Here is a 55,893-nt window from a genome sequence, read left to right as displayed (position 1 = left end):
CACTTCCCGGGCCTTCCCGGCCGTCCCGCCGCTCAACCTGCCGTCACCTGTCACAGACCCTCCCTCACCCCAGCCGCGCCGCGCGCTGCCAGGCCGCGACCACGCGGACGGCGTCCGCCGTACCGGACACGTCGTGCACCCGTACCGCCCAGGCTCCGGCCTGGGCCGACAGCACCGAGACCGCGGCGGTCGCGTCGTCCCGCTCGCGGGCCGGGCGCAGGTCCCCGGTTTCCGGGTCGGCGAGCAGCGTACCCAGGAACCGCTTGCGCGAAGCCGCGACGAGGACGGGACGGCCGAGCGCGGTGAGCGCGTCCAGCCGGCCGAGCAGCGCCCAGTTGTGCTCGGGGGTCTTGGCGAAGCCGAGCCCCGGGTCGAGGACCAACTGGTCCTCCTTGACCCCGGCGGCCAGCAGCGCCTCCATCCGCCCGGTCAGCTCGGCGACCACGTCCCGCACGACGTCCTGGTAGACGGCCAGCCGGTCCATGTCGGCGGACTGCCCGCGCCAGTGCATCACCACGAAGGGCGCGCCGGTCTCGGCGACCACCCGGGCCATCGCCGGGTCGGCGAGGCCCCCGGAGACGTCGTTGACGATCGCGGCGCCGGCCTCGACGGCCCGCTCGGCGACCGAGGCCCGCATGGTGTCGACCGACACCATCACCCCGGCGTCGGCCAGCTCGCGCACCACCGGCAGCACCCGGCGCAGCTCCTCCTCCTCGGGCACCCGCACCGAGCCGGGCCGGGTGGACTCGCCGCCGACGTCCACCAGGTCCGCGCCGCGGGCCCGCAGGGCCAGCCCGTGAGCGATCGCCCTGGCGGGGTCGAGCCACAGCCCGCCGTCCGAGAAGGAGTCGGGCGTGACGTTGACCACGCCCATCACGGCGCAGCGGCCGAGCCGCGGCAGTCCGGCCGGCAGGGAGAAGGACGGCGAATCGCTCATGCCCCCATTATCGAACGGGGCCCCCGCCGAGGATTCTCGGCGGGGGCCCCGGACGGTGCGAGGTGCCTCAGGCGGCCTCGCCGACCCCGCGGGTCGACGGGACGGGCATCAGGCCCTCGCGCTGGCGCCTGCGGCCGAAGCGCGGCATCCCGAGGGTGATGAAGGCCTCCGCCTGCATCGCGGCGAAGCCGATCCGCGGCAGGTCCCGGGTGTTCGGGAAGACCAGGAAGCGCGGCTCCCACTCGGGCTGGAACTTGGCGTTGAACTTGTACAGCGACTCGATCTGGAACCAGCGCGACAGGAACACCAGCAGTCCGCGCCAGGCGCGCAGCACCGGGCCGGCACCGATCCGCTCGCCGCGGGCCAGCGCCGAGCGGAACATCGCGAAGTTGAGCGACACCCGGCGGATGCCCAGGGCCCCCACCTCCTGCAGCGCGGCGACGATCAGCAGCTCGTTCAGGCCCGGGTCGGCGGCGCGGTCGCGGCGCATCAGCTCCAGCGAGATGCCGTCCGGCCCCCAGGGCACGAAGTGCAGCACGGCCTTCAGGTCGTCGCCGCTCTCCCCCTCCTCCGGGGCCTTGTGGGCGGTGACCACCACGCAGTCGTCGTCCAGCGGGTCGCCGAAGCGGCCCAGGGCCATCGAGAAGCCGCGCTCGGTGTCGGTGCCGCGCCAGCGGGCGGCGGCGTCGGCGATCCGGTACTTCTCCTCGACGGTGAGGTCGGAGACCCGGCGCACCTTGCAGGAGTAGCCGTTGCGCTCGATCCGCTTGACCATCTGGCGCACGTTGCGCATGGCCCGGCCGGCGAGCGAGAAGGTGCTGGTGTCGACGATCGCCTCGTCGCCCAGCTCCAGCGCGTCCAGGCCCGCCTCGCGGGTCCAGACCTCGCCGCCGACCTCGCTGCAGCCCATCACGGCGGGCACCCAGGCGTGCTCGCGGGCCTCGGCCATGAACACCTTGATCGCGCCCGGCCAGGCCTCGACGTCGCCGACCGGGTCGCCGGAGGCGAGCATCACGCCGGAGACCACCCGGTAGGAGATCGCGGCCTTGCCGGTGGGCGAGAACAGCACGCTCTTGTCGCGGCGCAGCGCGAAGTAGCCGAGCGAGTCGCGCTCGCCGTGCCGCTTGAGCAGCTCGCGGACCTTCTCCTCGTCCTCGGCGGTGAGCTCCGGCTTCGGCTTGCCCGGGCGCAGGGCCAGGTAGGCGGTGGTGAAGGCGGTCAGCAGGCCGAGGCCGCCGAGCAGGTAGGCGACCAGGTCGGACATCCGCGCGTTGCTGTAGCGGACGGGGCCCTCGAAGCCGAACAGGCCGTACCCGACGTGCTGCAGCCGCTCGGACAGACCGGGGTGGCCGAACTCGTACCTGGTGCGGGTGCTCACGATCAGCAGGCCGAGGAGCACGCTGAGGGTGCCCATGACGACCAGGTTGACGACCGCGCCCCAGCGGGTGCGCGGGTCGGCCTTGGCGTAGAACTCGCGCTGGTGCACCAGCATCACGGCGAGGACCGCCAGCGAGACGACCGCCGGGCCGATCTGGTGCCAGCGCGCGATGTGCAGCGCGGCACTGAGCGGCAGCAGCACGCAGACCGCCCGCCAGGCCCGCCGCTTGCGCCGGCGCAGCGCGTGCGCCAGCGGCACCAGCAGGATGCCGACCATCAGCGTGCCGACCGCGGCCAGGCTGGTGGTGCCGCCCGGCAGCTGCCCGGCGAAGGTGTGCATCTTGGTGTGCCGGAGCTTGGGGAACACCGCGCTCGCGATGTCCACCAGCCCGATCAGCAGACAGGCGTAGCCGACCGCGCCGGGGAGCCAGGCCCTCGGGACGGCGGCCGCCTGGTTGCGCAGCGTCTGCAGACCGCGCCGACGGCGCGGCGGCTGCTCGGGGCTCGGCTCAACGGACACGGGAACGCTCATGGAAGCTCAGCGTAGAGGCTGCGGTGCGGTGTCCGTTCACTCCGGGGGAGCACGTGTGATGGACCTTCATGCCTATTCCTTCATCAGGCAATGCGCATACCAAGGATCCGGAAACGGACGGTAATCCGGTGCCGTGGGCGCGCTGCGGGTTGAGCCGGGGGTGGGAGCCGTGGGCCCGCCGCCGCGTGGCGGCGCAGGACCCTCCGGTACGCGTTACGTACGGTGGACGCCGCATTCTAGGGCGCCGGTTGCCCTGGGCCTCCCCCCGCCCTCCCGACCCCGCCGAGGCGTCCGGACAGCCTAGCTGCGGTGGCCCGGTCTGACGCCCCGCCAGACGATGAAGCCTGCACCGACAGTGTCCCACCGGAAGGCCGACCGCATGGAACTGACCAGCGACGTGCTGGTGAACTCGCTGCTCGCACTCGGAGCGGTGGCCCTGGTCACCACCTTGTGGATCTGGCCCCGGCTGGCGCGGCAGCGCCCGCTGCCGGTGCTCGGCCGGATCGGCCTGCTGACAGTCGTTCAAGTCTCGATCCTCGCGGTGCTGGCGCTGTCGGTGAACAACTCCTTCGGGTTCTACACCTCCTGGGACGACCTGCTCAACCCCGGCGGCGCCAAGCTCGCGCTGGCCGGCAACGAGAACCACAACGGCACCCCGGTCTCCGACCAGCTGGTCCAGCCGACCAACGAGGGGGGCCTGGAGGGCGTCGGCAACCTGCCGAAGGGCACGCCCGAGGAGGTCGGCAAGATCGAGTCGGTCCGGGTCAACGGCAAGGAGACCGGTTTCTCCGACCAGATGTTCGTCTACCTGCCGCCCGAGTACTTCGACCCGAAGTTCGCCCTGGTCCGCTTCCCGACCGTGGTGGCCATCGCCGGCTACCCGGGCACCACCCTGAACCTGATGAAGGAGCTGCCGCTGCTGCAGACCGCGATCGAGCTGCAGCACTCCGGCAAGATGCCGCCGACCGTCCTGGTGCTGGCCCGCCCGGCGGTCAACCCGTCCCGGGACACCGAGTGCGTGGACGTCCCCGGCGGGCCCCGCACCGAGACCTGGTTCGTCAAGGACCTGCCCGAAGCCCTGCACAGCACCTACCGGCTCGGGCGGGCGGCCGGCTCCTGGGGCCTGATCGGCTACTCCACCGGCGGCAGCTGCGCGATGCGCCTGTCGATGCGCTTCCCGAACGTCTACGGCAGCGCGGCGGGCCTGCACGGCGACTTCTCGGTGCGCCAGGACCAGTACACCGGCGGCGACCTCTTCAGCGGCGACAAGGCCCTCGCCCAGCAGCACGACCTCGGCTGGCGGCTGCAGAACCTCCCGGCCCCGCCGCTCAACCTGCTGGTGGTCTCCACCCGCAAGGAGGGGGACTACCCCCAGACCGTCCAGTTCGTCGACCAGGCCACCCAGGTCGCGGCCGCCAACCCGCAGTTCAAGGTGGAGTCGCTGTACCTGGACGACGGCGGGCACAACTTCGACAGCTGGACCAGGGAGCTGCCCGCCTCGCTCGAATGGCTGGGCTCCCACCTCGGCTAGCGCGTGCGGGTGACTACCCGCCGTTCGGCCCGCCCGGCCGGCGCTTCGGGGGGACGTATCGCGACCGCCCGTCCGGCCCCGGGCGGCCGCCGCCCCGGATCCGCGCAGGAGGCACCTTGCTGAGCACCAGATCGCTCTTCGACGAGATCTACCGGAACGACCAGGCGTACCAGCTGTTCTGCAGCATCGCGGCCGACGGGGAGGACCAGGGCGGCTGGGAGAACGAGCGGATCACCGCCCTCACCCGGGATCCGGTGCTCGCCCCGAAGATCGCCCGGCACGGCGCGGACGAGCGCAAGCACGGCCGGATCTTCAACCAGCTGCTGCACAAGCGCGGCCTGCCCAGGGTGCCCGTCCCCGACGAGGCCGACTACTGCATGCTGCTGGAGCGCCAGGGCGTCGGCCTCTCCCACGAGCGGCTGAACGGCGACGCCCCGCTGACCGACCGCGAGATCATCACCTACCTCGCGCACAGCCGGGTCACCGAGCAGCGCGCCGCCGAGCAGATGCGCCAGTTGGTCCGGGTGTACCGGGACAACCCCGAGCTGGGCCGGGCAATGCGGATGATCTCCGCCGACGAGGACAACCACCTCGCGTACTGCCATGAGGAGCTGCTGCGGCTGAGCGCCGAGGGCCACGGCCCGTACGTCCGGCACGCCCTGGAGACCAGCGCCCGCGGCGAGATCCGCACCCACCGGGACGTCGCGCTGGCCGTCACCGCCCGGATGGCCCGGATCCTGCGCTGGCCGCGCTGGCAGCTGGCCGTGGTCACCCTCGGGGTGCACGCGCTCTACCTGTACGACCGGGCCTTCGGCTGGCGCCGGATGGTGACGCTGCGGATGCCGGAGCGCCGCAACGCACTGGGCACCCCGGCTCCGCCGCACGCGGAGCCCGAGGTGCCCTGAGTCGTCGCCGGAGCGCAGCCCTGCCGGCCGACGCCCCTCCTACCGGTCTTACCGGCCGATGATGAGACTCATCGCCTCAGCCCGGGTGGCCGGGTCACGCAACTGGCCGCGGACGCAGGAGGTGATGGTCTTGGCGCCGGGCTTGCGGATGCCGCGCATCGACATGCACATGTGCTCGCACTCGACCACGACGATCGCCCCGCGCGGCTCCAGGATCCGCATCAGCGCGTCGGCGACCTGGCTGGTCAACCGTTCCTGCACCTGGGGGCGGCGGGCGTAGACGTCGACCAGCCGGGCGAGCTTGGACAGCCCGGTGATCTTGCCGCTGGCGGACGGGATGTACCCGACGTGCGCCACGCCGCGGAACGGCACCAGGTGGTGCTCGCAGACCGAGGTCAGCTCGATGTCCTTGACCAGCACCATCTCGTCGTGGCCGAGGTCGAAGGTGGTGGTCAGGACCTCCTCGGGCTCCTGCCACAGGCCCGCGAATATCTCCTTGTAGGCCCGCGCGACCCGGGCCGGCGTCTCCAGCAGGCCCTCGCGGTCCGGGTCCTCCCCGACGGCGAGCAGCAGCTCGCGGATGGCGTTCTCGGCCCGCTTCTGGTCGAAGGCACCGACGGCGGGCGGACCGTCGAGCGTCACCGGGTCGATCATGCGGGCCTCGCTTACTCGTGGGAAGACTCTGGCTGAACAGCACGGATGCCGCGCCTCCAGGGTACAAACCCTGGTGACGCGGCATCCATTCCCTACGGAGGCCGGATCAGCTCTCGGTCGGCGGCTCGGCGGCCGGCAGCGGCGGGAGCTTCACGATGTCGACCGGCACGGTGTCGGAGGCGGCGGCGCCGTTGGTGAGCGCCAGCTCCTTCGGCGACTGCACCGGCGGCCGGGTGGACGGCGTGCGGCGGGCGGAGCCCGTCCAGGCCGGCCGGGCCGGGCGCTTGACGATCGGGGCGAAGATCTCGGCGATCTGCTCCTTGTTCAGGGTCTCCTTCTCCAGGAGCTCCAGAACCAGGTTGTCGAGCACGTCACGGTTCTCGACCAGGATTTCCCAGGCCTCGTTGTGCGCGCTCTCGATGAGCTTCTTGACCTCTTCGTCGACCAGCCCGGCGACCTCTTCCGAGTAGTCGCGCTGGTGGCCCATCTCGCGGCCCAGGAACGGCTCCGAGTTGTCGTTGCCGAACTTGATCGCGCCCAGGCGCTCGGTCATGCCGTACTGGGTGACCATGGCCCGCGCCGTGGCGGTGGCCTTCTCGATGTCGTTCGAGGCACCGGTGGTGGGGTCGTGGAAGACCAGTTCCTCCGCCGCGCGGCCGCCCAGCATGTAGGCCAGCTGGTCGAGCATCTCGTTGCGGGTGGTGGAGTACTTGTCCTCCTCCGGCAGCACCATGGTGTAGCCGAGGGCCCGGCCGCGGGACAGGATGGTGATCTTGTGCACCGGGTCGCTGTACTGGCAGGCCGCCGCGACCAGGGCGTGACCGCCCTCGTGGTACGCGGTGATCTTCTTCTCCTTGTCGGACATGATCCGCGTGCGCTTCTGCGGACCGGCCACGACGCGGTCGATCGCCTCGTCCAGGATGCCGTTGTCGATCAGCTTCTTGTCCGAGCGGGCGGTCAGCAGCGCGGCCTCGTTGAGCACGTTCGACAGGTCGGCGCCGGTGAAGCCGGGGGTGCGCTTGGCGACGGCCGACATGTCGACGTCGGGCGCGATCGGCTTGCCCTTCTGGTGCACCTTGAGGATGTCCAGACGGCCCTGGAGGTCGGGGCGCTCCACCGCGATCTGGCGGTCGAAGCGGCCCGGGCGCAGCAGCGCCGGGTCCAGGATGTCGGGGCGGTTGGTCGCCGCGATCAGGATCACGCCGCCCTTGACGTCGAAGCCGTCCATCTCGACCAGCAGCTGGTTGAGGGTCTGCTCGCGCTCGTCGTGGCCACCGCCGAGGCCCGCGCCGCGGTGCCGGCCGACGGCGTCGATCTCGTCGACGAAGATGATCGCCGGGGCGTTCGCCTTGGCCTGCTCGAAGAGGTCGCGGACGCGGCTGGCGCCGACACCGACGAACATCTCGACGAAGTCGGAACCGGAGATCGAGTAGAACGGCACCCCGGCCTCGCCCGCGACGGCACGCGCCAGCAGGGTCTTGCCGGTACCGGGCGGGCCGTAGAGCAGCACGCCCTTGGGGATCTTGGCGCCGACGGCCTGGAACTTGGCCGGCTCCTGCAGGAACTCCTTGATCTCGTGGAGCTCCTCGACCGCCTCGTCCGCGCCGGCGACGTCGGCGAAGGTGGTCTTCGGGGTGTCCTTGGTGAGCAGCTTGGCCTTGGACTTGCCGAACTGCATGACCCGGGAGCCGCCGCCCTGCATCTGGTTCATCAGGAACAGGAAGACCAGGACGATGATCACGATCGGCAGCATCGACAGCAGCAGGCTGACGAAGGTGCTCTGCTTCTCCGGGCTGACGGTGTAGCCCTCGGTGAGCGAACTGCTCTTGTCGTTCATCTGCGACTGCAGCTTGTCCGCGATCGCGACGCCCTGGTCACCGATGTACGAGGCTTGGAACTTGCTGCCGGACGGGGCCTTGCCCGTCCCGGCCGAGGACAGCGTGGCGCCGTCCTTCAGCTGGATCTTGATGGTGTTCGAGTCACCGGTGGTGATCTGCGCCGACTTGACATTGTGCGCGTCGATCGCCGCGACCACCTGGCCGGTGTCCACCGTCTTGTAGCCGTTCGAATCCGAAACGACCTGCATCAAGACGATGACGGCGAGGACGGCCAACACGATCCACATGATCGGCGCACGGAAGTATCGCTTGACGTCCATCCATGCGGGGCGTTGCCGCCCCGTCCCTCCTGCCACTGAACGGCGCCGTGTGGCCGAGGGCCAGGGCGCATCCTGTCGGTGCTCATGTGAAGAGCGGTTTATTGGACCGTACCGCAGTCGGACCCACCCATGGCGGGAGCACAGCGACACGGTTTTGGTTCATTGTCCGACGGTCCAACGGGCGGGAACGGCCTACTGTTCCCACCCGTAGCCCGAACGGGCCCTCAGCCGCCGTAGACGTGCGGGGCGAGAGTACCGATGAAGGGGAGGTTACGCAGCTTCTCCGCGTAGTCCAGGCCGTAGCCGACCACGAACTCGTTGGGAATGTCGAAACCGACGTACTTCACGTCGATCTCGACCTTGGCCGCGTCCGGCTTGCGCAGCAGGGTGCAGACCTCCAGGGAGGCCGGGCCGCGCGAGCCCAGGTTGCCCAGCAGCCAGGACAGCGTCAGACCGGAGTCGATGATGTCCTCGACGATCAGGACGTCCCGGCCGGCGATGTCGGTGTCCAGGTCCTTCAGGATCCGCACCACACCGGAGGACTTGGTGCCCATGCCGTACGAGGAGACGGCCATCCAGTCCATGGTGACCTGCGAGTGCAGAGCCCGGGCGAGATCGGCCATGACCATGACGGCCCCCTTGAGGACGCCGACGATCAGCAGGTCCTTGCCTGCGTAGTCCCGGTCGATACGCTCGGCCAGCTCCTGGAGCTTGGCGTCGATCTCGTCCTTGCTGATGAGCACCTTCGCGAGGTCAGCGCCCATGTCGTTCTGGTCCACCGGGGATACGTCCTCAAACGTTCGGGGTCTGTGTGGCCGACGGCCGGCTCCCCCGGGACATGCCTCGCCCTCAGTCGCCCTGCCGCCGAAACACCAGCGTGCCACACCTGCGGGTGGCCTCGACGCCCCCGGGTAGGTGCAGCGGCCCCTGGCCGCGCCATCCGGTGACCAGCAGGTCCACCGTCTCCAGGTGCCGGGCGAACAGGTCCCCCGCCGGGCAGCCCGCGCGCAGCGCGGCCCGGCGCAGCACCCGGCGCCGCACGGCGGGCGGCAGCTCGGCCAGTTTCACCGCGTCCAGGGCGCCCTCGCCCGTACGGAGGTCGCGTTCGGCCAACGAGGCCCACTGGTCGAGGGCGTCGGCGTCGTCGCGGAACAGCCGGGCCGTCCGGGCCAGCGCCTCCACCACGCCGCCGCCGAGGTGCTTCTCCAGCACCGGCAGCACCTCGTGGCGGACCCGGGAGCGGGTGTAGGCGGGATCACAGTTGTGCGGGTCGTCCCAGACCGGGATCGCCTGGGCGGAGCAGGCCTGCCGGGTGGCCGCCCGGTCCAGCTCCAGCAGCGGGCGGCGGTAGCGGCCCTTCTGGGCGGGCATCCCGGCCAGCGACCGGGAGCCGGAGCCGCGGGCCAGGCCCAGCAGCACCGTCTCGGCCTGGTCGTCCCGGGTGTGGCCGAGCAGCACCGCGATCGCGCCGTGGCGCTCGGCGGCCTCGTCCAGGGCGGCGTAGCGGGCGTCCCGGGCGGCGGCCTCCGGGCCGCCGGAGCGGCCGACCAGCACCGGGACCGCCTCGACCGGGTCCAGGCCCAGGGAGCGCAGGCGCTCGGCCACCTGGGCGGCGCGGTCGGCGGAGTCGGCCTGGAGGCCGTGGTCGACGGTGACGGCGCCGACCCGCAGGCCGATCTTGGGGGCCTCGAAGGCGGCGGCGATGGCCAGCGCCATCGAGTCCGCGCCGCCGCTGACGGCGACCAGGACCAGCGGCGAGCCGGGGGCGGCCGGGGTGCGGGGCAACCCGGAGGGGTGGCGGGCGGCGTTGCCGATCAGGGTGGTGCCGACGGCGGCACCCACCAGCGGCGCCCCGGCCGGGCGCTCGCGGGGCTCGCGCACAGGCGCGGTGAAGGTGGTACCGGCCTCGGCGGCGAGGTCGGTGAGCGTGCGGCGGACGGCCAGGCGTATCGCGGCGACGGCGGGGTGAGGGCCCACGGCGGACGACTCCTCGACGGAGGGGACAGGACTGCGGCGGGCGGCCGGAACCGCGCGCCTGCATTGCGCCGCGTTACCGGGCGCTCACAGATGGTGGCAGAAAGTGGGGACCCACTACGCCACCCGCGCCACCGGTACGACCACCGTCCCACGTTCGGGTGAATGGAGAAACGTATCTTCACCCACCCTCTGCTCGATTGGACCACTCGTACGAGCGGGTTTGACCGCCGCCGACCGACGGCGGTCCCACTGCGCGCCGGGATTGCCCGATCGGGCCCCGGGGCTCCTCAGCGGGCGACCCGGGCGACCCAGGCGGCCGGGTCGTGGATCTCGTCCTTGGTCGGCAGGGTGTTCGGGGACGTCCACACCCGGTTGAAGCCCTCCATGCCGACCTGGTCCACCACGGCCCGGACGAACACCGCGCCGTCCTGGTACTGCCGCAGCTTGGCGTCCATCCCGAGCAGCCGGCGCAGCACCAGGTCGAGCCGGTTCGCCCCGCGGTCGCGGCGCTGCTGGAACTTCTCCCGGATCTCCGCGACCGTCGGCACCACGGCCGGGCCGACACCGTCCATCACCACGTCCGCGTGGCCCTCCAGCAGCGACATCACCGCCGTCAGCCGGCCCAGGATCTCGCGCTGCGCGGGCGACTGGACGATCTCCAGCAGGTTCCCGGCCGGGGCGCCGTCCCGGCTCTCCCGGCCGCCCGTCCCCGGCAGGCCGGCGCCCAGCGAGCCCGCCGCGTCGCGCAGCCGGTCCAGCAGCGCGCCCGGGTCCACGTCCGTCTCCGCCAGGAAGGACTGCACCTCGGACTGGATGTGGTCACGCAGCCACGGCACCGCGGTGAACTGGGTGCGGTGCGTCTCCTCGTGCAGGCAGACCCAGAGCCGGAAGTCGGACGGGTCGACGTCCAGCTCGCGCTCGACGTGCACGATGTTCGGCGCCACCAGCAGCAGCCGGCCCGGGCCCGGGCTCTCCGGGCCCAGCCGCGGCTTGTCGAACAGCGCCGCCGGGCTGTCCGGCGCCTCCAGCGAGGGCTCGGCCGGGGCGAAGGTCTCGTACTGGCCCAGCACCTTCGTCGCCAGGAACGCCAGCAGCGCCCCGACCTCGATCCCGGTGGCCTTCTCCCCCACCGCCCCGAAGACGCCCGCCGCCGCGCTGTTCGCCCGCCGCGCCTGCAACTTCTCCACCAGCGGCTGGACGACCGTGCGGAAGCCCGCCACGTTCGCCCGCACCCAGCCCGGACGGTCCACCACCAGCACCGGCGTCGCGGCGGCCGCGGTCAGGCTGCTGGACCGCATCCCGGTGAACACCCGTACGTGCTCCTCGGCCTCCAGCGCGTGCCGGCGCAGCTCGGCGACGACCGCCGCCGCCTCCGCCCGGCTCACCTCCGGCCCCGGGCGCACCAACCTGGTCGCGGTTGCGACCGCGAGATTCCAGTCGACCATGTCAGCCCCGCCACTCGCGCTCGTCATGACCTCACCGTACGTGCTCACCACCACCGACGGCAGCCACCCGCCGCGAACACCCAGCCGGTCCGGCGCACGGCCGGATCCGCCTCTCCCGCAGCTACCTTGCCCGCCCCCGCACCCCTTCGAACCCGGCCGCCACCGGCGGGGCGCGGGGCGGTCGGTGGCGGCCGCAGGAGGTCCGGCGGCGGCGAAGGCGAGCCGCCCACGGCCGGGCACGGGGTGGTCAGTGGCAGCCGCAGGAGGTGAGGCGGGCGGCGATGCGGTCCATGGCGGCGCGGGCGGAGTCGGCGGGGGCGGTGGTGCGGGTCATCACGGCGAAGGCGAGCAGTCGGCCGTCGGCGTCGACGACGGTGCCGGCCAGGGTGTTGACGCCGCTGAGGGTGCCGGTCTTGGCGCGGATCAGGCCGGCCGCGTCGGCGGCGCCGGAGCCCGAGCCGAAGCGCTTGTCGAGGGTGCCGGTGAAGCCCGCGACCGGGAGGCCGGTGAGGACCGGCCGCAGGGTGGGGTGCTGGTCGGAGGCGGCCAGCGAGAGCAGCTTGACCAGCACGGCGGGCGGGATCTCGTTGTCCGGGTGCAGGCCGCTGCCGTCATTGAGGACCACACCGGTCATCGGCACGCCGAGCTTGGTCAGCTCCTGGGAGACGGCGGTCGCCGCGCCCGCAAAGCCGGCCGGCTGGTGCCCGGCGAGGGCGACCTGACGGGCGATCGCCTCGGCGAGCTGGTTGTCCGACGTGGTCAGCAGGCGCTCGACCAGCCGCGCGACGGTGGGTGAGTCGACCTTGCCGAGGACGGCGGCGTCGGCGGCGGCCGGGGCGGCGGCCGGCTTGGCCTTGCCCTCGACGGTGACGCCCTGGGCGGCGAGCATCGCGGCGAAGGCCGCGGCGGCCGCGGCGGCCGGGTCGGCGACCCGGGCCGGGGCCTCCTCCTTGCTCTTCGGGTCGATCTTGGCCTCGTCCACCATCAGCGGGACGACCAGGGCGATGTTCTGGTTGTCGGGGTTCCTGTGCTGCGGGTTGCCGCTGTAGAGCGAGAGGTCGTAGTCCAGCTTGACCGTGGTGGTGCCGGCCGCCTTGAGGGCGGTGGCGGTCTGCCGGGCCAGGGCCTCCAGGGAGGCGGGGGCGGTGTCGGCGTCGGCGGGCTGGCCGCCGATCCGCACCTGGTCGGCGGGCAGCGCGGTGAGCGTCGGGTCGCCGCCACCGACCAGGGTGATGCTGCCCGGGTCCGCGCCGCGCACCACCCGGGTGGTGAGCCGGGTGTCGGCGGGGATCAGGGACAGAGCGGCGACCGAGGTGGCCAGCTTGGTGGTGGAGGCGGGGGTGGCCGGGGTGTTCTCCCCGGAGCCGTACAGGAGCCGGCCGTCGGCGGCGTCCGCGACGGCGATCGTCACGGTGCCCAGGTTCTTGTCCGCGAGGGCGGGGGCGAGCGCCTGCTGGAGCCCCTGCGCGGTGGGGACGGCGGCCTCCGGGCCGTTGCCGGCGGTGGCCAGCACGGCGCCCGCCCCGGGCACCGGGCGCGCGCCCGGCGAAGCGCTGTCACCGGGCGCGGCGCTGTCACCAGGCGCGGCACCGGGCGACTCGGCTCGGCGGGCGGGCCCGCCGGAGCTCTGACCCGGACCGGGCCTGGTCTTCCCCTGGTCGCCCTTGCGGCCGTCCCGGCCCCCCTGGTCGCCTTGACCGTCCCGGCCGTCCCGGTCGCCCTGGCTGTTGCCGTCCTCGCCCTGCCCCGCGCTGCGTCCGCCCGCGGTGGGGGACGGCTGCGCGTACGCACCGCCCGCCCCCAGCACCGTTCCGGCGACCAGCAGGGCCGCTCCGAACAGTCCGGCCGCCATCCTCCTGCGACGGCGCGCCGCCCCCACCCCAGCCCCCACCGACCGGCCCCTTTCCTGAGCACTCACTCCCGTAGGAGACACTTGGATTCTGTCAGTCCCTACCTTGGAGGAACCGTTGGAATTCGACGTCCTTATCGAAATCCCGAAGGGCTCTCGTAACAAGTACGAGGTCGACCACGAGACCGGCCGGCTGCGGCTCGACCGGATGCTCTTCACCTCGACCCGCTACCCGGCCGACTACGGCTACGTCGAGGGCACGCTCGGCGAGGACGGCGACCCGCTGGACGCCCTGGTCATCCTGGACGAGCCGACCTTCCCGGGTTGCCTCATCAAGTGCCGCGCCATCGGCATGTTCCAGATGACCGACGAGGCCGGCGGCGACGACAAGCTGCTGTGCGTCCCGGCGACGGACCCGCGCTGGGAGCACCTGCGCGACATCCACCACGTGTCGGAGTTCGACCGCCTGGAGATCCAGCACTTCTTCGAGGTCTACAAGGACCTGGAGCCGGGCAAGTCGGTCGAGGGCGCCAACTGGGTCGGCCGCGCCGAGGCCGAGGCCGAGGTCACCGCTTCGATCAAGCGCCTCGCGGAGCAGGGCGGCCACTGAGCCGTCGTTCCGATCTCGTTCGCTCCCCGTCCGATCGGGGGAGTTCGAGGTAGGTCGGGACAGCCTGGGCCGGGGTTCGCGGATTCGTCCGCGGGCCCCGGCCCCTGTCGTTTCCGGGGCAGGTGGCCGTACGGTTTTACCGACAGGCTGTCGGCAAGAGGATCACCTTAGGTTAGGCTAACCAAAATCAAGGGTGGATCCCGATCCCAGGAGGCTGCATGACCACGCCCGAGCCCACCCCGTTCTCCACGGTGCTCCGCACCGCCAGCAGCGAGGAGCACGAGGCCGCGGAACAGTCCTCGTTCATGAGCCGCCTGCTGGGCGGGCAGCTCGGGATCGAGGCCTACGCCGACCTGACCGGCCAGCTCTGGCACGTCTACCGGGCCCTGGAGAGCCGGGCCGGGCAGCTCGCGGAACACCCGCTGGCCGGGCCCTTCATCGACCGGGCGCTGCTGCGCACCGCCGCCGTCGAGCGCGACCTGGCGCACCTGCGGGGCCCCGACTGGCGGAACGGGCTGGCCCCACTGCCGGCCACCGCCGCACTGGTCGCCCGGATCGAGGAACTGGCCGCCGAGTGGCCGGCCGGATACCTGGCCCACCACTACACCCGCTACCTGGGCGACCTCTCCGGCGGCCAGATCATCCGCGGCGTCGCCGAGAAGACCTGGGGCTTCGAGCGCAAGGGCGACGGCGTGCGGTTCTACGTCTTCGAGGAGATCGACAACCCGGCCGCCTTCAAGCGCGAGTACCGGGCCAAGCTGGACGCGGCGGGCGCGGCGATGGACGAGGTCGAGCGGCGCCGGGTGGTCGAGGAGTGCAAGCGGGCCTTCGTGCTCAACGGGGCGGTCTTCCACGACCTGGACGCCGGCTACCCGCTGAGCGCCTGAGCCCCCGAGCCAACGGCGCCGGGACCACCGAGCCGGCCCCGGCGAGCAACCGTCCGCCGGGGCCGGCTCGCGTTCACGACCCGGCATCAGGCCTGAACTCCCGTGCGGCGGTGGCGAACCAGGACGGTGGCGCTGCCGCCGACCGGCAGGCCGGCCGCGGTGGCCGGCCGCAGGACCACCGGGGTGCCGCCGGTGCTGCCCGAGCGGGGCCCGGCCTGATCGGGCCCGCTCGGTCCGCCGGCCGCGATCTCAGTCCTCCAGCCGGAAGCCGACCTTGATGCACACCTGGTAGTGCTTGACCCGGCCGTCCTCCAGGTGGCCCCGGACCTGCGCGACCTCGAACCAGTCGAGGTTGCGCAGCGTCCGGGAGGCCCGTTCCACCCCGTTGCGGATCGCGGCGTCGACGCTCTCGGTCGAGGACCCGACGATCTCGGTCACCCGGTACACGTGGTCGGTCATGGCGGACTCCCTCAGCTGTGCGACGGCCCCCGGTCCACCGTGCACCGCCCCGGGTCCGCCCGCACCCCGACGGCCGCCGCGACCGCCGCCGGGGACCACCGGCTAGAACGCCGCCCGGACCAGCCCGACCGGGGCGCCGCCGCCGAGCAGCGGGGCCGCGCCGATCCGCTCCACGGTGTCCTCCGCGCCGGTCACGCCGAGCCGGCGCAGGGCCGCCGCGAGCACCGGGCCGCGGGCCCGCTCCGAGCCGTCGTCGATCTTGAAGGCGAGCGCCCGGCCGCCCGGCAGCGCGACCACCTGGACGGCCTCGGCGCCCATCTTGGACAGCGCGCCGGGAACGGCCCGCATCAGCCAGGTGTCGGCCCGGCGGGTGCCGGCCACGTACTCGGGGTGGGCGCGCATGGCGTCGGCCACCCGGCGCTGCGCGGTGCCCTCGGCGGCCAGCAGCAGGCTGCGGTAGCCGCGGGCCAGGCCGGTCAGCGAGACGGCCAGCAGCGGGGCGCCGCAGCCGTCCACCCCGGTGTGCGCGGGGGCCTCGCCGGTGGCCTCCGCGAGGGCCTCGCGGGCCAGCTCCTGGATCGGGTGCGCCGGGTCGAGGTAGGCCGCGGTGTCCCAGCCGTTGGCGACGCAGGCGGCCAGCCAGCCGGCGTGCTTGCCGGAGCAGTCCATCAGGATCGGGGCGCGCCGGCCGCCGGCCGCGAGCAGCAGCTCCGCCTCGGTCTCGTCCAGCGGGAGGTCGGCCGGGGTGCGCAGGGCCGACTCGTCGAGGCCGGCCGAGCCGAGGATGGCTCGCACACCATCGAGGTGAAACGATTCCGCAGAGTGGCTGGAGGCCGCCAGCGCCAGCAGCTCGCCCTCGATCGCCAGCCCGGCCCGCAGGGTGGCCACCGCCTGGAACGGCTTGGCCGTGGAGCGGGGGAAGACCGGCGCGTCGGGGTCACCGAGCGCGAACTCCACCGAGCCGTCGGCGGCGAGCAGGACCAGCGAGCCGTGGTGACGGCCCTCGGTGAAGCCCGAGCGTATGACCTCGGCGAGCACGGGCGGGTTGGCGGACTGGGACATCGCGGAGCCTTCCGGAGGCAGGGGTGTGGGCCGGGAGGAAGCCGGACCCCACCCGCCCGCGACGCCTCGACCGGTCAGAGCGGCCTCTCGGAGAGCAGGTCGTCGACCCGTGCTTCCCCATCACGGTACCTGCGGGTGATCTCGGCATTGCAACCGTCGGCCGTCCGCAGCAGCCGCTGGCGCCGGCCGGACACCTCGCGCTCGTGCGCGCGCAGCCGCTCCAGGGCGGCCAGCAGCTCCTCGGCCGGATGGGCCGGCAGGTCGGCGAGCTGGACGTCGCCCATCAGGGCGTCCGCCTCCAGCTGGGACTCCTGGGTGCGCGGCGGGCCGAGGGTGACGTGCCGGGCCGAGCGCCGCACGGTGGAGGGCGCGTCGGTCAGGATGGCCGGCAGCCGGTCCAGCAGGTCGCCGCCGAGCTCCTCGCCGGCCGCCCGGGCGCCGCTCCCCTCCCCGCCCGCCCGGGCCGGGTGGGCCGGGCCGCCGCCGGGGCGCCGGTCCAGTTCGGCGCGCAGGATGTCCATCCGCCCGTGCAGCAGCCGTCGCAGGTACGACAGGTCGGCCTCCTGCTCCAGGGTCTCCCGGCGCAGGATCCGCAGCTGGTCCAGGCCCAGGTGCTCCAGGTCGGGCTCGCCGTCCGGGCCGACCGCCCAGGAGGGGCCCCCGGGGGCCTGCGCCACCTGCCCGGATCGGCTCCACGCCGCACTGCTCGCGTCCATCATCCAGCCCACCTGCCGTCGTCCGATCCCGCCCGCTCGCGGCACTCCGTCCCTGCCGCCGGCCCGGCCCGTCCCCCGACGGGCTCGCGCGTCCCGTCCGTTGGCACGCCCGGGGGCCCCCGAGGGGTTCCGCTCCCCGATCGGGACCACCCGCCGGGGCGACCCCGCCAGAACACCTGACCTACCGCTCGACCACCCGGCCGAACCCCGGCCCGGTGCGGCGGACCTTCAGGCGCGCCGGGCCCGTCGTACGGTCCCCCAGCGTGCCACCCCACCCGGCGCGCGCGCACCGCCCGTGCACCCGAACGGCCCCCTGGCGAACGGGGGTGGCTGATATGACCGGGCCTTTTCGTACGGACAGCAGCGCCGACCCTGCGCAGGCGCGCGCCGCACGGCGTGCGCCACCCCTGTGCGCGCCTCTCATGTGCGCCCCTCGGGTGCCGGCCCCAGGGTCCCGCCCGGCCGAGCCGGGGCCCTGCCGAGCCGGATTCCCCGGGGCCCCGGCGGGGCGCTCCGGCGCTCCGGCACAATGGCGGCATGCGAGCAGTGGTGCAGCGAGTGACCGAGGCCCGGGTGACCGTGGCCGGAGAGACCGTCGGCGCGATCGAGGGGCCCGGCCTGTGCGTCCTGGTCGGCGTGACCCACGAGGACACCCCGGCCAAGGCGGCCCAACTGGCCCGCAAGCTCTGGACGCTGCGGATCCTGCCGGTCAGCGGCGAGGGCGTGGAGCAGAGTTGCTCGGACATCGGCGGCCCGCTGCTGGTGATCAGTCAGTTCACCCTCTACGGCGACACCCGCAAGGGCCGCCGCCCCACCTGGAACGCCGCCGCCCCCGGGCCGGTCGCCGAGCCGCTGGTGGACGAGGTGGTCGCCCAACTGCGCGCGCTCGGCGCCAAGGTGGAGACGGGCCGGTTCGGCGCCGACATGCAGGTGGCGCTGGTGAACGACGGCCCGTTCACCGTCCTGGTCGAGGTCTGAGCTACTGCGGGACGATCACGTCCTGGGTGCCCGGCACCGTCCCGGCCAGCAGCACCGCGTCCACCGGCACGTTCCGCTTGACGATCGCCAGCGCGATCGGGCCCAGCTCGTGGTGCCGCGCCGAGGAGGTCACGAAGCCCAGCGCCCGCCCGTCCGGGTCGGCGGCCAGCCGCACCTCGGTGCCGTGCGGGGGCAGGGTCTCCTCGGTGCCGTCCAGGTGCAGGAAGACCAGCCGGCGCGGCGGGCGGCCCAGGTTGTGCACCCGGGCGACGGTCTCCTGGCCGCGGTAGCAGCCCTTCTGCAGGTGGACGGCGGTGCGCAGCCAGTCCACCTCGTGCGGGATGGTCCGGTGGTCGGTCTCGAAGCCGAGCCGGGGCCGGTGGCCCTCGATCCGCAGCGCCTCGTAGGCCCAGACCCCGGCCGCCGGGCCGTACCCGGCGGTGAGCTTCTCCAGCTCGGCGCGCGGCACGAACAGGTCGCGCCCGTACGGGAGTTCGCGGACGGCGGCGGCGCCCTCGACGGAGGCGGTGGAGCCGGCCGGCAGGTGGACCACGGCGTGCTCGGCGGTCGCGTCGACGACCTCCACCCGGTAGAAGAACTTCATGCTCTCCAGGTAGCCGATCAGCGCGCCCTGAGTGCCGGGCTCGACGTGGGCCCAGGTGGTGGTGCCGTCGTCGACCAGGTAGAGCGCGTGCTCGACGTGCCCGTTCGGGGAGAGCACCAGCGCCTCGGTGGCGTGCTGCGGCTCCAGCCCGCTGACGTGCTGGGTGAGCAGCAGGTGCAGCCAGGCGAGGCGGTCCGCGCCGGTGACGGTGACCACGCCGCGGTGCGAGAGGTCGACGAAGCCGGTGCCCCGGGACAGGTTCCGTTGCTCGCGGAAGATGTCGCCGTAGTGGGCGGCGACGCCCTCGTCGGCCCCCTCGGCGGGGACGGCTCCGGGCAGGGCAAGCAGCGGGCTCTTCACACCGGTCATACCGGCCAGCTTACGACCGGTCGTCGGCCTGCCCGGCGGCGCAGTCGGCGCAGCGGCCGAAGATGGCGAAATGCTTGAGGTCGGTGTCGAAGCCGTGCTGCTCGCGCAGCCGGTCGATCAGCGGCTGGGCGATCTCGGTGCCGGTCTCGGTGACCTTCTCGCAGTCCCGGCAGACCAGGTGCAGGTGGTGGTGGCGGCCGGCCAGGTGGTAGGTCGGGGCGCCGTGGCCGAGGTGGGCGTGCGAGACCAGGCCCAGCTCCTCCAGCAGCTCCAGGGTCCGGTAGACGGTGGAGATGTTGATGCCGCTGGCGGTCTTGCGGACGTGGCAGAGGATGTCGTCGGGGGTCGCGTGGTCGAGGACGTCCACGGCCTCCAGGACGAGCTGTCGCTGCGGCGTGAGGCGGTAGCCGCGCTCGCGCAGGTCGGCCTTCCAGTCGCCGGAGAGCTGCCAGTCGGTGGTGCCGGTGTCCGCCACGGGTTCTGTCCCTGCCAAGGTCGGGGGTCCTGAGGCAAGTGTAGGGACCGGCCGGGGGCCGGTCCCTACCTCGTGCGCGGACAGTTCCTACTTGAAGAACGCGATGCCGTCGTCCGGCAGGTCGTTGATGTCCTTGATCAGCTGGGCCGGGCTGAGCACCTTCTTCAGCTGAGCGGACATGTACGGGCGCAGCGGCACGTTCGGGGCGGCCTTCTCGCCGACCCAGAGCAGCTCGCCGTTGACGAAGCCGTACAGCCGCTTGCCGCCGGAGTACTCCGGGGAGCCCTCGATCCGGGCCACGGCGTCGGTGGAGACGTCGACCTGCGGCTTGCCGTCGGCCAGTTCGCCGTACCAGATCTCGACCGTGCCGTCGTCACGGACGGAGGAGATCTCGATCCCCCGGGCGCCGCTGGTGCCGTCGTGGTTGCTGGTGATGCGCCAGAAGGCGTGCTCGTTCTCCAGCGGACGGACCTTCTCGCCCTCCTCGTCCAGCACCCAGGTGCGGGAGCGGAACTCCAGGAAGGGGCGGCCGTCGTGCCGGATCACGATCTCCTGGCCGAAGTTGCACTTCTCCGTGCCGGGGAAGTCGTACACACCCGCGCCCTCCCAGGTACCGAGGAGGAAGGCGAGCGGGACGACGTCCCTGTGGAGGTCAGAGGGGATCTCGATCATGTTCCTGGTCGCTGTCGTGGTCGGTGCGGTCTGCCCTCAACCGTACGGCAGGGTCAGCGCTGGCCCTGGTACAGCTTCATCACCGAGAAGATGGCGAACCAGGTGATCAGCACGGCCATCAGGGCCAGCAGACCGTCGAAGAAGATTTCCAGACCGGACACGGGGGGCTCCCAGGCGGCGACAGTGTGGTGGATTTTGCTCGCGCTCACTCTATCCGGAGGGCTCCGGCCGGTCGCGGTGAGCCCCACCACGTCGGGTTTCGCGCCCCGCCGGCCCGGCCCCGGCGCCGCCCGGCCGGGGCCGCGCCCGGGCGCCGTCCAAGGTTTGCCCAAGGGATTCCGCGATGACGGCGGGCGGGGGCCGCGCGGCCTCTAAGGTGGCGCCATGTCGAAGAAGCTCGTCATCAAGGTGACCGCCGGGGCGGACGCGCCCGAGCGGTGCTCGCAGGCCTTCACGGTGGCGGCCGTGGCCGTCGCCAGCGGGATCGACGTCTCGCTCTGGCTGACCGGGGAGTCCTCCTGGTTCGCCGTGCCGGGGCGGGCGGCGGAGTTCGAGCTGCCGCACGCCGCGCCGCTGCCGGACCTGCTGGAGTCCATCCTGGCGGCCGGCTCGGTGACCCTGTGCACCCAGTGCGCGGCCCGGCGCGGGATCGAGCAGAAGGACACCGTCGAGGGCGTCCGGATCGCGGGCGCGCAGGTCTTCGTCAGCGAGATCATGGCGGACAACGTCCAGGCGCTGGTCTACTGACGGCGGGCTCCTACCGGGGGCCGTCGCGTTCCTCGTGGTCGGGGCGGTCCCGGTCGTGGCCGGGGTCGTCCCACTTGGGGTCGTCCCAGCGCGGGTCGTTCCACCAGTCGTCGTCCGGGTCCCGCTTGTTGGCGAACACCGCGGCGGCCGGCGGGATGACCATCGCGACCACGCACAGGCCGACCGCCGCTCCCACCGAGAAGAACCGCACCACGCCCCAGGCCAGGACGAACAGGCCCAGGCACACGCCCATCATGGCGTAGTAGTAGCGCCGCCGACGCCTCGTCTGCACGTCTTCCACGGTACGACCGAGGGCCCCTGCGCGGCAGGGGCCCTCGGTGTGATCGTCCAACCCGGTCAGACCGCGATCGCGACCTCGACGGCGGTGCCCTGGGAGGCCACCACCTGACGGTCCACGGTCTGGCCCGGGACCAGCGCGCGCAGGGTCCACTTGCCCGGGCGGGCGAAGAACCGGAACTGGCCGGTCGCCGAGGTGGGCACCTCGGCCGTGAACTCGTTGTTCTCGTCCAGCAGCCGGACGTAGCCGTTGACCGGCTCACCGTCGCGGGTCACCGAACCCTGGATGATCGTCTCGTTCGCCACGTCAACTCCTGCCAGGTCCGGGCCGCCGGCCTTCGCACCGCACATGTCTGTCTCCTTCTGACTTACGGGTCGAGCCGGGGGCTCAGTTGTTGCCGAGCTCGATCGGCACGCCGACCAGGCTGCCGTACTCGGTCCACGAACCGTCGTAGTTCTTGACGTTCTCCTGGCCGAGCAGCTCGTGCAGCACGAACCAGGTGAGCGCGGAGCGCTCGCCGATCCGGCAGTACGCGATGGTGTCCTTCGCCAGGTCGATGCCCTCGGCCTCGTACAGAGCCTTGAGCTCGTCGTCGCTCTTGAAGGTGCCGTCGTCGTTGGCGTTCTTGGCCCACGGGATGTTGCGGGCGCTCGGCACGTGGCCGGGGCGCTGCGACTGCTCCTGCGGGAGGTGGGCCGGGGCGAGCAGCTTGCCGGAGAACTCGTCGGGCGAGCGGACGTCGACCAGGTTGAGGGTGCCGATGGCGGCGATCACGTCGTCGCGGAAGGCACGGATCGAGGAGTCGGCGGCCTGCGCCGTGTACTCGGTGGCCGGGCGGGCCGGGACCTCGGAGACCAGGTCGCGGGAGTCCAGCTCCCACTTCTTGCGGCCGCCGTCCAGCAGGCGGACGTCGCCGTGGCCGTACAGCTTGAAGTACCAGTAGGCGTACGAGGCGAACCAGTTGTTGTTGCCGCCGTACAGGACGACGGTGTCGTCGTTGGCGATGCCCTTGGCGCTGAGCAGCGCCTCGAAGCCGGCCTGGTCGATGAAGTCGCGGCGGACCGGGTCCTGGAGGTCCTTCTTCCAGTCGATCCGGACGGCGTTGCGGATGTGGTTCTTGTCGTACGCGGAGGTGTCCTCGTCGACCTCGACGATGACGACCTTCGGGTCGTCCAGTCGGGCCTGGACCCAGTCGGCGTCGACCAGGACGTCGCTGCGGCTCATGGTGGTGTTCTCCATCCGGGGGCGGTTGGCGGAAGGTGCTGCTCAACAGGTGCTGCAGAGGTGCCCGAAACGGGTGCGGTCCGAATACCCGTCCGAATGATGGGACGGAGGAGCGAAGCCGGGGACGACCGGGCGGGGAACTGCGGAGTACGGCGGCGACCAGCGGCCGCAAGGGCCCGACGAGGTCACCGGGAGATCGGCGGCGGGCGTCAACTGCCCTGCCAGGATGCCGACTTAGCGCATTCGACACAGACAGGCGGCCACGCGGCACAGGTCGACCGCCCGCCGCTTCGTGAGATCCGTCTGTCGCTTCATGCTGACGATGCTAGGGACACCGGAGGCCCGCTGTCATCAGCGTATCGAATGTCGAGATCGAAACGATCGAATACTGGGATTCGCGCTCGCGGCGGTCCGCCGGGCCCCGGCCGGGCAGCCGTCGGCGGCGCACAACGGGCGGAAACGACACCGCCCCGCGGTCCGCGCTGGACAGCGCGTCTCGCGGAGCGGAACGGTGGCGACCCCGGCCGGGCTCAGCCCAGCAGCTTCACGCCCTTGCCCTCGAAGGACAGCTGGAGGCCCTCCGGCAGCGGCGTCACACCGTCCTTCGCCGCCAGCTTCAGACCGGCCGGCATCGAGTCCAGGGTGAAGCCGGCCGGCTCGATCTTCCGGTTGGACAGCCCGGCGAACATCTCGGCCAGCGAACTCAGCCGGAGGCCGTCCACGGTGATCGTGTTGCCGTCGTTGTGCACGGTGGCCTCACCGACCGACACCGGCCCCAGCGAGGCCTTGACCTTGCCCGGACCGCCGTACGACAGGCTCAGCCGGGAGCCGCCGCCCACCGGCAGCGGGGCGCCGCCCAGCAACTGGGAGGCCGGGGGCAGCAGTTGGGCGAGGTCCTGGTAGGTGATCACACCGCTGCCGGTGCCACTGTCCACCGTGGCGGTGTTGAGGTTGTCGCTCACCGCGACCCCGGACAGCTGGGCCTTGAAGGAGTGCAGCGCCACCTGCTGGCCGTTGTTCTGCACGGTCAGGCCGTCCGAGGAGATCCGGACGTCGTCCAGCTTCTTCGACACCACCTGGGTGAGGAACGGGAAGCCCTCGATCGTGACGTCCGGCCGCTTGCTCATCTGGCCGCTCTTCACCAGCTGGTCGGCGGCCTCGTCCTCGGCCACGCCGACCGCGATCCGGTCCGCGCCCAGCAGCAGCCCGGAGAGCACCGCCAGGCCGATCGTCGCCTTCAGCCATCCGCGCATCGTGTCCCCCGTCGTCGCCCGCTGTGGTCTCGTCGCCGTCTCGTCGCGGAGCCGCCCTGGGCACGGCTCCTCCCGCACGACCGTACGACGTCCCGCCCCGGACGGTGGTTCCGGGGCGGGACGCGGTCGTGACGTACCGAACTCAGCCGGCCAGCGGCCCGGTGGCCAACCAGATCAGCGGCGCGGCCACCGCCAGCGGCAGCGCCACGCCTGCCGTCATGTGCACGAAGCGGGACGGGAAGTCGTACGCCGCGACCCGGCGGCCGACCAGCGCCCCCAGCCCGGCGAGCGCCCCCAGCGCCACCGGCGCGCCCACCAGGAGGCCCAGCAGCACCGCCGCGACCAGGCCCAGCACCGGGCCCAGCTGCTTCGGCCCGGGCAGCGGCGCCGCCGCCAGCACGGTGGCCAGCGCCACCGCGCCCACCCCGGCCGGCACCCAGTCGGCCAGCAGCAGCGTGGTGCACAGCGCCGTCACCACGGTGGCCGAACCCAGCACGGTCAGCGCGTAGAACCGCTCCTTCGGGTCCGACGGACGGAACGTCTGCAGCACCAGCACCAGCAGGAAGAACCCGCCCAGGGTGCCCACCACCGCCGCCGCACCGCCGTCCGAGTCCGCCAGCAGCACGGCCACGTCCGCCACCAGCCCGGCCAGCGCCGCCAGCAGGATGCCCTGCCGGGCCGGCCACATGCCGTTCAGCCGGAACCAGCCGGCCGCCGTCAGCAGCTGCAGCAGCGCCACCACCAGGGCCAGCGCCACCTGCCCCAGCGCGGCACCGCCGGCCAGCAGCGCGGCCGCGCCGGCGGTGATCAGGGCGGGCTGCAGGCCCGGGTCGATGATCGGCGAACCGCTCCGGCCGCCCGGGGCCCCGACCGGCGGGGCGACCGGCACCGGCTGCGCCGGCAGGGCGCCGTACGGCGGGGCGGCGGGGGCGTCCGGGCGCTTGAGCGTCATGGTCGGCGGGTCGAAGCCGAGCCCGGCGGCGGGCGGCATCCCGGCGGCGGGGGGCCCGACGGGCGCGGCCTGCTGCGGAGCGGGCTGCGGCGCCGGGGCCGCGTGCCGCGCCCGCGACGGCTGCTGCGGCTGCTGTGACTGCTGCGGGTGCTGCGGGTGCTGCGGCGGCATCACCGGCTGCTGCTGCATCACCGGTTCCTGCTGCATCACCGGTTGCTGCACCGGGTGCTGCGGCGGCCGGCCCGGGTGCCGCGGCGGGGCGACCGGCATCGCACCGGAGACCCTCACCGGCGGCAGCAGGGTGGTGGCCGCCGCGTCGTCCAGCGGTGGGACGGGCGGCAGTAGCGCGGTCGCCGCGTCGTCCATCGGGGGCACCGGCGGCAGCAGGGTGGTCGCGGCCGCGTCGTCCAGCGGCGGGACGGGCGGCAACACGGTGGTCGCCGCCTCGTCGTCCACCGGATAGCCGTACGGGTGCTGCGGCGGGTACGGCGCCTGCTGCTGCGGATGCGGATAGGGCTGGCGGGGCTGCTGCGGCCAGTCGCCGTAGCCGCCGCCGTCGTTCGGGTTGTTCATGTCCGTCACGCCGCTCAGCCTCCCGCGAACGGCGGGAGGACCTCGACCGTCCCGCCCTCGGTCAGGGCCACGGTCGCGTGGTCCCGGCCGCCCACCTGCGCCCCGTCGACCAGGTACGAGCAGTGCCCGAGCAACCGGACGAGCTTCGGCCGGTCGGCGTGCCGCTCCCTGGCCGCCGCCAGCGCCTCCGCCAGGGTCGCCGCCTCGTACGGCTCCTCGGCCAGCCCGGCCTCGGACTTCGCCGCCGCCCAGTAGCGGATCGTCCCGCGCACCCGGGCGCCGCTCGCGGGCTCGGTGGTCGCGCCCATCGGGCCACCCCTTCCGTTCGTCCTCGCCCGGCCCCGGTGACCCGGTCCGGCTCGCCACCGGAACGCCGCCCGACCACCCGAACGATGGACCCCGACAGCGCCGCCGATGTGGGTCCCATGATGGCGTGTCCGCCGGTCCGAGCGGCAATCGCCCTGGCCGGACGGGCCCGCGGCGGCGCTCGAAGCTGTGTCCAGGCTCACCCGGCGTGCGCCCGGATTGGGCGAACCGCCGGATTCGCGCACTCCCGGCGCGGAGGGCAGTCGGCTATCCTCGTGCTCCAAGAGGGATCCGGGCAGAGTCGCCCCCGGGTCCTTTTGTGCTTTCAGGACGCCAGTACGGACGTTCGTGCGATTCGCCGGCCCACCCCCGGCGCGCCGCAGGGACCGCCCCGCCTCTCGCGGCACAAGGACGTGCCGGGTCGACGGGGTGACGCCACCCGGCGCCGGGCCGCCACCCGGGACCGGACCAGACCGGAGGTTCGTGGGATGAGCAGGGCAGAAACGGTGCGCCGGGGGTTGCGGGACCCTCGGCCCGCCGAGCGCTCCCCCGGCACCGCCCAGGCGTCCTTCCCCCTCCCCTCAGCACTTGCGCCCTCCGGCTGCGGCGGCAACCGTGGCGCTACCGCGACGACCCGGAAAGGGGACCACCGGGTATGAGTTCACTCCTCCTCCTCACCAACGCACTGCAGCCGTCCGCCGAAGTGCTGCCGGCCCTCGGCCTGCTGCTGCACAACGTCCGGGTGGCCCCCGCCGAGGGGTCGGCCCTGGTGGACACCCCCAGTGCGGACGTCATCCTGGTCGACGGGCGGCGCGACCTGCCGCAGATCCGCAGCCTGTGCCAGCTGCTGCGCTCCACCGGCATCGGCTGCCCGCTGATCCTGGTGGTCACCGAGGGCGGCCTGGCCGCCGTGACCGCCGAGTGGGGCGTCGACGACGTCCTGCTGGACACCGCCGGCCCGGCCGAGGTCGAGGCCCGGCTGCGGCTGGCCCTCGGCCGCCTCCAGGTCGCCACCGACGACAGCCCGATGGAGATCCGCAACGGCGACCTCTCGGTCGACGAGGCCACCTACTCCGCCAAGCTCAAGGGCCGGGCGCTCGACCTCACCTTCAAGGAGTTCGAGCTGCTCAAGTACCTCGCCCAGCACCCCGGCCGGGTCTTCACCCGGGCCCAGCTCCTGCAGGAGGTCTGGGGCTACGACTACTTCGGCGGCACCCGCACGGTGGACGTGCACGTCCGGCGGCTGCGCGCCAAGCTCGGCGTCGAGAACGAGCAGCTGATCGGCACCGTGCGCAACGTCGGCTACCGCTTCGTCGTCCCGGAGAAGCCCGAGAAGAGCGAGCGCCCGGAGCTCGCCCAGCGCCCCTCGGCCCCGCTGGAGGCCTGACCTCCCCGCCGGACGAGCCGGGTGGGCCGTCCCCCGCCCGGCTCGTCCGGATTGCTCCCGGTGCACCCTCGGAGCGGCCCCAGGTCCCACTGCCGCCCCCGGGGCCACACGCGTAGACTCCCCCCGTGGCCAAGGTGACGCGCGACGATGTAGCCCGACTGGCTGGGACCTCGACCGCGGTCGTCAGCTACGTGATCAACAACGGTCCGCGCCCGGTCGCGCCCGCGACCCGGGAGAAGGTCCTCGCGGCGATCGAGCAGCTCGGCTACCGGCCGAACAGCGTCGCCCAGGCGATGGCCTCCCGGCGGACCAACCTGATCGGCATGGTCGTCCCCGACGCCCGCCAGCCCTTCTTCGCCGAGATGGCCCACGCCGTCGAACGGGCCGCCTCCGAGCGCGGCAAGCTCGTGCTGATCGGCAACTCCGACTACGTCGACGACCGCGAGGTCCACTACGTCCGCGCCTTCCTCGGCATGCGGGTCTCCGGCCTGATCCTGGTCAGCCAGGGCCCCTCGCAGCGCGCCGCGGAGGAGTTCGCCGCCATGGAGGGGGCGAAGGTCGTCCTGCTGCACCGCCGCCCCGAGGCGATCGACGACGTCGCGGTGGTCACCGACGACGTGGGCGGCGCCGAGGCCGTCGTCCGCCACCTGCTGGAGGAGCACGGGCACCCGTACGTGGCCTGCTTCGGCGGCCCGGTGGAGTCCCCCGCCCCCGGCGACCCGGTCATCGACCACGTCGAGGGCTGGCAGCGCGCCATGGACGCCCACGGCATCCCCACCGCGCCGCACCTGATCGACGCGCCCTTCCACCGCTACGGCGCCTTCGAGGTCGCGCTCGAACTGCTGCGCTCCCCGGACCGGCCGCGGGCGATCTTCTGCTCCACCGACGACCAGGCCATCGGCGTGCTGCGGGCCGCCCGCGAGGTCGGCCTGCGCGTCCCCGAGGACCTCGCGGTGGCCGGCTTCGACGACGTGCCCGAGGCCGCCCTCGCCGACCCGCCGCTCACCACCGTCGCCTCCGACCGCGACGCGATGGCCCGGGCCGCCGTGGACCTGGTGCTGGACGACTCCCTGATGGTGCCCGGATCGGACACCGAGCGGGTCCGCAAGTTCCCGTCCCGCCTGGTCATCCGCCGTTCCTGCGGCTGCGACGGCGCCGCCCCCGGCCGGGCCCCGCTGGAGTAGCCGGAGCGGAAGCCTCCTGACCAGGCTTTATGAGAACCCAACGGGCTTCTCGGCACGTTCTGAGCCGCTTCTCATGCCGTCCTCATCCACCAGGCGGAGCTTGGTCGGCATGAGCGAACAGCAGCACAACCCCAGCGAGCAGTACGGCCAGTACGAGCCCCGCGTCATCGAGGGCACCGTGCTGGGCTCCGGCACCGGCGGCACCGACCCGTCCGCCGGGTACGGCCACCACGAGGGCGGCACCGACCCGAACACCGGGTACGGCCACCACGAGGCCGGCACCGACCCGAACACCGGGTACGGCACCCGCGAGGACCACTCCGGCGGCGCCTTCGGCGCGACGCCGCCCCCGCCGCCGATGCCGCCCGAGCCGCCCACGCTGTTCGGGCACCCCTCGGGCCCCCAAGGCCCCGGCAACCACGGCGGCCGGGGCCGGCGCGGACTGCTGCGCGGTCGGCTCGCCCTGGTCACCGCCGTCGCCGCGATCGCCGCCGTCATCGGCGGGGTCACCGGCGGAGTCATCGCCGCGGACCGGCAGTCCGCCGACACCCGGGTCAGCACCGTCGCCAGCCCCGTCTCGGCCCGCACCGACGGCACGGCCGACGTGCCCGCCATCGCCTCCGCCGTCTCCCCCAGCGTCGTGCAGATCACCGTCAAGGACCGCAGCGGCACCGCGACCGGCACCGGTGTCGTCCTGAACACCGGTGGCCAGATCCTCACCAACTACCACGTGATCGAGACCGCCTCCGCCGGCGGACAGATCACCGTCACCTTCAAGGACGGCTCCACCGCCGCCGCCACCGTCACCGGCACCGACAAGAACCTCGACGTCGCCGTGATCACCGCGAGCGGCGCCAAGAACCTCACCCCCGCCGTCCTCGGCGACTCCTCCGCCATGGCCATCGGCGACCCCGTCGTCGCCATCGGCAACCCCGACGGCCTCACCGGTACCGTCACCTCCGGCATCATCAGCGCCGAGAACCGCGACGTCACCGTCCAGCTCGACGAAGGCTCCACCAGTGGCAACGGCGGCTTCGGCCTCCCGTTCCTGCCCGGCCTGCGCGGCGGAGGCGCCCAGCAGCAGAGCAGCGGCAGCAGCACCACCTACAAGGCCTTCCAGACCGACGCGGCCCTCAACCCCGGCAACTCCGGCGGCCCGCTGATCAACGCCAACGGCCAGGTCATCGCCATCAACTCGGCGATGTACGCGCCCAGCGGCTCCAACTCCTCCGGCAGCAGCAGCGCCGGCAGCGTCGGCCTCGGCTTCGCCATCCCGATCAACGACATCAAGCAGGTCCTGCCGAAGCTCGAAGCCGGCCAGAGCCTGTGAGCCACAATCCGTAGGAACCGGTAAGCGTCCGCGAGGCGGACAATTGCTCCCAGCAGGCCCTCCACCCGACGAGAAAGGGCACCAGCCCATGACCCCGTCCGCCGACGACCGCACCCCCGCCGAGGCTGGCCACCCCTCCGCCCGGCTCCTCGTGGTCGACGACGAACCCGCCCTCCGGGACGCCCTGGAGAGCAGCCTCGCCTTCGAGGGCTACGAGGTCGCCACCGCCACCGACGGCTACGAGGCCCTGGAGTCCGTCGAACGCGACAAGCCCGACCTCGTCCTGCTGGACATCATGATGCCCCGGATGGACGGCCTCACCGCCGTCCGCCGGATGCGCTCCCGCGGCGACACCGTCCCCGTGCTGATGCTCACCGCCCGCGACGCCGTCGGCGACCGCGTCACCGGCCTCGACGTCGGCGCCGACGACTACCTCGCCAAGCCCTTCGAACTCGACGAGCTCCTCGCCCGCGTCCGCGCCCTGCTGCGCCGCAACGCCCTCGCCGCCGAGGCCGCCGCCCGCGCCGTCGTCGAGGACGCCAGCGAGGTGCTCGCCTTCGCCGACCTGCGGATGAACACCGCCACCCGGGAAGTCACCCGCGCCGGCAAGCCCGTCGAACTCACCCGCACCGAGTTCATGCTGCTGGAGATGTTCCTCTCCCACCCCCGGCAGGTCCTCACCCGCGAGCAGATCCTCAAGGCGGTCTGGGGCTTCGACTTCGAACCGTCCTCCAACTCCCTGGACGTGTACGTGATGTACCTGCGCCGCAAGACCGAGCAGGGCGGCATGCCGCGCCTCATCCAGACCGTACGCGGCGTCGGCTACGCCCTGCGCCCGGCCGCCGGCACCAGCGCGTGAGCACGGTTCCGCCTCCCCCTCTGGCGCCCCCGCGCGCCACCGGCCGCCGCGCACGCGTCGTCCACTGGTACCGCTCGCGCTCGCTCCGCGGCCGCCTCACCTTCCTGAGCGCGGCGGCGGTGGCGGTGGCCATCGCCCTGTCGGCGCTGGCCTGCTGGTTCATCGTCGACAAGCAGCTGTACGGCCAGGTCAGGACCGACCTGGTCAGCGCGCCCCCCGCCATGGCCGGGAAGAACCTCAACCTGTACGAGAGCCCGGAAGCCGCCCTGGCAGCCAACCAACCCCGTACCGGCACACCGGAGTTCAGTGGGGCGGCCACCCGGGACACGCAGTTCGTGACACCAGCCGGCGTGGGCCTGCCCCCCGGCTCGACCCGAGCGATCGTGATCCAGCCGGACGACGCCGCCGCGTTCCGGCTCAAGCCCGGTCAGTACATCATCCGTAACGGGCGCTACACGAACGGCGACCCGGCGCTCGTCCGGCTCACCTCCGTGTCGCACTACTCGCAGCCCACCGTCGCGATGGTCGCGACCGCCACCCAACCCATCGAGGAGTCCCTCCAGGGCCTCGCCATCCTCCTCGGCGCCGTCTCCCTCGGCGGCATCCTGCTCGCCGCCGCCGCCGGCCGCCTGGTGGCCCACTCCTCCCTCAAGCCCGTCGACCAACTCACCGACGCCGTCGAGCACATCGCCCGCACCGAGGAAGTCGGCACCACCATCCCGGTGAACGGCGACGACGAGATCGCCCGCCTGTCCACCTCGTTCAACTCGATGAGCACCGCCCTCGCCAACTCCCGCGAGCGCCAGACCCGGCTGATCGCCGACGCGGGCCACGAGCTGCGCACGCCCCTCACCTCGCTGCGGACCAACGTCGACCTGCTGATCCGCAGCAACGACACCGGCCGCCCGCTGCCTGCGGCGACCAAGACCAAGCTGCTGGGCAACATGAAGGCCCAGATGCAGGAACTCACCGTGCTGATCGGGGACCTGCTGCAGCTCTCCCGCCCCGACACCCCGAAGGCCGGGCCCAACCTCACCGTGGTCGCCCTGCACGAGATCGCCGGCCGGGCCGTCGAACGGGCGAAGCTCCGCGGTCCCGGGCTGGTCTTCGAGACGAGCACCGAGCCCTGGTACGCGCACGGCGACGCGGCCGGGCTGGAGCGGGCGGTGATCAACCTGCTGGACAACGCGGTGAAGTACAGCCCGCCCGGCGGCACCATCGACGTCCGGCTCCGGCACGGCGTGCTGACCGTCCGCGACCACGGCCCGGGCATCCCGCCGGATGAGCTCCAGTACGTCTTCGACCGGTTCTGGCGCTCCCCCTCCTCGCGTCAACTCCCGGGCTCCGGCCTGGGGTTGTCGATCGTCGCGCAGAGCGTCCGGGAGGCGGGCGGCGAGGTCACGCTCGGCCCGGCCGCGGACGGCGGCCCGGGCGCGCTGGCGACCGTACGACTTCCCGGCGGCCCCGCCCCCGAGTAGCCGCCGGGAAAGCGGGACGGGCGGGGCGCCCCGACAGCGCCCCGCCCGTCCTCAGGTCCCGCCTCCGGCGGGACGTCGTGCCCGGCCCACGGTCAGTCGATGTCGCTGCCCGGGCCGAGGACCTTCACCCGGTCCTGCGCCGGCGGCTTCAGCGGCGTGCCCGCCGAACTGTGGGCCGCCAGGTAGGCCGTGAGGACGTCCAGGTCGGAGGCGCCGACCAGCTTGTCGGTGCCGGCCGCGAAGGCCGGGAAGCCGTCGCCGCCGCCGGCCAGGAACTCGTTGGCCGCGACCCGGTACGTGGCGGCCGGGTCGACCGGCGCGCCGTTCAGCCGGATCGAGTCCAGGACGACCCGGTCCGCGCCGGTCTTGCGCATGTCCAGGGTGTAGTGGAGGTTCGAGGACACCTGGAGGATCTTGGGCGCCGCGTCGTTGAGCCCGCTCACCTGCTGCTGGAGCAACTGGACCAGCTGGGCACCGGTCAGCGTCTTGACCTGCATCATGTTGGTGAACGGCTGGACGGTGAACGCCTCGCCGTAGGTCACCACACCGTCGCCCTCACCGCCCGAGGCCTTGTAGACCAGGTCGGAGCGCAGGCCCCCCGGGTTCATGAACGCGACCTGGGCCCCGCCCTTGGCGGCCGGGGCGAGCCCCTCCAGCTGCGCGTCGGCGATCACGTCGCCGAGCGGCTTCTCCAGGTCGGCGCTGCCGCGGCCGTTGATGTCCGCGGAGATGTAGCCGATCGGGCGGTTGGCCCTCGGCGCGGCCAGCTTGGAGTAGTGGTCGATCAGCGCCGTCATGTCCGGGGCCTTCTCGACCGTGCGGCGCACCACGTGGTTCTCGGCCTTGACCGACGGGCGGACGATCTCGCCGGTGGTCTTGTCCAGCTTCATGTCGATCTCGGTGAACAGCCGGCCGAAGGAGGCGGCACTGGTCACCGAGCGGGGCACGCCGTCGGGGTCGGGGATGCTGCAGGCGTACGCGTTGTGGGTGTGGCCGGTGACGATGGCGCCGACCGCCGGGTCGATCTTCTTGGCGATGTCGACGATCGGGCCGGAGATGCCCTGGCCGGCCGCGCCGCAGTCGTAGTTGTACACGCCGCTGGCCGGGTAGCCGCCCTCGTGGATCAGCGCGACGATCGAGTTGACGCCCTTGGCCTTCAGCTCCGCGGCGTACTTGTTGATCGTGGTGACCTCGTTGGCGAACTTCAGGCCCTTGACGCCCTCGGCGGTCACGATGTTCGGCGTGCCCTCCAGGGTGACGCCGATGAAGCCGATCTTCACGCCCTGCGACTTGGTCACCCAGTACGGCGGCAGCAGCGGCTTGCCGGACTGCTCGTCGGTGACGTTGGCCGACAGGTAGTTGAAGTTGGCGCCCTTGAAGGTGCGGCCGGGTTCGTAGCAGCCGTCGGTCGGGTGGCAGCCGCCCTCCTGCTTGCGCAGCAGCTCCGCCGCGCCCTGGTCGAACTCGTGGTTGCCGACCGAGGTGACGTCCAGGCCGAGCTTGTCCATCGCCTCGATGGTCGGCTCGTCGTGGAACAGCGCCGAGGTGAGGGGGCTGGCGCCGACGATGTCGCCGGCCGCGACGGTGATCGAGTCGTCGGCCGGGATCCGCGCCTTGCGCAGCTCGGTGGCCAGGTACTCGATGCCGCCGGCCGGGGTCGAGACGACCTGACCGGTGGCCGGGTCGACCTCCTTGACCGTGCCGGAGGAGCCGGCCGGCGGCTCCAGGTTGCCGTGGAAGTCGTTGATCGCCAACAGCTGGAGGTTGACGGTCTTGTGACGCTTGGCGTTGGCGTCGGCGGCCTGAGCGGCCGTCGGCACGACCACCGTGCCGAACAGACCTGCGGCGGCGACGACGGCGAACGCCGCCCGTCGGGATCTGACGGTGAGCATGAGGGGTCCCCTGCACCTTGGAAGAGCACGCGGCGGCGGAGCGCACCGGCGTGGGCAATGTGTTGCGCGAGTGCAGCCTAGGGTCAACGCGCGTAGCTGTCAGGACGTCGGACGTAACGAGAGGATTACCTGCTGACGAACCATCGCCGTCGGAGCCGGACGGGCAGCCTGCGCACCATTCCCCCGGGCCCCGCCTCAGACCCCCGGCTCGGCCGCCAACTGCCGCTCGGCCCGGTCCCGTTCGGCCACCGCGTCCTCGGTCATCGCACGGTCGGTGTACACCAGCGGCCGCTCGGTGTCGGTGATGATGTGCTTGACCACCTGCACGTTGCCGTTGACGTCCCACACCGCGATGCCCGGCGACAGGGTCGGGATGATCTCCACCGCCCAGCGCGGCAGGCCCAGCACCCGGCCGGTGGCCCGCGCCTCCTCGGCCTTCTGCATGTAGATCGTCCGGGTGGAGGCCATCTTCAGGATCGCCGACGCCTCCCTGGCCGCCGCGCCGTCCACCACGTCCGACAGGTGGTGCACCACCGCCACGAAGGAGAGCCCGAGCCTGCGGCCGAACTTCAGCAGCCGCTGGAACAGCTGGGCCACGAAGGGGCTGTTGATGATGTGCCAGGCCTCCTCGACCAGGAAGATGCGCTTCTTCCGGTCCGGCCGGATCCAGGTGTGCTCCAGCCACACCCCGACGATCGCCATCAGGATCGGCATCGCGATCGAGTTGCGGTCGATGTGCGAGAGGTCGAAGACGATCAGCGGCGCGTCCAGGTCGATGCCGTCGGAGGTCGGACCGTCGAACATGCCGCGCAGGTCACCGTCGACCAGCCGGTCCAGCACCAGCGCCACGTCCAGGCCCCAGGACTGCACCTGGTCCACCGCCACGCCCAGCGACTCCACCGAGGACAGGTCGGGGTTGCGCAGGGTGTCGATGATGTCGTCCAGCACCGGCTGACGATCCTGCACCGAGGCCACCACATGGGCGTGGGCGGCCTTCAGCGCGAAGCCGGCCCGCTCCTCCAGCCCGCGCCCCATCGCCACCTCGATGATGGTGCGCAGCAGCGACAGCTGGCCGGTCTGGGTGATCGCCGGGTCCAGCGGGTTGAGCTTCACCCCGCCGTCCCGGGCCGCCATCGGATCCAGCCGGATCGACTTTATGCCCAGCGCGTTGGCGATCAGGTTCCACTCGCCGACGCCGTCCTCGCCCTGCGCGTCCAGCACCACCACCTGCCGGTCGCGGAACCTCAACTGCCGCAGCACGTACGTCTTCTCCAGCGCCGACTTGCCGTTGCCGGACTCGCCCAGCACCAGCCAGTGCGGGGCCGGCAGCTGCTGCCCGTACAGCTGGAAGGGGTCGTAGACGTAGCCCTTGCCGCTGTACACCTCGCGCCCGATGATCACCCCGGAGTCGCCCAACCCCGGTGCGGCGGTGGGCAGGTAGACCGCCTGCGCCTGGCCGGTGGAGGTGCGCACCGGCAGCCGGGTGGTCTCCACCTTGCCGAACATCAGGCTGGTGAACGCGTCGGTGAGGTTGCCGAGCGCCATGGGCGGCCTCCTGGTGCCAGCGGTAGGGGTGGGCGAACACGGTCCGGGTGGACCGGCGGGACGGTCAGCGGCGGATGCCGGTGGCGAACGGCAGGGTGTTGACGAACGCCCGGTGGTGCTCGCGGTCGCACCACTCCAGCTTGAGGTAGCTCTTGCCGGCCGAGGCCCGGATGGTCCGCTTGTCGCGGGCCAGGGCATCGGGGTTGCGCGAGGAGACCGTGATGTAGCCGACCAGGTTCACCCCGGCCGCGCCGGAGGCCAGGTCGTCACCGCGCTGGTCCACCCGGCCGGTGTGGGCCAGGTCGCGCGGATCGACCGTCCGGTTCATCTTGGCCGCGCGGCTGGCCTCCGCCTCGTCGTTGGTCTTCTCGGTCAGCATCCGCTCGATCGCGACGTCGGTGGGCTCCAGGTCCATCGTCACCGCGACCGTCCGGATCACGTCCGGGGTGTGCACCAGCAGCGGCGCCAGGAAGTTGACGCCCACCGGGGTGAGCGGCCACTCCTTGATCCACGCGGTGGCGTGGCACCACGGCTCCCGGGTCGCCGACTCGCGGGTCTTCGCCGTCAGGTACTGCGGGTGGGTCGCGTCCAGCTCGGCCGGCCAGGCGTTGCGCCGGGACATCGCCTGGAGGTGGTCGATCGGGTGGTCCGGGTCGTACATCGAGTGCAGCAACGAGGACAGCCGGGCCTGGCCCAGCGGCTGGCGCACCCGGATGTCCGCCTCCGCCAGCCGGGCGCAGATGTCGGTCAGCTCGCGGGCCATCACGGCCGCCAGCCCGTCGTCGTCCCGGGCCCGCCCGCCGGTGGCCGTGCGGCCCATCGCGTGCGCCTCGGCGGCCAGGTCCCGGGTGTAGTGCATGCAGGCCACCAGGTACGCCCGGTGCTGCTCCGAGGAGGTCGACACCATCGACTGCAGCTGGTCGTACGACTCCTGCAGCCAGCGCGGCGCGTCGTGGTCCCCGCGCCGCTCGACGTCCTTGGCGTGGGCGTCCGGGTCGGCCGGCAGGGTGCGGGCCAGGATCTGCAGCCGGGTCACGAAGCCGTCCCCGTTGGCGACGTGCTTCAGCAGCGTGCCGAAGCGGTCGACCAGCGTCTCCTGGTCCTCCGAGTCCCGCAGCCCGACACCCGGGCCCTCGATCTCGATCGCGGCCGTCACCGTCCGCCGCTCCAGGTGCATCAGCACCCCGACCTCGTCCGGCCCGAACGGCGCGGTCAGCCAGCGCAGCCGCCCCACCCCCGGCGGCGGGCCGATCTCCACCTCACGGCCGTCCATCCGGGTGCCCGCGTCCATCGCCTCCGAGCGCCACAGAGCGCGCCCGCTGCGGACCGTCCGGCGGTAGGTGCGGTTGATCTCCACCCACTTGTAGAACGTCCGCTTGCGGTACGGCACGTAGACCGCCGCGATGGCCAGGATCGGCAGGCCGACCAGACCGGCGATCCGCAGCGGCAGGACGGGCATCAGCAGGCCCCAGAGCATCCCGAGGAACGCCCCGAAGATGATCAGCACGATCTCGCCGGACTCCCGGTTCCGGCCGATCGGCGCGTTCGGGCGGGCCTTGCCGATCAGGTAGGTGCGGCGCTGGTGCACGTACGACTGGGCGTACTGGGCGCCGTACTGGCCGAGCGGTTCACTGCTCACTTACCCGTCACCCCCCCTTCGCTGGATTGCTGTCGCGGATCGAAACGGGGGCCTGCGGCGGCCCGGCCTGCGGCGGCGGGGCCGGCGTCCGGCCCGCGTGCGCGGCGATGCCGGGCGCGACCGAGCCGCCGCCCGCACCCCCGCCACCCCCGCCGGACGCCTGACCGCGGTCGCCGTGGGTGGTGATGCCCTGCTTCATCAGGTTCGCGGTGCCGTTGATCATCGCCGAGCCGGCCTGCACCGCGCTGGCCCGGGCCCGGCGCATGTTCAGCATCTCGTCACCGAAAGTCGGGACGAAGCGGTACACCGCGGCACTCGCGAAGATCGACAGGAACAGGATCGCCAGCCCGGACAGCACCCGGGAGAAGTCGTCATTGGCCCCGGCCCCGGTCGCCACCGCGCCCGCCAGCCCCAGGATGATCACGATGATCGGCTTCGCCAGGTCCACCGCCAGCATCATCCCGGCCCAGCGGCGCACGTGCTTCCACAACTGCCGGTCCACCAGCCCCGCGTACACCGCCGTCCCCAGCAGCGCCCCCACGTACAGCATCGCCGCCCGGATCACCAGCTCGATCCAGAGCACCGCCGCCGCCAGCACCGCGACCAGCGACACGATCACCAGGATCAGCGGCCCGCCGCCGACATCCCCCTTCTCCAGGGTGTCCGCGAACCCGCCCAGGTACGTCCCGGTGTCCGACTTGGTCCCGACCGAGATCGCCTTCGTCAGCCCGTCCGTCACGCTCACCACGGTGAACAGGATCAGCGGCGTGAACGCGGAGGCCACCACCGTCAGCCACAGGAACCCGACCGCCTCCGAGATCGCCGTCGTCAACGGCGCCCCCCGCACCGCCCGCTTGGTCACCGCCAGCAGCCACAGGACCAGCGTGATCACCGTCGACACCGCGAACACCACGGCGTACTGCTGCAGGAACGACTGGTTGGTGAAGTCCACCGCCGTCGTCCCGTCGATCGCCCCCGACAACTTCCGCACCACCCAAGCCGCCGCCTGGGCACACCCCTTGGCCAACGACCCGAGCGGATCGGTCACGGTCCCGACGGTGCTGCCACCGGGGAGCGAACCGCCACTGGGCGGGGCGCAGTAGACATCGTTGCCGGGGAGCGGAACTCCCGGGCACGCCGTATTGGTGACCCCGGAGCTGGGGGCGGGCGACGGATCCGCCATCGCGCGGCCGGTCGCCAGCACGACCGAGAGTGCGCCGAACAGCGCCGTCCCGGCCACACGACCGGCCATCCCCCGGATGGGACCCGAGTTGCCGTCAGCGGGCATAGCGGAAGCCTCCGAACTGCTCGACGGCACCAGTGATCTCCTCCGCGGTCGCGGCCTGCTGGTCCGGCGGGATCGGGGCCGGACCCGCCGCTCGGCTGTAGTCGGTGAGCTTCCAGTCCGTCCCGGTCCATCGCAGGCTGAGGTTGAGCGTGAACCACTCCTCGGACACGGGTTTGGTCGACCGCTCGCCAGCCAGCCCGAACAGGCCCGTGCACCAGACGTCGACCTTGACGCTCTCCGGGGTGTAACCGTTGGTCCTGGTCCCGACCGGAATCGTCCGGCTGACGAAGGTCAGGCCCTTGGGAGGGCGGCCCTGGGCGTCGACTCCGAACCGGGCCGCCGTCTCCGGCGAGAAGCCCTGGTCCAGCCGGCTCTGCAGGGCCCCCGCCGAGCCCGGGTCGGCGATGGTGGCGACGATGGTGTGGCGGCTGTCGGTGCGGAACATGTCCGCGGAGCCGATGGCCACCGCGTAGTTGGCGGCGGCGGACTGGGCACCCTGGTCGCTGTGCGGGAAGCCGGAGGCGATGCCGTTGGCGGTGGTGCCGACGGGCTGGTCGCCGCTGGGGGCCGGGCCGGCGCCGGTGCCCGTGGTGGGGGCGGCGCGGTCGGCGGAGCCGCCGTTGTTGCCGGGGCCGGGCTTGCCGCGGTTGGCGATGGAGATGGCGACGACGAGCAGGGTGACGACGACGAGGACGGTCAGCAGCGTTCTCAGTGGCCGGGACTGACGGGCGGTCGCCGGTGCGGAGGGCTGTTCGTCGACCGGCAGCCGCGTACGGGTGTGCGGCTGGTCGTCGGACAACGGCACGGCGGCCCTCCTGGTGCGGGGAGCCGGGGGGCTCCGGGGGCCTCCGTCCGGGGGCGGGCGCGGACGGAGGGTGGGAACGGGGGTGGACTCCTGGCGGTCGGCCCGCTGGGGAGGTCCGGGCGGGAACCTGCCCTCAGGGGGACCGGGTCACTGCTGTCCGATCGTCAGATAGCCATGCCGTAGACAATGGTGAACAGAGTGCCGAGTGATCCGATGATGAACACGCCGGTCAGGCCGGCGACGATCAGCCCCTTGCCCTGTTCGGCGCCGAAGCTGTCGCGCATCGCGGTCGCGCCGATCCGCTGTTTGGCCGCGCCCCAGACCGCGAGGCCGAGGCAGACGAGGATGGCGACGGCCATGATGACCTCGACCATCACCCGGGCCTCCGACCCGAGGCTCGCGAACGGGCCCCAGTCCGGGGCGATCCCGCCGATGATGGTGTCGATATTCGGCTTCTTGGGGGGGTCCTCGGCCAGGTGGCCGACCGCATAGGTGTGCACACTGCTCAGGTTCATTTCCATCTCACCGCCCGATCAGGCAAATTCAAGGGCCCGGACCCCGCCCGCGCGAAGGGTCGGTGCCTATTCTTGGCCAGATCTGATGTCGACTTGGCTACTTCTCGCGGATTGGTCGTGAGGCATCGGACACGTACGCGAGGATGTCCACCGTACGAAGGATAGCGCTCACTCTTTGTATCTCTGATGATTGCGGTGAGCAACGCCTTCCGGGACACTTCGACTGACGATTCGTCGGGATGGTGCTGATGGTACTCCGGAAGGGCGGTACGGCCGCCGCTGCTGCGGGAGTTGTTGCGTTCGGGTTCCTCGGTCTGGTGACGATGGGGACGTATGCGGCGAGCGGGACGCCGCAGCAGTCGGCGAATCGTTCCGCCCTCTCTCCGGGAACGGTCCCGGCGGCCTACCAGGACTCGATCCAGAAGTGGGGCTCGCTCTGTCCGGAGATCTCCCCGCCGATGCTCGCGGCGCAGCTGTACCAGGAAAGCGGTTTCGATCCCAAGGCCCAATCCGGCGTCGGGGCCCAGGGAATGGCGCAGTTCATGCCGGACACCTGGCCGGTGTACGCCACGGACGGTGACGGGGACGGCAGGAAGGACGTCTGGAACCCGTACGACGCGATCGCCACGGCGGCGGTCTACGACTGCGCGCTCGCCAAGGACGTGGCCGGAGTGCCGGGGGACGCGCAGGCCAACATGCTGGCCGCCTACAACGCGGGCCCGTACGCGGTGACGAAGAACCGGGGCATCCCGCCGTACAAGGAGACCCAGGGGTACGTGCGGAACATCCAGGCGATGGCCCGCAGCTTCACCGCGCCGACCGCGCCGGTGGAGGTGTCCGCGCAGTCGGCCGCGGCGATCTACTTCGCGCAGACCAAGCTCGGCACGCCGTACCTGTGGGGCGGTGACGGGGCGGCCTGGCAGAACGGGCGGTTCGACTGTTCCGGGCTCACCGTGGCCGCGTTCAACACCGTGGGCATCACCCTGCCCCGGGTGGCCAACGACCAGTGGTACGCCGGACCGCACCCGTCGCGGGATCAGCTGCGGCCGGGCGACCTGGTGTTCTTCGCGACGGACCTGGGCGATCCGCGGAGCATCCACCACGTGGGGATCTACGTCGGCGGCGGCTACATGATCAACGCGCCGCACACCGGGGCGGTGATCCGCTACGACAAGATCGACACCCGGGAGTACATCGGGGCGACCCGGGTCACCACGGACGGCGCCCAGGCACTGCCGACCCGGAACGACAACAGCGGCGCGGTCAACGCCCCGAGTCGTCCGGGCACGACGGCGCCGACCGGCCCGGCGGCCCCCGCCCAGCCCGCGGCCGCCGCCCCGCCCGCCCCGACGGCACCGGGGCGGCCCAGTGGAGGCGGCGGAACCGGTGGGGCGGGCTGAAACGTCCGTCCACCTGTGTGCGGCCTGTGGACGCTGAGTCAAGTTTCCATAACCGCGCGTTTCCGTGGAACGCTGTGTCCCGGCGATGACGTTGGGTCCGGTGGTCCCCCGTCAGCTTCGCGCGCCGGGCGGGCCCCGGTGGGAACGAACAGGTGCAGCGGACCAGAAGGAGGTGCGGCGTGTCGACGCCGCTTGCCGACACGACCAACCCCGACCTCGGCCTGCTCTACGCCGTCAACGGCCTGGCCAAGCGCTCCCCCCAGTGGCTGGACCACCTGGTCTCGTGGATCGGCGAGTACGGCATCCTGCTCGGCCTCGCGATGCTCGGGCTGGTGGGGTGGTTGCAGGCCAGACGCCGCCCGGACGCGCCGGTGGCGATCGCCGGGCTGCTCTGGGTGCCGCTGTCGGTGGCCATCGCCGAGCTGGCCAACCTGCCGATCGCCGCGATCGTGGACCGGCCGCGGCCCTTCGTCGACCACCCGGGACTGCTGGTCCTGGTGGACGGCAAGGCGGGCACCCACTCCTTCGTCAGCGACCACTCGACCATGACGATGGCCGTGGCGGTGTCGCTGTTCCTGGTGAACCGGAAGCTGGGCTGGATCGCCGGGGGGCTGGCCCTGCTGCAGGGCTTCTGCCGGATGTTCATGGGCGTCCACTACCCGACCGACGTGATCGGCGGCTTCGCGCTCGCCGTCGCCGTGGTGCTGCTGCTGGCGCCGATCGCGATGGCGGTGCTGGTCCCGTTCTGCCACGCGCTGAGCCGGACGGCGGTCGCCCCGCTGATCCGGGCGCCCGAGCGCGGCGGGGCCGGTGGGGCCGGTGGGACCGGCCGTGGCGGCGCCCCGCGCGGCCGCCGGCGCGGACGGGGGGCGGTGCGCTCCGAGGAGCAGCCGCCGGAGTCCGACCTCGCGGCCTGACCTCGCGGCCTCGACAACCGCCGGAGTCCGGCCTCGCGGCCTCAACGCCGCAGCGGTCTAGTCCGGCGCCTCGCCGCCGTACTCCGCGAGGTGGTCGGCCCCCTCGCGGCGGACCAGGTCGCGGGAGCGGCGGGCCGCGGAGTACCAGCCGCAGCTGCAGGTCGCGAAGGCGAAGGAGCCGCGTTCGCTGACCGCGACGCGGTGCTCGGGCATCGGGGTGGTGCCGGGGGCTACCGGCAGCTCACTGTGCACGGGATTCACCGTAACGCGCCGGGCGGGCCGGGCGCGACGCCCGTCGGATTCCGCCGGGCCGTAACCCTTGGCGGCCCAACTCGTTTGCCCGGAAAGAGCTCTGCCCACCCGGTGGTGTCCGGTGGGGCAGTCGGGCCCGAGGGGGTTGTCGCGAGGATGAAGATGACCGACCAGCAGCGAACCGGGCGGCCAGCGCGCCGCCCGGGGCCGTACCTGCGCTCGGCGGCCGGGGCCGCCCTGCTCGCCGCCGCCCTGGCCGCAGGGGCCGCCGGGTGCTCCGGCGGGTCCGGTGGCGGCTCCTCCGACCAGCAGTCGACCGCCCCGGACCAGCTGGCCGGCGACCCGGTGACGGCGGTGCGCAACGCCGCCGACATCACGGGTCGGACGGGTTCCGCGCACACCGCCACCGATCTGGTCACGGAGTCGGCCGACAAGAAGGCCTCCTTCTCCGGGACCGGCGGCTACGACTACGTGAAGCGGATCGGCCGGCTGGAGGTCCAGGTGCCGCCGGGGGCGGCGACCACCGGGAAGATCGTCGAGGTGGTCCTGCCGGGCACCGTCTACCTGCAGAACAGCGGTGCCAAGGTGCCTGAGGGCAAGTGGGTCAAGCTGGACGTGCGTCAGCTGCCGGACGGCAACCTGGTCAGCAGCGGCGCGACCGACCCGGCCACGGCGGCGGGGGCACTGCGCGGGGTGCAGAAGGCCGACCTGGTCGGCACCGAGACGGTGGACGGCACCCCGCTGCACCACTACCGGGGCACCCTGGACCTGGGCAAGGCCGCCGACGCCACCGGCGGCCGGGGCGGGGACGGCCTGCGGATGGGCGGGCAGACCTTCACCGTCAAGGAGGTCCCGTACGACGCCTGGCTGGACGACCAGGGCCGGCTGCACAAGGTGGTGGAGGTGTTCACCTTCGCCGGGGTCGCCGGGTCGAAGGAGGCCAAGGACCAGGTGAAGGTCACCTCGACGACCTCGCTGTCGGACTTCGGCAAGCCGGTCGAGGCGGCCGAGCCGGCGGCCTCGGACATCTACCAGATGAAGCCTTCGGAGAGCCCGAAGTAGGGCTGGTCGGCCCCGCCCTGGAGCCCGCCGGGGGCAGCGCTCCGGCGCCGGGGCGTAGCGGGGCGCCGCCGGAGCGGGTGGCCGTCCGGGGAGCGACGGCCACCCGTTTCGGCGGCGCCGAGATGGCCCGTCCGTGCCATGTGGACGGGCTCCGGAGTGCCTAGGCTGGACGCCGGGTGGCTGCCGCCCGGGCTGGCGAGGCACTGAAGGGGTGGTGCAGGTGGTGTCGTCCACGGGCGGCCGCAACGGCGGCCACGACGACGCGGCCCTCGACGAGATCGAGCTGGCCGGCGAGCTGATGATCGCCGCGACGGCCAGCGCCGGTGACCGGCTGCCGACCGAGCGGATCGACGAGGTGCTGCTGGACCGGGTGGACCCGGCCCGGGCCGAGCGGGAGGGCGACGGCTGACGGGCGCCCCGGGCCGTCCGGGGTCGGGTCAGCTGCGCAGCAGCCGGCCGATCGCGGCCGAGGCCTCCGCCACCTTGGCGTCCAGCTCGACTCCGCCCTGCTCGGCGGCTGCGGCGACGCAGTGCCGCAGGTGCTCCTCCAGCAGGGAGAGCGCGAAGGACTGGAGGGCCTTGGTGCTGGCCGAGACCTGGGTGAGCACGTCGATGCAGTAGACGTCCTCGTCGACCATCCGCTGGAGGCCGCGGATCTGGCCCTCGATCCGGCGCAGCCGCTTGAGGTGGGCGTCCTTCTGCGCGCTGTAGCCGTGCGGGCCGTGTCCGCCGCCGTGGCCCGCGGCGGCGGGGGTACCGGCCTGCGGCTCGGTCCCGGGCGCGTGGTCCGGCTCGGGCGCGTGGTCCGGCTCGGTGCGCGCTTGCGTCGTGGTCATCGGCCCGCCTTCGTCTGAGTGCCTGGTGGCTGCGTCGGCCACCAGTGTCCAACACCGGGGCCCCGTGTGGTGTTCCGACGGCTCACCCGGCATGTGCCGAAGGGCCTGGTGGGGGTCGTGGCGGGGTTCACCCGTCTGAGCGGCGCCCCGGGCTGCCGCACGCGGGACGGGGCAATCGTGCCGAGGTTCCGTCAGACTGAGTCCTTGCGTCCGCACCTGGCGGCGCGGTCCGGGCAGCTGGCGTGACAGCCGAACGGAAGAGGAGGTTCCGCCTCCCTGGCCACCACCCCGTTTGCGCGATCGCGCTTGGTTGCACCTAGCATCGTTCAGTCCGTACCCCGCACATCGGAGATTTCCGTGCGTTTTAGCCTGACCCCGAAGGAGACGAGTTTCTACGACATGTTCGCCGCCGCCGCGGAGAACCTCGTCGTCGGATCGAAGCTCCTGCTCGAACTGCTGGGATCAGACGTGTCGGCCCGCGCGGAGATCGTCGAGCGCATGCGCGCCGCCGAGCACGCCGGGGACGACACCACCCATGCCGTCTTCCACCAGCTGAACTCCTCCTTCATCACGCCCTTCGACCGCGAGGACATCTACAGCCTCGCGTCGTCGCTGGACGACATCATGGACTTCATGGAGGAGGCCGTCGACCTGGTCGTCCTCTACGACATCCAGACCCTGCCGAAGGGCGTCGAGCAGCAGATCGAGGTGCTGGCGCGCGCCGCGGAACTCACCGCCGCGGCGATGCCGAACCTGCGCAGCATGTCGAACCTGACCGAGTACTGGATCGAGATCAACCGGCTGGAGAACCAGGCCGACCAGATCCACCGCAAGCTGCTCGCCCACCTGTTCTCCGGTCAGTACGACGCCATCGAGGTCCTCAAGCTCAAGCAGGTCGTGGACGTCCTTGAGGAGGCGGCGGACGCGTTCGAGCACGTCGCCAACACGGTGGAGACCATCGCCGTCAAGGAGTCCTGACCCTCGTGGACATGGCTGCACTCATCGCCGTCATCGGCGTTGCGTTCTTCTTCACGTACACCAACGGCTTCCACGACTCGGCGAACGCGATCGCCACGTCGGTCTCCACCCGGGCGCTGACCCCGAGGGCCGCGCTCGCGATGGCCGCCGTGATGAACCTGGCCGGCGCCTTCCTCGGCAGCGGCGTGGCGCACACCGTCTCCAAGGGGATCATCGAGACCCCCACCGGCAACCAGGGGATGGCGATCCTCTTCGCCGCCCTGGTCGGCGCGATCGCCTGGAACCTGATCACCTGGTACTTCGGCCTGCCGTCCTCCTCCTCGCACGCGCTGTTCGGCGGCATGGTGGGCGCGGCTCTGGCCGGCGGCATCGGCGTGATCTGGAGCGGGGTCCTCGACAAGATCGTCATCCCGATGATCGTCTCGCCGATCGTCGGTCTGATCGGCGGCTTCGCCGTGATGCTGGCGATCCTGTGGATCTTCCGCCGGGCCAACCCGCACCGCGCCAAGCGCAACTTCCGGGTCGCCCAGACCGCCTCGGCCGCCGCGATGGCGCTGGCGCACGGTCTGCAGGACGCCCAGAAGACGATGGGCATCGTGGTCATGGCGCTCACCATCTCCGGTCACCAGACCACGGGCGACATCCCGGTCTGGGTGAAGATCTCCTGCGCGACCATGCTCTCGCTGGGCACCTACGCGGGCGGCTGGCGGATCATGCGGACGCTCGGCCGGAAGATCATCGAGCTGGACCCGCCGCAGGGCTTCGCGGCCGAGGCCACCTCCGCCGCGATCATGTACATCACGTCGTTCGTCTTCAAGGCACCGATCTCCACCACCCACGTGATCACCGCGGCGATCATGGGCGTGGGGGCCACCAAGCGGATCCGCGCGGTGCGCTGGGGCGTCGCGAAGAACATCGTGCTCGGCTGGTTCATCACGATGCCGGCGGCCGGCATCGTCGCAGCGCTGATGTACTGGTTCGTCCACCTGTTCTGGGGCTGATCCCCGGACGGCCGGCCACCAGGTCGGTACACCGCCCCGAGCCGCAGGCGAGCGGGCGCGGCGCAGAAGCAGAGCAGGGCCCGCCCCCACATCTCGGGGGCGGGCCCTGCTCGTGTCCCGCGGCGGCACCGCCATGCAGCACCGCGGGACGGCTGGGGTCCGGCTCAGCCGAAGCGGCCGGAGATGTAGTCCTCGGTCGCCTGCACCGACGGGTTGGAGAAGATCCGCTGGGTGTCGTCCAGCTCGATCAGCTTGCCCGGCTGACCGACGCCGGCCAGGTTGAAGAAGGCGGTGCGGTCGCTGACGCGGGCCGCCTGCTGCATGTTGTGGGTCACGATGACGATGGTGAACTGCGACTTCAGCTCGCCGATCAGGTCCTCGATGGCGAGGGTGGAGATCGGGTCGAGCGCGGAGCAGGGCTCGTCCATCAGCAGGACCTGCGGCTCGACCGCGATGGCGCGGGCGATGCACAGGCGCTGCTGCTGACCGCCGGAGAGGCCGGCCCCGGGCTTGTTCAGCCGGGTGTGGACCTCCTTCCAGAGGTTGGCGCCCTTCAGCGAGCGCTCCACCACCTCGTCCAGGACGGCCTTCTTCTTCACGCCGGCGAGCTTGAGCCCGGCGACCACGTTGTCGTAGATCGACATGGTCGGGAACGGGTTCGGGCGCTGGAAGACCATGCCGATGGAGCGGCGCACGGCGACCGGGTCGACGTTGGGGGCGTACAGGTTCTCGTCGTCGAGGAGGACCTTGCCCTCGACCCGGGCACCGGGGATCACCTCGTGCATCCGGTTGAGGGTGCGCAGGAAGGTGGACTTGCCGCAGCCGGAGGGGCCGATGAAGGCGGTCACCGAACGGGGCTCGATGCTCATCGAGATGTCCTCGATGGCCTTGGTGGTGCCGTAGTAGGCCGACAGTCCGCTGACGTCGATGCGCTTGGCCATGATCGTTGCTTCTCTCGTCTTCGTTCGTACGTCAGTCGGTCGCTCAGTGTCCGGCCTTGGGCGAGCGCCAGCGTGCGATGCCCCGGGCGATGAGGTTGAGCCCCATCACGAAGGCGATCAGCACCAGCGCGGCGCCCCAGGCGCGGGCGTAGCCGAAGTCGTTGTTGACCACCGAGTACTGCTGCCAGATGTACATCGGCAGGGACTGCTGCGGTCCGTCGAACGGGTTGCTGTTGATGTAGTCGGCGCCGAACACCAGCATCATCACCGGGGCGGTCTCGCCCGTGATGCGGGCGACCGCGAGCATCACGCCGGTGGTGATGCCGCCGATCGCGGTGGGGAGGACGATCTTCAGGATGGTCTTCCACTTCGGCACACCGAGGGCGTACGAGGCCTCGCGCAGCTCGTTCGGGACGAGCTTGAGCATCTCCTCGGTGGAGCGGACCACGACCGGGATTATCAGGATCGCCAGCGCGAGGCTGCCCGAGAAGCCGGAGTAGCCGAAGCCCAGGGCGAGGTTCCACAGCGAGAGGATGAACAGACCGGCGACGATCGACGGGACGCCCGTCATCACGTCGACGAAGAAGGTGACGGCCTTGGCGAGCCGGCCGCGGCCGTACTCCACCAGGTAGACGGCGGTCAGCAGACCGAGCGGGGCCGCCATCAGGGTGGCCAGGGCGACCTGCTGGAGGGTGCCGAGCAGCGCGTGGTAGATCCCGCCGCCGGGGCCGGACTGGATGACGCCCTTCATCGAGTGGCTCAGGAAGTTCCCGTCCACCACGCCGATGCCCTGCTGGATCGTGTAGACGGTCAGCGCGACCAGCGGGACGACGGCCAGGATGAAGGCGACCCAGACCACCGAGGTGGCGAAGCGGTCCTTGGCCTGGCGGCGGCCCTCGACCTGGGCCGAGATCAGGTAGCTGCCCAGCAGGAACAGCAGGGCCGAGATCAGGCCCCACTGCAGGTGGCTCTCCAGCCCGCCGGCGGCGCCGATCCCGCAGCCGACCGCGATCGAGCCGGCGGCGACGACGGGCGGGGTCCACCGGGGCAGCCGGTTGGCGGTGAGCTTCGGGCCGACCTGCGGCCGGGCGTCCTCGGGGACGGTGGTGACGGTGGTCATGCGTTGGCCCCCGAGTACTCCTTGCGGCGGGCGATGATCAGTCGCGCGGCACCGTTCACCAGCAGGGTGATGACGAACAGGACGAGGCCGGAGGCCATCAGCGCGTCGCGGCCGTTGTTGCCGGCCTCGGCGAACTTCAGCGCGATGTTCTGCGCGAAGGTGCCGCCGCCCGCGTCCAGGATGTGCAGCGACAGGACGCTGTTGGCGGAGAGCACCACCGCGACCGCGATGGTCTCGCCGAGCGCCCGGCCGAGGCCGAGCATGGAGGCCGAGATGATGCCGGGGCGGCCGAACGGCAGCACCGCGGTGCGGATCATCTCCCAGCGGGTCGCGCCGAGCGCGAGCGCCGCCTCCTCGTGCATCCGCGGCACCTGGCGGAACACCTCGCGGGAGACCGCGGTGATGATCGGCAGGATCATGATCGCCAGCAGGATGCCGACGGTGAACAGGTTGCGCGGGGTGCCGGTCTTGGTCTGGTCGAAGATGTACGTCCAGCCGAGGTACTGGTTGAGCCAGCTGGTCAGCCCGTCCATGTGCGGGACGAGGAACAGCGCGCCCCAGAGGCCGTAGACGATGCTGGGGACGGCGGCGAGCAGGTCGACCAGGTAGGCGAACGGCTGGGCGATCCGCCGCGGCGCGTAGTGCGAGATGAACAGCGCGATCCCGATGGCCACCGGGACGGCGATCGCCATCGCGATGAGGGCGCTGACGACGGTGCCGAAGGCCAGGACGGCGATGCCGAAGACCGGCTCCGGGGCGTCCGGCGTCCACTCGAAGGTGGTGAGGAAGTTGCCGTGGTTGTTGCTGAGGGCCTGGCCCGAGCGCCAGGCCAGGAAGCCGGCGATCGCGGCCATGATGACCAGCAGCAGGATGCCCGCGCCGCGGGCGAGGTTCATGAAGATCTTGTCGCCGACGCGGCTGTCGCGCGGTCGGCGTTCCCTGCCTCGCGGGGCGGCAGGGGAGGATGAAGTCATTGGTCTACTCCGGTCTGGTGGTACCGCCCCGGTAGGGGGACGGCACCATGGCGGCGGTGCCCCGGACGTTGGTGCTGGGTCGGTGCGTTCCGGTGGGACGGCCCCGGCCCCCCTCGCTCACGGGGCCGTCCCACCGGTGGTCCTGTTCGGTCAGGCGAGCGCGGAGACCGCGGTCTTGACCTTGTCGCCGATCGCGGCCGGCATCGGGACGTAGCCCTTGTCGCCGATCGACTTCTGGGCAGCGTCGCTGATGGTGTAGGTCAGGAAGGACTTCAGGGTGTCCAGGGTCTCGGCCTTGTTGCCCTTGTCGCAGGCGATCTCGTAGGTGACCAGGACGATCGGGTAGGCGTTGTCGGCCTTGGTCCCGTAGTCCAGCGCGAGCGCGAGGTCACCGTCGGTGCCCGAGACGGTGGAGGAGGAGAGCGTGAGGGCCGCGTTGGCGGCGGTCGCCTCGACCGGCTGAGCGGCACCGGTGGCGATCTTGGCGCTCTTCAGGTTGTTGGTCTGGGCGTAGGACAGCTCGGCGTAGCCGATCGAGTTCTTGACCTGCTTGATCTGGGCGGAGACGCCGGCGCTGCCGTTCGCGGACTGGCCGCCCTTGCCCTTCCACGCCTTGTTCGGCTCCGCGCTCCAGGCGCCGCCCGAGGTCTTGGCGAAGTACGAGGTCAGGTTGTAGGTGGTGCCGGAGTCGTCCGAGCGGTGGAAGCTCTGGATCTCGGCGTCCGGCAGCTTGGCGCCCGGGTTCAGCGCGGCGATGGCCGGGTCGTTCCACTTGGTGATCTGCGAGTCGAAGATCTTGGCGGCGGTCGGGCCGTCCAGGACCAGGTTGTCGACACCCTCGACGTTGTAGACCAGCGAGACCAGGCCGGCCACCATCGGCAGGTCGATCGCCTTGCCACCGGTGCAGACGGCCTTGGAGGCGTCGACGTCGGCCGGCTTCAGCGCGAAGTCGGAGCCCGCGAACGCGACCTTGCCCTGGGTGAACTGCTGGACACCGGCACCGGAGCCGCCGCCGCTGTAGTTGACCGTGGTACCGGAGCAGGACGAGCCGAAGTTGGTCTTCCACACGTCGATCGCCGGGGCCTGCGCGGTCGAACCGGCGCCGAGCAGCGTGCCGGGCTTGCCACAGGTGACCGCGGCACTGGCCGCGGCGGAGCTGCCAGAGCCACCGGACGCCTTGGTGGTGTTGTTGTCGTCCGAACCGCAGGCGGCGAGCGACAGCGAGCTGACGAGCGCCATGGCACCGATGGCGAGGGCCTTGGAGCGGCCGTTCCGCTGGAGCTTCACAGGGGTGTCCCTTTCTGTGGCATTGCCCGTCTCGCAGGCCGTGCGGACACGGCCGAGCGCGGGTTTTGCTGTGGTCCGGGGCCCGTTCGGCCCTCCGGTAGTCCCGAAGTTAGGCCGGGTAAGTGACGCGTCAGCCGGTCGCAAGTGAACGGGGAGTGAACCTCGAACGGATGGCAGGAAACTACGTCACGTAGTAACGGTTGCGTCACGCCCAGGGCGCGGGGAGATCACTTCCACCGGTCCTTCGCCGGCACCTGCTCGCCCGTGCGCACGGGCCTGGCACCCAGCATCACCAGCAACGCGTCGATCAGCAACCGGTCCCGGTCGTGGGTCAGCCGCGCCCGCGCCTTGCCCGCGGGCAGCCACTCCAGGCGGTCGACCTCCCGGTTCGGCCGGAAGGCGCCCCCGGTCGGCACCGCCGCCCAGTAGCGGACTTCCTTCGGACGGCCCTGCGCCAGGTAGTGCTGGGCGGGCAGCTCCGGGCCGAGCAGGCAGTGGAAGCCGGTCTCCTCCCGCACCTCGCGCAGCGCCGCCTCGACCACGCCCTCGCCCGGGTCGAGCTTGCCCTTCGGCAGGCTCCAGTCGTCGTACTTCGGGCGGTGGATCACCGCGATCCGCGGCCGACCCAGCCGGCCGCTGGGCTTCGGCCGCCCGGGCAGCCAGAGCACCCCGCCCGCCGCCAGGACCACCGGGGCCCGGCCCGCCCCGGTCGGGCGCGCGTCCACCGGCTGCCCGGTGCTCAGGCGATCACGCAATTCAGGCCGTCCGTGGTGCGGGGGAATGCCCCCAGCCCTCGGCAGGGGGGATCTCCAGCCAGCCGTCCAGACCCGGCGGGAGTTCGGGCCACCGGCGGCCGAAGGCGTACCGCGCCGCCTCCACCTCCAGTCGCTGATCAGCATGCACCACGCCCAGCACGTAGGCGGTCGCGGGGGTGATCCGCGGGGTGCGCGCCGCCGTCGCCGCGGTGACTGCGGCGTCCGCGGCCTCCTGGTGCCGGCGCAGCACCGCGTCCAGCTCGTCCAGCTCGGCGGACTGGCGGCCGCACACCTCCAGCGCGTACCGGGCCCGCTTCACCAGGATCCGCAGCCGGGACCAGGGCGCGTCGTCCGCCGCCAGCGCGGTGTCCGCGTCCGCCGCGCCGCGCGCCGGGGGCACCGCACCCAGCCGGCGCAGCCCGTCCCCGCCGTACGGCGTCGCGGCCCGCCGCAGCGGCAGCTGCTGGGCGCTCGCCGACAGCGCGGTGAACGCGGCCGCCGCCTGCGGCAGCAGCACCGCCGAGGGCCGGCCGCCCGCCGTCTCCAGCAGCGGCGCCTCGCCGACCAGCAGGGTCATCCGGTCCGCCAGCGCGTGCAGCCGGGCCGAGCGGAGCTCCTGGAGCACCGTGGAGTGCGCCCTGGTCCGGGCCAGGGTCAGCTGCCGGTCCAGCAGCGCCCGCGCCTTGGGGGCGCCGGCGTGCCCGGCCAGCATCCCCGTGCCCTCCGGGTCGGTGCCGCTCAGCGAGTCCACCGCGGCCAGCAGCCGGGCCGAGCGGCGGACGTAACCGGGCTCCAGCGCCAACAGGTTGAGCAGCCAGCGCAGTTCGGTGCGCGACTCCTGCGCCCAGGCCTGTTCGAAGACGGCCCCGAAGGTGTGCAGCAGTCCGCCGACCCGCCGTACGGACCGCAGCAGGTCGGCGGTGCCGCTCGCCGGAACGGCCGCGGCCGAGCCCGGTCTGGCGCCGACCTCGCCCACCGCGAGCGGCAGGGCGCGCAGGAACGCCCCCGCCTGGGCGGTGAGATGGCGGGAAAGGATGTCCCCGGCGGTCTCCGTGGAGGCCGCCTGGGCCGTCATCGGCGCATCGGTCATGGCGTGGTAGATCCCCGTTCCCCCGGGGCCCTTCCCCGGGGCTGGTGGCCGACCGCCGGAGCACGTCCCCCCGGGGCCTCGGGGGCCCCGACCGCTCCGGCGGCTCGCATCAGTGGACGCGTCAGCGCGAGGTGGCGGCCCGGCGGCGCTGGCGCGAGTCGATCAGCAGGTCCTGGACGTGCCGCAGCGGCCGGCCCTCGGCGTCCTGCGAGTGGCGCTCCCAGGCACCGTCCGGTCCCAGGTGCCACGACTCGGTCTCGGCCGAGACACCGAGGTCGATCAGTCCGGACAGTTCGGCGCGGTGCGCCGGGTCGGTGATCCGCAGCAGGGCCTCGATCCGGCGGTCCAGGTTGCGGTGCATCATGTCGGCGCTGCCGATCCACACCTCGGGATCGCCGTTGTTGCCGAACACGAAGATCCGGGAGTGCTCCAGGAAGCGCCCCAGGACGCTGCGCACCCGGATGTTCTCGCTGAGCCCCGGCACGCCCGGCCGGATCGCGCAGATCCCGCGCACCCAGACGTCCACCGGCACCCCGGCCTGCGAGGCCCGGTAGAGCGCGTCGATCACGGTCTCGTCGACGATCGAGTTGACCTTGATCTTCACGTACGCGGGCCGGCCCGCCCGGTGGTGGGCGATCTCGTTGTGGATCCGCGAGACCAGCCCGTCGCGCAGGCCGCGCGGGGCGGTCAGCAACCGGCGGTAGGACTCGCGGCGCGAGTAGCCGGACAACCGGTTGAACAGGTCCGAGAGGTCCGCGCCGACCTGGGGGTCGGAGGTGAGCAGACCGAGGTCCTCGTACAGCCGGGCCGTCTTCGGGTGGTAGTTGCCGGTGCCGACGTGCGAGTAGCGGCGCAGGGTGTCGCCCTCCTGGCGGACCACCAGCGACAGCTTGCAGTGGGTCTTCAGCCCGACCAGGCCGTAGACCACGTGGCAGCCGGACTCCTCCAGCTTGCGGGCCCACTTGATGTTGGCCTGCTCGTCGAAGCGCGCCTTGATCTCGACCAGCACCAGCACCTGCTTGCCGGACTCCGCCGCGTCGATCAGGGCGTCCACGATCGGCGAGTCGCCCGAGGTGCGGTAGAGCGTCTGCTTGATCGCCAGCACGTCCGGGTCGGCGGCGGCCTGCTCCAGGAAGGCCTGCACCGAGGTGGAGAAGCTGTCGTACGGGTGGTGCAGCAGCACGTCGCGCTCGCGCATCGCGACGAAGATGTCCGGCTGGGAGGCGGACTCGACGTCCGTCAGCCCGCGGGCCGTACCGGCCACGAACTTCGGGTACTTCAGCTCCGGCCGGTCCAGCTCGGCGATCCCGAACAGCCCGGTCAGGTCCAGCGGCCCGGGCAGCGGGAAGACCTCCGCCTCGGTGATGTTCAGCTCCCGCACCAGCAGGTCCAGGATGTAGGGGTCGATCGACTCCTCGACCTCCAGCCGGACGGGCGGGCCGAAGCGCCGCCGCATCAGCTCCTTCTCCAGGGCCTTGAGGATGTTCTCGGTGTCGTCCTCCTCCACCTCCAGGTCCTCGTTGCGGGTGACCCGGAAGGCGTGGTGCGCCAACACCTCCATCCCCGGGAAGAGCTCCTCCAGGTGCGCGCCCATCACGTCCTCCAGCGGGACGTAGCGCTGGGGCGAGGCCTCCAGGAAGCGGGCCAGCGACTGCGGCACCTTCACCCGGGCGAAGTGCTTGTGGCCGGACACCGGGTTGCGGACGACCACGGCCAGGTTGAGGGAGAGCCCCGATATGTAGGGGAAGGGGTGCGCCGGGTCGACCGCCAGCGGGGTCAGCACCGGGAAGATCTTCTGCCGGAACAGGGTGTGCAGCCGGGCCTGCTCCTTCTCGGCCAGCTCCGGCCAGCGGACCACCTCGATGCCCTCGGCGGCGAGGTCCGGCAGCACCTCCTGCTGGAAGGCGGCGGCATGACGGGCCATCAGCTCGCGCGACCTGGTCCAGATCAGGTCCAGCACCTCGCGCGGCTGGAGGCCGGACGCGCTGCGCTGGGCGACGCCGGTGGCGATCCGGCGCTTCAGACCGGCCACCCGGACCATGAAGAACTCGTCCAGGTTGCTGGCGAAGATCGCCAGGAACTTGGCCCGCTCCAGGAGCGGGATCCCCGGATCCTCGGCCAGTTCCAGGACGCGCTCGTTGAACGCCAGCCAGCTCCGCTCACGGTCCAGGAAGCGGCCCTGCGGCAGTGCTTCGAAATCCTGCTCGTCCGTGGTCGCCGGCTCCGGCGGGACGCCCAGCGCACCGGACATCCGGGCCGTGGGCGAGGGCGGGGCAGGGACGGGGCGGGGGATGCTCATGGGTTCCAGCTCCTCCAGCAGGACGGCGTCCGAACGCGAATGGCTCTGCGGGCCGTCGTCCTCGCCCCGGGTCGACCCCGGGGACAGCACCCACCCACCGGGCGCGGTCCGTACAGGACCGGCCGACGAAGGGCGGTCGACTCTGCACGAGCGAGACACTACGGACTTCATCCTGTGATCTTCGCGGCAGCAATTGAATCCACGGTAAACACCGCATGGCCAGGAGGAAAGCTGAGTCGGTCGGAGCAAGGGGTCGGCGGCCTTCCCCGCCCCTCGCCCGCGACCTCTCCGTTACCCCCGGGCCGCCCGTGGCCAGGGGGTGGGGACCACCCGGACGTGGCTGGGGAGGCGGGTCGTGGCTACGCGTGGGTGCCCGGCCGGACCGGCCGGTCCGCCTGGTACCGGGCGCGGTACATGAGGTCCACCTCGTGCACGGTGAATCCCAGTCGCTCGTACACCCGGACCGCGGCCGGGTTGTCGGCGTCGACGTAGAGGAGGACGGTCGCCAGTCCGCGCTCGCCGGCGCCTGACCCGGTCAGGTGACGCAGGCCGGCCGCGGTCAGCGCCCGGCCCAGACCGCTGCCCTGCTCGGCCGGGTCCACCCCGACGACGTAGACCTCGCCGAGCTCCGGCTCGGTGGCGGTGGCCGGGTGCACCTTCGTCCAGTGGAAGCCGACCACCCTGCCGTCCCGGGTCGCCAGGAAGAAGCCGGCCGGGTCGAACCAGGGCTCGGCGATCCGCTCCGCCAGGTCCTGCTCCGTCCAGGAGCCCTGCTCGGGGTGGTGGGCGAAGGCCAGGGCGTTCAGCCGCAGCCACTCGGCGTCGTCCTCCCCCGGGCGGAAGGTGCGGAGCTCGATGCCCTCGGGGACGGGCACGGCCTCGGTCTGCGGACCGGTGCGACGCATCTGCCGCAGCTCCCGGACCAGCTCGGCGCCGTACGCCTCGGCCAGGTGCCGGGCCGCCGGGTGACCGCCGTGCACCCAGAAGTCCACCGCGTCACGCCCGGCACCGTGCGCCTGCGCCAGGACGGCGTCGACCAGCGGGCGGGCCAGACCCCGGCCCCGGGCCGCCGGGTCGACCACCAGCTCGGCGGCCGGGTTGGCGGTCGCGGTGCCGGCGGCTGCGGTGTCGGCGCCCGTGGTCTCCGGCACCTCGAGCTGGCCGTAGCCGACGACGGACCCGCTCTCGCTCCCGATGACATGGGTGACACCCGGCCGGGCCGTCTCGGCGTTCCGCAGCCGGAGCCGGCCCTGCTCGGAGACGGCGGCCCGGCCGTCGACCGCCTGAGCCTCCGCCAGAACACGCAGGGCGCCGTCGCGCTGCTCGGGACGGAGCACGTTGTCCGCCATGACCGCTGTCTGATCGTCCATGCCCCGACGATACGTCAATGGAAATGCGAAAAGCCCCTGATCCATAAGGATCAGGGGCTTTTCTGAAGAATTGTTCGGCGGCGTCCTACTCTCCCACAGGGTCCCCCCTGCAGTACCATCGGCGCTGTGAGGCTTAGCT

At 72.3% G+C, this 55,893-nt stretch carries 55 protein-coding genes and 1 rRNA gene (1 of these 56 only partly in view); 17 read left to right on the top strand and 39 right to left on the bottom strand.

The genetic code is table 11. The features are described from left to right. From ACZ3YL_RS37540 to ACZ3YL_RS37530, 3 genes are all read right to left on the bottom strand, one after another. Positions 1-36: the 5' portion of a nuclear transport factor 2 family protein gene (locus ACZ3YL_RS37540; protein ID WP_188309659.1), read on the bottom strand. 444 nt of this gene lie to the left of the window's left edge; the window shows 36 of its 480 coding nt (coding positions 1-36); the start codon lies at positions 34-36; the stop codon falls past the left edge of the window. 28 nt (positions 37-64) lie between these two features. Further along, entirely contained in the window at positions 65-937 is an 873-nt protein-coding gene (gene folP, locus ACZ3YL_RS37535; RefSeq protein WP_188309660.1) for a dihydropteroate synthase, read from the bottom strand. Positions 938-1,004: 67 nt separating this feature from the next. Further along, complete coding sequence (locus ACZ3YL_RS37530; RefSeq protein WP_188309661.1) at positions 1,005-2,846, bottom strand: phosphatidylglycerol lysyltransferase domain-containing protein; 1,842 nt, start codon at positions 2,844-2,846, stop codon at positions 1,005-1,007. Positions 2,847-3,225: 379 nt separating this feature from the next. On the opposite strand from ACZ3YL_RS37530, the gene ACZ3YL_RS37525 reads away from it, so the two are divergent. Beyond that, a complete protein-coding gene (locus tag ACZ3YL_RS37525) occupies positions 3,226-4,377 on the top strand; it encodes an alpha/beta hydrolase (protein WP_465661963.1) in 1,152 nt (383 codons plus the stop codon). 116 nt (positions 4,378-4,493) lie between these two features. After that, positions 4,494-5,282, top strand: coding sequence for a ferritin-like domain-containing protein (locus ACZ3YL_RS37520; RefSeq protein ID WP_188309663.1), 789 nt, complete (start codon positions 4,494-4,496; stop codon positions 5,280-5,282). Between the two features lie 48 nt (positions 5,283-5,330). On the opposite strand, the gene folE is transcribed toward ACZ3YL_RS37520, so the two are convergent. From folE to dacB, 6 genes are all read right to left on the bottom strand, one after another. After that, complete coding sequence (folE, locus tag ACZ3YL_RS37515) at positions 5,331-5,936, bottom strand: GTP cyclohydrolase I FolE (RefSeq protein WP_188309664.1); 606 nt, start codon at positions 5,934-5,936, stop codon at positions 5,331-5,333. Positions 5,937-6,042: 106 nt separating this feature from the next. Continuing rightward, positions 6,043-8,094, bottom strand: a complete 2,052-nt coding sequence (gene ftsH, locus ACZ3YL_RS37510) for an ATP-dependent zinc metalloprotease FtsH (RefSeq protein WP_188309665.1) — start codon at positions 8,092-8,094, stop codon at positions 6,043-6,045. Positions 8,095-8,318: 224 nt separating this feature from the next. Next, entirely contained in the window at positions 8,319-8,873 is a 555-nt protein-coding gene (gene hpt / locus ACZ3YL_RS37505) for a hypoxanthine phosphoribosyltransferase (RefSeq protein WP_045692298.1), read from the bottom strand. Positions 8,874-8,943: 70 nt separating this feature from the next. After that, entirely contained in the window at positions 8,944-10,071 is a 1,128-nt protein-coding gene (tilS, locus tag ACZ3YL_RS37500; protein WP_188309666.1) for a tRNA lysidine(34) synthetase TilS, read from the bottom strand. 287 nt (positions 10,072-10,358) lie between these two features. Further along, positions 10,359-11,543: a zinc-dependent metalloprotease gene (locus ACZ3YL_RS37495; protein WP_188309667.1), complete on the bottom strand. Its 1,185-nt coding sequence runs from the start codon at positions 11,541-11,543 to the stop codon at positions 10,359-10,361. A gap of 220 nt (positions 11,544-11,763) precedes the next feature. Then, positions 11,764-13,368, bottom strand: coding sequence for a D-alanyl-D-alanine carboxypeptidase/D-alanyl-D-alanine endopeptidase (dacB, locus tag ACZ3YL_RS37490; RefSeq protein ID WP_465661958.1), 1,605 nt, complete (start codon positions 13,366-13,368; stop codon positions 11,764-11,766). A 115-nt stretch (positions 13,369-13,483) separates the two neighbouring features. On the opposite strand from dacB, the gene ACZ3YL_RS37485 reads away from it, so the two are divergent. Beyond that, positions 13,484-13,975, top strand: coding sequence for an inorganic diphosphatase (locus ACZ3YL_RS37485; protein ID WP_030244505.1), 492 nt, complete (start codon positions 13,484-13,486; stop codon positions 13,973-13,975). Positions 13,976-14,193: 218 nt separating this feature from the next. Then, entirely contained in the window at positions 14,194-14,862 is a 669-nt protein-coding gene (locus ACZ3YL_RS37480; RefSeq protein WP_465661956.1) for a biliverdin-producing heme oxygenase, read from the top strand. Positions 14,863-15,111: 249 nt separating this feature from the next. Here ACZ3YL_RS37480 and ACZ3YL_RS37475 read toward each other — a convergent pair whose 3' ends face one another. From ACZ3YL_RS37475 to ACZ3YL_RS37465, 3 genes are all read right to left on the bottom strand, one after another. Beyond that, a complete protein-coding gene (locus tag ACZ3YL_RS37475) occupies positions 15,112-15,321 on the bottom strand; it encodes a dodecin (protein ID WP_188309670.1) in 210 nt (69 codons plus the stop codon). Between the two features lie 102 nt (positions 15,322-15,423). Beyond that, positions 15,424-16,383: an asparaginase gene (locus ACZ3YL_RS37470; RefSeq protein ID WP_465661953.1), complete on the bottom strand. Its 960-nt coding sequence runs from the start codon at positions 16,381-16,383 to the stop codon at positions 15,424-15,426. A gap of 74 nt (positions 16,384-16,457) precedes the next feature. After that, positions 16,458-17,102: an RsiG family protein gene (locus ACZ3YL_RS37465; protein WP_223242618.1), complete on the bottom strand. Its 645-nt coding sequence runs from the start codon at positions 17,100-17,102 to the stop codon at positions 16,458-16,460. 534 nt (positions 17,103-17,636) lie between these two features. On the opposite strand from ACZ3YL_RS37465, the gene dtd reads away from it, so the two are divergent. Then, positions 17,637-18,077, top strand: coding sequence for a D-aminoacyl-tRNA deacylase (gene dtd / locus ACZ3YL_RS37460; protein ID WP_188306253.1), 441 nt, complete (start codon positions 17,637-17,639; stop codon positions 18,075-18,077). Between the two features lies 1 nt (position 18,078). Here dtd and ygfZ read toward each other — a convergent pair whose 3' ends face one another. The 3 genes from ygfZ to ACZ3YL_RS37445 all read right to left on the bottom strand — a co-directional run bounded on the left by ygfZ (position 18,079) and on the right by ACZ3YL_RS37445 (position 20,197). Beyond that, positions 18,079-19,041 (bottom strand): CAF17-like 4Fe-4S cluster assembly/insertion protein YgfZ, encoded by a 963-nt coding sequence (gene ygfZ, locus ACZ3YL_RS37455; protein ID WP_188306256.1) that lies wholly within the window; start codon positions 19,039-19,041, stop codon positions 18,079-18,081. Positions 19,042-19,060: 19 nt separating this feature from the next. Then, positions 19,061-19,525: a Fur family transcriptional regulator gene (locus ACZ3YL_RS37450; protein WP_188306252.1), complete on the bottom strand. Its 465-nt coding sequence runs from the start codon at positions 19,523-19,525 to the stop codon at positions 19,061-19,063. A gap of 87 nt (positions 19,526-19,612) precedes the next feature. After that, positions 19,613-20,197 carry a heme-binding beta-barrel domain-containing protein gene (locus tag ACZ3YL_RS37445; protein WP_188306251.1) on the bottom strand — a complete coding sequence of 195 codons (585 nt, stop codon included), beginning with the start codon at positions 20,195-20,197 and terminating at the stop codon, positions 19,613-19,615. A gap of 384 nt (positions 20,198-20,581) precedes the next feature. Between ACZ3YL_RS37445 and ACZ3YL_RS37440 the strand changes: the two genes are divergently transcribed. Continuing rightward, positions 20,582-20,944 carry a DsrE family protein gene (locus tag ACZ3YL_RS37440; RefSeq protein ID WP_188306250.1) on the top strand — a complete coding sequence of 121 codons (363 nt, stop codon included), beginning with the start codon at positions 20,582-20,584 and terminating at the stop codon, positions 20,942-20,944. Between the two features lie 10 nt (positions 20,945-20,954). Here the strand turns inward: ACZ3YL_RS37440 and ACZ3YL_RS37435 are convergent, their stop codons facing one another. From ACZ3YL_RS37435 to ACZ3YL_RS37405, 7 genes are all read right to left on the bottom strand, one after another. After that, positions 20,955-21,200, bottom strand: a complete 246-nt coding sequence (locus tag ACZ3YL_RS37435; protein WP_188306255.1) for a hypothetical protein — start codon at positions 21,198-21,200, stop codon at positions 20,955-20,957. A 101-nt stretch (positions 21,201-21,301) separates the two neighbouring features. Then, a complete protein-coding gene (locus ACZ3YL_RS37430) occupies positions 21,302-21,592 on the bottom strand; it encodes a DUF1416 domain-containing protein (protein ID WP_030288989.1) in 291 nt (96 codons plus the stop codon). Between the two features lie 37 nt (positions 21,593-21,629). Further along, the gene (locus tag ACZ3YL_RS37425) at positions 21,630-22,466 is read right to left on the bottom strand and encodes a sulfurtransferase (protein WP_188306249.1); all 837 of its coding nucleotides are present in this window, start codon (positions 22,464-22,466) and stop codon (positions 21,630-21,632) included. Positions 22,467-22,700: 234 nt separating this feature from the next. Next, a complete protein-coding gene (locus tag ACZ3YL_RS37420) occupies positions 22,701-22,781 on the bottom strand; it encodes an Ms5788A family Cys-rich leader peptide (protein WP_350517234.1) in 81 nt (26 codons plus the stop codon). Positions 22,782-22,996: 215 nt separating this feature from the next. Continuing rightward, a complete protein-coding gene (locus ACZ3YL_RS37415) occupies positions 22,997-23,719 on the bottom strand; it encodes an LmeA family phospholipid-binding protein (RefSeq protein WP_188306248.1) in 723 nt (240 codons plus the stop codon). A gap of 142 nt (positions 23,720-23,861) precedes the next feature. Further along, positions 23,862-25,253, bottom strand: coding sequence for a hypothetical protein (locus tag ACZ3YL_RS37410; RefSeq protein WP_465661948.1), 1,392 nt, complete (start codon positions 25,251-25,253; stop codon positions 23,862-23,864). A gap of 5 nt (positions 25,254-25,258) precedes the next feature. Further along, the gene (locus ACZ3YL_RS37405; RefSeq protein ID WP_188302706.1) at positions 25,259-25,552 is read right to left on the bottom strand and encodes a MoaD/ThiS family protein; all 294 of its coding nucleotides are present in this window, start codon (positions 25,550-25,552) and stop codon (positions 25,259-25,261) included. Between the two features lie 653 nt (positions 25,553-26,205). Here ACZ3YL_RS37405 and ACZ3YL_RS37400 point away from each other — a divergent pair. From ACZ3YL_RS37400 to ACZ3YL_RS37380, 5 genes are all read left to right on the top strand, one after another. Continuing rightward, positions 26,206-26,937 (top strand): response regulator transcription factor, encoded by a 732-nt coding sequence (locus ACZ3YL_RS37400; protein ID WP_465661946.1) that lies wholly within the window; start codon positions 26,206-26,208, stop codon positions 26,935-26,937. A gap of 125 nt (positions 26,938-27,062) precedes the next feature. Further along, entirely contained in the window at positions 27,063-28,121 is a 1,059-nt protein-coding gene (locus ACZ3YL_RS37395; protein WP_188302708.1) for a LacI family DNA-binding transcriptional regulator, read from the top strand. Positions 28,122-28,230: 109 nt separating this feature from the next. After that, positions 28,231-29,451, top strand: coding sequence for a S1C family serine protease (locus ACZ3YL_RS37390; protein WP_465661944.1), 1,221 nt, complete (start codon positions 28,231-28,233; stop codon positions 29,449-29,451). 88 nt (positions 29,452-29,539) lie between these two features. Continuing rightward, positions 29,540-30,310 carry a response regulator transcription factor gene (locus ACZ3YL_RS37385; RefSeq protein WP_465661942.1) on the top strand — a complete coding sequence of 257 codons (771 nt, stop codon included), beginning with the start codon at positions 29,540-29,542 and terminating at the stop codon, positions 30,308-30,310. Further along, positions 30,307-31,788 carry a HAMP domain-containing sensor histidine kinase gene (locus ACZ3YL_RS37380; RefSeq protein ID WP_317620892.1) on the top strand — a complete coding sequence of 494 codons (1,482 nt, stop codon included), beginning with the start codon at positions 30,307-30,309 and terminating at the stop codon, positions 31,786-31,788. Before ACZ3YL_RS37385 ends, ACZ3YL_RS37380 begins: the two co-directional genes overlap by 4 nt. Positions 31,789-31,880: 92 nt before the next feature. Here ACZ3YL_RS37380 and ACZ3YL_RS37375 read toward each other — a convergent pair whose 3' ends face one another. The 6 genes from ACZ3YL_RS37375 to ACZ3YL_RS37350 form a co-directional block, all read right to left on the bottom strand. Then, a complete protein-coding gene (locus ACZ3YL_RS37375) occupies positions 31,881-33,680 on the bottom strand; it encodes a bifunctional metallophosphatase/5'-nucleotidase (protein ID WP_188302710.1) in 1,800 nt (599 codons plus the stop codon). A 195-nt stretch (positions 33,681-33,875) separates the two neighbouring features. Beyond that, entirely contained in the window at positions 33,876-35,225 is a 1,350-nt protein-coding gene (locus ACZ3YL_RS37370) for an ATP-binding protein (RefSeq protein ID WP_188302711.1), read from the bottom strand. Positions 35,226-35,289: 64 nt separating this feature from the next. Further along, on the bottom strand, positions 35,290-36,864 hold the full coding sequence (locus ACZ3YL_RS37365; protein ID WP_188302712.1) for an SCO6880 family protein: 1,575 nt from the start codon (positions 36,862-36,864) through the stop codon (positions 35,290-35,292). A 7-nt stretch (positions 36,865-36,871) separates the two neighbouring features. Next, complete coding sequence (locus ACZ3YL_RS37360) at positions 36,872-38,116, bottom strand: hypothetical protein (protein ID WP_411292876.1); 1,245 nt, start codon at positions 38,114-38,116, stop codon at positions 36,872-36,874. Positions 38,117-38,141: 25 nt separating this feature from the next. Further along, the gene (locus tag ACZ3YL_RS37355; RefSeq protein ID WP_465661939.1) at positions 38,142-38,957 is read right to left on the bottom strand and encodes a hypothetical protein; all 816 of its coding nucleotides are present in this window, start codon (positions 38,955-38,957) and stop codon (positions 38,142-38,144) included. Positions 38,958-39,121: 164 nt separating this feature from the next. Then, positions 39,122-39,472 (bottom strand): hypothetical protein, encoded by a 351-nt coding sequence (locus ACZ3YL_RS37350; RefSeq protein WP_223241718.1) that lies wholly within the window; start codon positions 39,470-39,472, stop codon positions 39,122-39,124. 248 nt (positions 39,473-39,720) lie between these two features. On the opposite strand from ACZ3YL_RS37350, the gene ACZ3YL_RS37345 reads away from it, so the two are divergent. Both ACZ3YL_RS37345 and ACZ3YL_RS37340 read left to right on the top strand, forming a co-directional pair. After that, entirely contained in the window at positions 39,721-40,872 is a 1,152-nt protein-coding gene (locus ACZ3YL_RS37345) for a C40 family peptidase (RefSeq protein WP_188302715.1), read from the top strand. Positions 40,873-41,051: 179 nt separating this feature from the next. Then, complete coding sequence (locus ACZ3YL_RS37340) at positions 41,052-41,789, top strand: phosphatase PAP2 family protein (RefSeq protein WP_188302716.1); 738 nt, start codon at positions 41,052-41,054, stop codon at positions 41,787-41,789. A 57-nt stretch (positions 41,790-41,846) separates the two neighbouring features. Here ACZ3YL_RS37340 and ACZ3YL_RS37335 read toward each other — a convergent pair whose 3' ends face one another. Further along, positions 41,847-42,041, bottom strand: a complete 195-nt coding sequence (locus tag ACZ3YL_RS37335) for a hypothetical protein (RefSeq protein ID WP_188302730.1) — start codon at positions 42,039-42,041, stop codon at positions 41,847-41,849. Positions 42,042-42,203: 162 nt separating this feature from the next. On the opposite strand from ACZ3YL_RS37335, the gene ACZ3YL_RS37330 reads away from it, so the two are divergent. Both ACZ3YL_RS37330 and ACZ3YL_RS37325 read left to right on the top strand, forming a co-directional pair. Then, positions 42,204-43,103: an SCO4651 family lipoprotein gene (locus ACZ3YL_RS37330; protein WP_188302717.1), complete on the top strand. Its 900-nt coding sequence runs from the start codon at positions 42,204-42,206 to the stop codon at positions 43,101-43,103. A gap of 220 nt (positions 43,104-43,323) precedes the next feature. Beyond that, positions 43,324-43,512 carry a hypothetical protein gene (locus tag ACZ3YL_RS37325; protein ID WP_223241727.1) on the top strand — a complete coding sequence of 63 codons (189 nt, stop codon included), beginning with the start codon at positions 43,324-43,326 and terminating at the stop codon, positions 43,510-43,512. Between the two features lie 28 nt (positions 43,513-43,540). Here the strand turns inward: ACZ3YL_RS37325 and ACZ3YL_RS37320 are convergent, their stop codons facing one another. Beyond that, positions 43,541-43,939: a metal-sensitive transcriptional regulator gene (locus tag ACZ3YL_RS37320; RefSeq protein WP_188302718.1), complete on the bottom strand. Its 399-nt coding sequence runs from the start codon at positions 43,937-43,939 to the stop codon at positions 43,541-43,543. Between the two features lie 357 nt (positions 43,940-44,296). On the opposite strand from ACZ3YL_RS37320, the gene ACZ3YL_RS37315 reads away from it, so the two are divergent. Further along, positions 44,297-44,917 carry a DUF47 domain-containing protein gene (locus tag ACZ3YL_RS37315; protein WP_188302719.1) on the top strand — a complete coding sequence of 207 codons (621 nt, stop codon included), beginning with the start codon at positions 44,297-44,299 and terminating at the stop codon, positions 44,915-44,917. A gap of 5 nt (positions 44,918-44,922) precedes the next feature. Beyond that, entirely contained in the window at positions 44,923-45,918 is a 996-nt protein-coding gene (locus ACZ3YL_RS37310) for an inorganic phosphate transporter (protein WP_188302720.1), read from the top strand. 164 nt (positions 45,919-46,082) lie between these two features. Here the strand turns inward: ACZ3YL_RS37310 and pstB are convergent, their stop codons facing one another. The 9 genes from pstB to rrf form a co-directional block, all read right to left on the bottom strand. Further along, positions 46,083-46,859: a phosphate ABC transporter ATP-binding protein PstB gene (gene pstB, locus ACZ3YL_RS37305; protein WP_188302721.1), complete on the bottom strand. Its 777-nt coding sequence runs from the start codon at positions 46,857-46,859 to the stop codon at positions 46,083-46,085. Positions 46,860-46,902: 43 nt separating this feature from the next. After that, complete coding sequence (gene pstA / locus ACZ3YL_RS37300) at positions 46,903-47,979, bottom strand: phosphate ABC transporter permease PstA (RefSeq protein ID WP_465661935.1); 1,077 nt, start codon at positions 47,977-47,979, stop codon at positions 46,903-46,905. After that, positions 47,976-48,953, bottom strand: coding sequence for a phosphate ABC transporter permease subunit PstC (gene pstC, locus ACZ3YL_RS37295; protein ID WP_188302723.1), 978 nt, complete (start codon positions 48,951-48,953; stop codon positions 47,976-47,978). The genes pstA and pstC overlap by 4 nt, the downstream gene beginning before the upstream one ends. 150 nt (positions 48,954-49,103) lie before the next feature. Continuing rightward, on the bottom strand, positions 49,104-50,240 hold the full coding sequence (gene pstS, locus ACZ3YL_RS37290; RefSeq protein WP_188302724.1) for a phosphate ABC transporter substrate-binding protein PstS: 1,137 nt from the start codon (positions 50,238-50,240) through the stop codon (positions 49,104-49,106). Positions 50,241-50,467: 227 nt separating this feature from the next. Beyond that, positions 50,468-50,965 carry an NUDIX hydrolase gene (locus ACZ3YL_RS37285; protein WP_411292877.1) on the bottom strand — a complete coding sequence of 166 codons (498 nt, stop codon included), beginning with the start codon at positions 50,963-50,965 and terminating at the stop codon, positions 50,468-50,470. 31 nt (positions 50,966-50,996) lie between these two features. Then, on the bottom strand, positions 50,997-52,085 hold the full coding sequence (locus ACZ3YL_RS37280) for a CHAD domain-containing protein (protein ID WP_465661933.1): 1,089 nt from the start codon (positions 52,083-52,085) through the stop codon (positions 50,997-50,999). A 121-nt stretch (positions 52,086-52,206) separates the two neighbouring features. Beyond that, complete coding sequence (locus tag ACZ3YL_RS37275) at positions 52,207-54,384, bottom strand: RNA degradosome polyphosphate kinase (RefSeq protein WP_223242943.1); 2,178 nt, start codon at positions 54,382-54,384, stop codon at positions 52,207-52,209. A 359-nt stretch (positions 54,385-54,743) separates the two neighbouring features. Continuing rightward, positions 54,744-55,754 carry a mycothiol synthase gene (gene mshD / locus ACZ3YL_RS37270; protein ID WP_188307553.1) on the bottom strand — a complete coding sequence of 337 codons (1,011 nt, stop codon included), beginning with the start codon at positions 55,752-55,754 and terminating at the stop codon, positions 54,744-54,746. 72 nt (positions 55,755-55,826) lie between these two features. After that, positions 55,827-55,893: ribosomal RNA gene (gene rrf, locus ACZ3YL_RS37265) — 5S ribosomal RNA — on the bottom strand; the annotation flags it as partial.

The organism is Kitasatospora sp. NPDC023176 (genome assembly GCF_055560495.1).
Note: the sequence above shows the minus strand (reverse complement) of the source record. Positions and strands in the feature narration are given on the sequence as shown.

Bases quoted from the DNA above. Each gene is read 5' to 3' on its own strand.
- ftsH (WP_188309665.1), bottom strand. From the start codon at position 8,094: ATGGACGTCAAGCGATACTTCCGTGCGCCGATCATGTGGATCGTGTTG.
- folP (WP_188309660.1), bottom strand. From the start codon at position 937: ATGAGCGATTCGCCGTCCTTCTCCCTGCCGGCCGGACTGCCGCGGCTC.
- pstA (WP_465661935.1), bottom strand. From the start codon at position 47,979: ATGACCACCGTCACCACCGTCCCCGAGGACGCCCGGCCGCAGGTCGGC.
- ACZ3YL_RS37430 (WP_030288989.1), bottom strand. From the start codon at position 21,592: ATGTGCGGTGCGAAGGCCGGCGGCCCGGACCTGGCAGGAGTTGACGTG.
- pstB (WP_188302721.1), bottom strand. From the start codon at position 46,859: ATGGCCAAGCGCATCGACGTCAGCGGACTGTCGGCCTACTACGGCACC.
- ACZ3YL_RS37320 (WP_188302718.1), bottom strand. From the start codon at position 43,939: ATGACCACGACGCAAGCGCGCACCGAGCCGGACCACGCGCCCGAGCCG.
- ACZ3YL_RS37465 (WP_223242618.1), bottom strand. From the start codon at position 17,102: ATGATGGACGCGAGCAGTGCGGCGTGGAGCCGATCCGGGCAGGTGGCG.
- ACZ3YL_RS37345 (WP_188302715.1), top strand. From the start codon at position 39,721: ATGGTACTCCGGAAGGGCGGTACGGCCGCCGCTGCTGCGGGAGTTGTT.
- dacB (WP_465661958.1), bottom strand. From the start codon at position 13,368: ATGGCGGCCGGACTGTTCGGAGCGGCCCTGCTGGTCGCCGGAACGGTG.
- ACZ3YL_RS37390 (WP_465661944.1), top strand. From the start codon at position 28,231: ATGAGCGAACAGCAGCACAACCCCAGCGAGCAGTACGGCCAGTACGAG.
- ACZ3YL_RS37275 (WP_223242943.1), bottom strand. From the start codon at position 54,384: ATGAGCATCCCCCGCCCCGTCCCTGCCCCGCCCTCGCCCACGGCCCGG.
- ACZ3YL_RS37530 (WP_188309661.1), bottom strand. From the start codon at position 2,846: ATGAGCGTTCCCGTGTCCGTTGAGCCGAGCCCCGAGCAGCCGCCGCGC.
- ACZ3YL_RS37400 (WP_465661946.1), top strand. From the start codon at position 26,206: ATGAGTTCACTCCTCCTCCTCACCAACGCACTGCAGCCGTCCGCCGAA.
- folE (WP_188309664.1), bottom strand. From the start codon at position 5,936: ATGATCGACCCGGTGACGCTCGACGGTCCGCCCGCCGTCGGTGCCTTC.
- ACZ3YL_RS37375 (WP_188302710.1), bottom strand. From the start codon at position 33,680: ATGCTCACCGTCAGATCCCGACGGGCGGCGTTCGCCGTCGTCGCCGCC.
- ACZ3YL_RS37480 (WP_465661956.1), top strand. From the start codon at position 14,194: ATGACCACGCCCGAGCCCACCCCGTTCTCCACGGTGCTCCGCACCGCC.
- ACZ3YL_RS37495 (WP_188309667.1), bottom strand. From the start codon at position 11,543: ATGACGAGCGCGAGTGGCGGGGCTGACATGGTCGACTGGAATCTCGCG.
- ACZ3YL_RS37385 (WP_465661942.1), top strand. From the start codon at position 29,540: ATGACCCCGTCCGCCGACGACCGCACCCCCGCCGAGGCTGGCCACCCC.
- ACZ3YL_RS37425 (WP_188306249.1), bottom strand. From the start codon at position 22,466: ATGAGCCGCAGCGACGTCCTGGTCGACGCCGACTGGGTCCAGGCCCGA.
- ACZ3YL_RS37445 (WP_188306251.1), bottom strand. From the start codon at position 20,197: ATGATCGAGATCCCCTCTGACCTCCACAGGGACGTCGTCCCGCTCGCC.
- ACZ3YL_RS37475 (WP_188309670.1), bottom strand. From the start codon at position 15,321: ATGACCGACCACGTGTACCGGGTGACCGAGATCGTCGGGTCCTCGACC.
- dtd (WP_188306253.1), top strand. From the start codon at position 17,637: ATGCGAGCAGTGGTGCAGCGAGTGACCGAGGCCCGGGTGACCGTGGCC.
- ACZ3YL_RS37370 (WP_188302711.1), bottom strand. From the start codon at position 35,225: ATGGCGCTCGGCAACCTCACCGACGCGTTCACCAGCCTGATGTTCGGC.
- ACZ3YL_RS37350 (WP_223241718.1), bottom strand. From the start codon at position 39,472: ATGAACCTGAGCAGTGTGCACACCTATGCGGTCGGCCACCTGGCCGAG.
- ACZ3YL_RS37435 (WP_188306255.1), bottom strand. From the start codon at position 21,200: ATGATGGGCGTGTGCCTGGGCCTGTTCGTCCTGGCCTGGGGCGTGGTG.
- ACZ3YL_RS37360 (WP_411292876.1), bottom strand. From the start codon at position 38,116: ATGGCCGGTCGTGTGGCCGGGACGGCGCTGTTCGGCGCACTCTCGGTC.
- ACZ3YL_RS37420 (WP_350517234.1), bottom strand. From the start codon at position 22,781: ATGAAGCGACAGACGGATCTCACGAAGCGGCGGGCGGTCGACCTGTGC.
- ACZ3YL_RS37330 (WP_188302717.1), top strand. From the start codon at position 42,204: ATGACCGACCAGCAGCGAACCGGGCGGCCAGCGCGCCGCCCGGGGCCG.
- ACZ3YL_RS37440 (WP_188306250.1), top strand. From the start codon at position 20,582: ATGTCGAAGAAGCTCGTCATCAAGGTGACCGCCGGGGCGGACGCGCCC.
- pstC (WP_188302723.1), bottom strand. From the start codon at position 48,953: ATGACTTCATCCTCCCCTGCCGCCCCGCGAGGCAGGGAACGCCGACCG.
- ACZ3YL_RS37405 (WP_188302706.1), bottom strand. From the start codon at position 25,552: ATGGGCGCGACCACCGAGCCCGCGAGCGGCGCCCGGGTGCGCGGGACG.
- ACZ3YL_RS37280 (WP_465661933.1), bottom strand. From the start codon at position 52,085: ATGACCGATGCGCCGATGACGGCCCAGGCGGCCTCCACGGAGACCGCC.
- ACZ3YL_RS37525 (WP_465661963.1), top strand. From the start codon at position 3,226: ATGGAACTGACCAGCGACGTGCTGGTGAACTCGCTGCTCGCACTCGGA.
- ACZ3YL_RS37470 (WP_465661953.1), bottom strand. From the start codon at position 16,383: ATGTCCCAGTCCGCCAACCCGCCCGTGCTCGCCGAGGTCATACGCTCG.
- mshD (WP_188307553.1), bottom strand. From the start codon at position 55,754: ATGGACGATCAGACAGCGGTCATGGCGGACAACGTGCTCCGTCCCGAG.
- ACZ3YL_RS37415 (WP_188306248.1), bottom strand. From the start codon at position 23,719: ATGCGCGGATGGCTGAAGGCGACGATCGGCCTGGCGGTGCTCTCCGGG.